Raw genomic sequence first — 57,671 nt, 5'->3', positions numbered from 1 at the left:
TGATTCAACAAAAATATTCTGATTATGGAAATATTGCCGGTCGAACAGCTGGCAAAACACCGAGTTATAAAAGGTTTCTGCCAGTTCAGCCTGCGGGTGGAATTGCAGGTAAACCAGATAATGCTGTTTCACTTGCTGCCACAAGGCTTTATCCAGACAATGGACCGGTAATTCCTGTTGTAGCACGGCGATAGTTTCGCTGACTCTGGTGTCGTAATAAGAGATGCGTTCGGCATTGTCGGTTAAAAAACCGCTCCAGTCGGCGGCAGCGAATCTTTGTTGCGCATTGGCGGTAATTTGCTGAAACAACCGGAAATGGCGGCGAAAACCACGCATGATGATGTCGGCGATATGCTGAGCTTGTGGCATAGAATATTTAGAGTTAATGCTCAATTTATTGGTTATACCTTGTTCGGTTCAGGCTGTAAATCGAACTTTAGTGCACTGTTCAGAGGTCTGTTTTGCCGGGCAATCAGAGACGCTTGAGCTACGCGGCCGGAGCAGAGTATAGTGTCGGTCCCGCCCGTTTCGTTGTTTGAGCTATCAGTGTCAGAGGAGTGCAAACAAATGCTAGTCACTTTCCACAGCAAAGATCATTACCCTATCACTATGTTTGGCGAGCCGGCATTACAGCTCATTCAGCTGATGGGCGCGCAGCCAAAAGTGCCGGGCGCATTTTATGCCGACGATGTACCGCAGGCATTGTGGCAGTTGCAGGAAGCATTGGAAGATGTGACTGACGCGCCAATGCCGCAGCAACCCGGGGAAGAGCCGGCTGTTGGCCTGAAACAAAGGGCTGTGCCTTTATTGGCTATGCTCAAAGCTGCAGTGAAAGCACAGCATAGTATTCATTGGGATTGATTAAAACGGGGCCAGAAGCCAGCTAAAACTGCTGGCTTCTATGGCATAGCAGTCTTACAGGCTGGTGCGGTACGTCGGCGCCGCAGCCGGACCGCGTTGTTGTTCCAGCGCATGCGCCAGGCCAATTATGCGCGCTTCCTGCCATGGTTTTCCGATGATACTGACGCCGAGCGGCAGATGACCGTCAAAGCCTGCCGGCAAGGTTAAAGATGGATAACCGGAAATGGCCGCTGCACTGGCCGAGCCGAAGTTATATTGATCGCCTTTAACGTGGTCAATGGCCCAGGCGGGACCGGTCGCTGGCACAATCACTAAAGCATCATTGGTCAAATCTTCATCTAATAAAGCCGCAGCCAGCTGTTGCGAGCGCTGACGGGCTTGTTGATAGGCTGCTTTTTGTTTCTCAAGGTCGATGGCTTCCGCCTGTTCTAAATATTGCTGACCAAAAAATGCTAAAGCGCTTTTGCCTTGTTGTTGGTTAAAGGCAATGATGCTTTTAATGTCTGTTGCGGCAGGCGGCGCTTTGAAATCCTGCAACCACTGATTTAAATCGCGTTTGTATTCATAAACCAAGACGTTAAATTCATCCTGGTACACAGAATCTGCCAACTGCCAGGTCTGACGTTCTTTCACCGTTACCCCTAAAGCGGTCAGCTGCTGTTTCAGCTCGTCCAGCATCTTGCCGACCGCCGGATAATCTTTGTCATAGTGCCGCACTAACACCACTTGCTTCACCGACTGCTGCGCGATGGCTGCATTCAGGTCGCCATAACGTTGTTGTGCTTGCGGTGTGGCGATGACCTGTAACAAAGCTGCAGCATCGGCGACGTTGCGTGTCATTGGGCCTGCCGTATCCTGTGAGCTGGCGATAGGGATAATACCGTGGCCAGATACAGCGCCGTGCGTCGGTTTGATGCCGACAATATTGTTAATCGCGGCAGGGCAGGTAATAGAGCCGTCGGTTTCAGTGCCGATGGCCAATAAAGTTAAATCCGCTGCGACAGCAGCACCTGAGCCTGAACTGGAACCACAGGGGCTTTGGCTCAATACATAAGGGTTTTTAGTTTGGCCGCCCAGCGCGGACCAGCCACTGGCTGAGCCCTCACCACGAAAGTTTGCCCATTCTGATAAATTGGTTTTGCCAAGGATCACAACGCCAGCCTCGCGTAGTTGCCGGACTAAGCTGGCGTCCTGACTGGTTTTAAAGTCTTTCAGCACCAGGGCCCCGGCCGTAGTTGGCAATTGGTCTGCCGTGGCGATGTTGGCTTTGAGTACAACAGGGATGCCATGTAGCGGGCCGCGAACTTTTCCTGCTTTCCTTTCGGCATCCAGTATTCTGGCCTGTGTCAGTGCTGTAGGATCCATATCGGTCATGGCATGCAGGGCAGGGCCTTGTTTATCCATCGTGGCGATTTGATTCAGATAATAGCGTGTCAGAGCTTCTGAACTGAGTTTGCCTTGCTGTTGCAATTGCTGAGCTTGTGACAATGATAATCGTGCCAGTTCAGCGCTTTGTGCAGAAAAGGCCAGGGCTGTGGCAACTGTCATAACGAGCGATGATAAACGAATCAAAGACATATCAATCTCCTGTGCTAGGTTCTTACCCTAACACGCCAAAATTGAATTCACAAAAAAATTACATTTCAACAGTGACAGAGTTGCAGCAGATGTTGTGTTATTTTTTCTATGCGCAACTAAACGTTGTTTTCAAAATTATTCTGTTTACAAAACGAATTTCTTTGTCTGATATTTTTACAAGTTGCTAAAACAGGTTCAGCTAATTATTGGTTAACTATATGAGTTAAATAGTTAAATTGCGATGGCACAATTTCTGCTTATTGAACCTCGCTTTAATAACCAATGACAAGGAACTTTAATCGTGAAATCTAAGTTATTCGCAGCTGCACTGCTGTTAGCCGCTTCTTCTGCCCAAGCCACTATTGCAACTGTGTTTGAAGGGATCCCAACAGGTTCTGCAAAATTCAACACCACAGTCATCAACGCCGGCGGTACTGTTAAAACTGACATTTGGACCGATCTGATGGGTGGTCCAGTCGTTGATCGCGGCGATTACACTATCTCGCGCACCGATGGTGGTTCGGTATGGTTTGGTAGCTACGGCACTATGTCTGGTGACGTCATGAGCATCGACCCGTATGGTTCATCTCGTGATGCTCTAGGTTCAAAAGTAAGTGGTATTACTTTCACTTTTGACAATCCAATCAATTCATTTGGTTTTGAAGTAGGTGACTGGGCGACTTGCTGTCACGAACCAACGACTGACTTATACATCTCGTTTGACAATGGCGCACCAATTCTGGTTGCTTCAGCTTCTCAATATGGCGATGGTCTGTTTAAAAATAGATTCGGCGATTTAGTCCATGAGATCTTTGTTGCTGCATTTGATGACAGTGGATCGTTCTCTAAAGTCCAATTCTGGGGTAACGGTTTTGGTGAAGTACTGGTCGCCGGTGGCATGGTGAAATATGCCCTGATCGACGAAGGCAGCCTGCCACCAACTCCTGGCGTTCCGGCACCAGCTTCTGCTGCACTGCTGGGCTTAGGTTTACTGGCTCTGCGTTTACGCAAACGTGCTTAATTTGCACAGCTAAGAAAAAACCCGGCTTGCCGGGTTTTTTTATGTCCATGGAAGGACGGTACGCCGAAAATGCAGGAGCAATTTTCGGCGATGTCGAGCCTACAGTCTTTTAAACTGCCAGATAATCCAGAATACCTTCGGCGGCTTTGCGGCCTTGCGCGATCGCTGTGACGACTAAGTCAGAGCCACGCACCATATCACCACCGGCAAAAATCTTCTGTTGGCTGGTTTGCAGCGGAAACAGACTGTCTTCTGCCGCCACAACCCGGCCTTTGCTATCAAGCGCAACGCCTTGATCAGCCAGCCATTTTGGCGGGCTTGGCTGGAAACCAAATGCCACGATCACCGCATCCGCGTCCAGCACCTGTTCTGAACCTGCGACCGGCTCTGGTGAGCGGCGGCCTTTCGCATCCGGCGCACCCAAAGCAGTCGTCACCACGTTCACACCGACGGCTTCACCTTGGGCATTCACTTCAATCCCCAGCGGTTGCAGGTTAAACATGAACTCGACGCCTTCTTCACGCGCATTCTGTACTTCACGACGCGAACCCGGCATGTTGGCTTCGTCACGACGATAAGCACAAATCACTTTGCTGGCGCCCTGACGAATAGCTGTACGCACACAGTCCATCGCGGTATCACCACCACCCAGTACCACGACTTTTTTGCCTTTTAAATCGACAAACGGATGTTCAGTAGTCCAGTTGTGCAGATTGTTCACATTGCCGATTAAATACGGCAGTGCTTCATACACACCCGGCGCGTTTTCATTGGCAAGGCCACCTTGCATCGGTGTGTAAGTGCCAAGCGCCAGGAACACCGCATCATACTGTTCCAGCAGACTGTCAAAGCTGACTTCGACACCCACAGTAGTATTGAGGCGAAACTCAATGCCCATTTCCGTGAAGATCTCGCGGCGCAGTTTCAGTACGTCTTTTTCCAGCTTAAATGGCGGAATACCAAAGGTCAGCAGGCCGCCGATTTCCGGATATTTATCAAACACCACTGGAGTCACGCCGTTACGGACCAGTACGTCGGCACAAGCCAGGCCTGCCGGGCCTGCGCCAATCACCGCCACCTTTTTGTCGGTTTTCACCACGGCGGATAAATCTGGCCGCCAGCCCATCTGGAAGGCTTTGTCGGTGATGTACTTCTCGATAGAGCCGATAGTGACAGCGCCAAACCCCTCGTTGAGCGTGCAGGCGCCTTCACAAAGCCGGTCCTGCGGACAAACGCGGCCACAAACTTCCGGTAGCGAGTTGGTTTTGTGAGCCAGTTCCGCCGCTTCAACAATGCGACCGTCATTGGCGAGCTTCAGCCACTGCGGGATATAGTTATGCACCGGGCATTTCCATTCACAATATGGATTGCCGCAGTCCAAACAGCGATCTGCCTGACCAGCCGCCTGGGTGTCGGTCATCGGCTGATAAATTTCAACAAACTCAATAGTGCGGGCATCCAGCGATTTTTTCGGTGGGTCGACCCGCTTTACATCGATAAACTGATAAACGTTCTGAGCCATAGGTTCCTCCTTACATCGCCTGAACCCGCAGCTCGGCGGACGAGCGGGCACGGTGGCCCAGCAGGGTATTAACGTCGCTGGTTTTTGGTTTTACCAGCTTAAATTTACTTAAACAGCTCTGGAACGACGACAAGATCTGATGCGCGCGTTCGGAGCCTGTGGCTTCAAAATGTTGATGGATCAGGCTACGCAAATGTTCCTGCAGAATAGGTGTACTAATCTCCAGACTTTCGACCAGCTCGCTGTTCACACGCAAGTCGAGGTCGTTTTGCTCGTCATACAGATAAGCGAAACCACCGGTCATACCCGCGCCAAAGTTCACGCCAGTCTGCCCCAGCACTACAACCACACCGCCGGTCATATATTCACAGCAGTTGTCACCAGTGCCTTCAATCACCGCAATAGCGCCGGAGTTACGCACGGCAAAACGTTCGCCAGCGCGGCCCGCCGCATATAAACGGCCGCCGGTTGCGCCATACAGGCAAGTGTTGCCGACGATAGCGGCGTTGTCTTTGGCGAAGCTGCAGCCTTTAGGTGGATACACCGCCAGTTGCCCGCCAGTCATGCCTTTCCCGACATAGTCGTTGGCATCACCTTGCAGTGACAGATGCAAACCACCGGCGTTCCAGACGCCGAAGCTCTGGCCCGCAGTGCCGTTAAACTGCACTTCAATCGGCTCAGTCGCCATGCCCTGATTGCCGTGGGTGCGGGCAATTAAACCGGATAACTTGGCACCAACCGAACGGTCCGTATTGCGGATCGCCAGATTGAGCCGGCCACCGGTTTTATACTTAACCATGTCGGCGCAGCGTTCCACTAACAACTGGTTCAGCGGGCCATTGTCGAACGGGTCGTTGCTTTGCATGCAATGCAGTGATTTATCTGAACGGACACCGCTCGCCAGCAAAATCGGCGTTAAATCAAGCTTGGCCTGACGCGTAGTTTCCCCCGGTTTGACGCTGAGTAAATCAGTGCGGCCAATGAGGTCAGTCAGTTCGGTGACGCCCAGTTCAGCCATCAGTTCGCGCACTTCCTGCGAGATAAACTTAAAGTAGTTCATCACCATTTCCGGTAAACCGTTGAAATGATCGCGGCGTAACGTGGCATCTTGCGTTGCGACGCCGGTAGCGCAGTTATTCAGGTGGCAAATCCGCAGAAATTTACAGCCAAGCGCCACCATAGGTCCGGTACCAAAACCAAAGCTTTCGGCGCCTAAAATGGCAGCTTTGACCACGTCCAGACCAGTTTTCAGACCACCGTCCACCTGTAACCGCACGCGGTCACGCAGGCCGTTTTCAACTAAAGCCTGATGCACTTCGGCAAGGCCCAGCTCCCACGGGCTACCGGCATATTTAACCGAAGTCAGCGGGCTGGCGCCGGTGCCACCGTCATAGCCGGATACTGTAATGAGATCGGCATAAGCTTTAGCCACACCAGTCGCGATAGTACCGACACCTGGTTCTGACACCAGTTTGACCGAAATAAGCGCCTGTGGATTAACTTGTTTTAAGTCGAAAATCAGCTGCGACAAATCTTCAATCGAATAAATATCGTGATGCGGCGGAGGGGAGATCAGCGTCACGCCCGGCACTGAATAACGCAGCCGCGCTATTTCAGCTGTGACTTTTTCACCCGGCAACTGACCACCTTCACCAGGTTTGGCGCCCTGTGCCACTTTAATCTGGATAACTTCTGCATTGACCAGATAATGCGGCGTTACACCGAAGCGGCCAGAAGCCACTTGTTTGATTTTACTGTTCTTTTCAGTACCAAAGCGGCGTGGATCTTCACCACCTTCACCCGAGTTAGAACGACCACCTAACCGGTTCATCGCAATAGCTAACGCTTCATGCGCTTCCGGGCTCAAGGCGCCAATCGACATCGCCGCACTGTCAAAACGCGGATACAGCCGTTCTGGCGGCGCGACTTTATCCAGCGCAACCGGAGTCGCTTTGGTCTTATCGAGGGCAAACAAATCGCGGATGTGCGCAACCGGGCGGGTGTTCACCACATCACGATAGACTTTGTAGTCCTCGTAATCGCCGCTACGTACCGCTTTTTGTAAGGTCTGTACCACATCCGGGTTATAGGCGTGGTATTCGCCGTCATGCACATACTTCAGCAAACCACCGTGTGTCAGCGGCTTACGTTTTAGCCATGCCGTATTGGCGCGAACCAGTACATCGGCTTCAAAATCAGTGAAATCAGCACCACCTAAACGCGAAGGCACGTCCGGGAAGCACAGCTGCATCACGTTTTTATTGATCCCGACTGCTTCAAACAGGTTCGAACAGCGGTAACTGGCCACTGTGGAGATACCCATTTTCGACATGATCTTATACAGACCTTTGTTGATGCCTTTGCGGTAATTCAACACGGCCTGACGGGCGGTCAGGTTGATATTGCCTTTTTCCACCAGCTGTTCGATGGTCTCGTAGGCCAGGAACGGATAAATCCCGGTGGCGCCTAAACCGACCAGCACCGCGAAATGATGCGGGTCACGGGCGCCGGCGGTTTCAATAATGATGTTGGAATCACAGCGCAGCTGGTTGTCGACGAGGGCATGATGCACGGCGCCAACACCCATGGCTGCCGGTACCGGCACAAAACCTTGCTGGATTTTGCGGTCGGTCAGGATCACCAGCACCACATTGTCTTCACGCACGACGGACACTGCTTCAGCGGCAATGCGGCGCAGCGCATTTTCCAGACCTTCTTCCGGTGCATAGTTCAGCGAGATAATGTGATGTTTATAGAAGTTCTGATCTGCGGTTTTCAGCTGTTTCAGATCGGAATACATCATCACCGGCGATTCAAACTGAATACGACGGGCATAGCCTGCTGTTTCACTGAACACATTGTGTTCGCGGCCAATACTGGTCGCCAGCGACATCACATGCGCTTCACGCAATGGATCTATTGGCGGGTTAGTGACCTGGGCAAATTGCTGACGGAAATAATCGTAGAAAGTGCGTGGTTTACGCGACAGCACCGCCATCGGCGTATCGTCGCCCATAGAGCCAACCGCTTCCTGACCGTCTTTGGCCAGCACTGTGATGACCTGGTCAATTTCTTCATAGCTGTAGTTAAACAGCTTATGCAGCACCAGCATTTCGTCATCAGAGAATACACGTTTACCGATGAGGTCAGTTTCAAACTTCTCGTACGGCACCAGGCGCTGCACGTTCTGGTTCAGCCAATGCCGGTACGGGTGACGCGCTTTTAAGTCGGCGTCGATTTCGTCGGAGCGCCAGATGGTACCGGTTTGAGTATCGATCGCCAGCATCTCGCCCGGGCCCACGCGGCCTTTTTCCAGCACTTCATCTGCAGTGTAATCCCAGATCCCGACTTCAGAAGCCAGCGTAATTAACTTGTCTTTGGTGATAACAAAACGGGCAGGGCGCAAGCCGTTACGATCCAGATTACAGGCGACATGCTGACCATTGGTCAGCACGATACCGGCCGGACCGTCCCACGGCTCCATATGCATCGAGTTGAATTCATAAAAGGCTTTTAAGTCGTCGTCCATCACCTTATTGCCTTGCCATGCCGGCGGCACCAGCAAGCGCATGGCGCGGAACAAGTCCATGCCACCGGCTAAAAACAACTCCAGCATATTATCCAGCGAGCTGGAATCTGAGCCTTTGGTGCTGACATAAGGTGCTGCCTGCGACATATCCGGGATGAGTGGCGAGGCAAACTTGTATTGCCGGGCCCGCGCCCACTGCCGGTTGCCGGTGATGGTATTGATTTCACCGTTATGTGCCAGGAAACGGAATGGCTGAGCTAAGGCCCAGCGTGGCATGGTGTTGGTTGAGAAGCGCTGGTGGAACACGCAAATCGCCGTTTCCATGCGGATATCCGCTAAGTCCAGATAAAATCCCGGCAAATCAGCCGGCATCATCAGGCCTTTAAATACGGTGACCAGACTGGAAAAACTCGGAATATAAAAATCGCTGTCATCCGGCAATTGCTCGGCGACCAGCTTTTCGGCGCGACGACGCAGCATATATAAGCGGCGTTCCAGGTCGTGGTCACCCCAGCCTGGCTGGGCACTGACAAACACCTGCATAATTTTCGGCATTGAACTGACCGCAATAGGTCCCAGCACTGCGGCATCGGTAGGCACTTCGCGCCAGCCGACCAGTGTTAAGGTCTCGCGGGTAATTTCAGCTTCAATAATGGATTTGGCCAGCTCTGCTTTAATCGGGTCCTGACTTAAAAAAATCATCCCGACGCCATATTTTTTGCCCAGCACCCAGTTATTCTCCGCGGCAATAGCGCGGAAAAAACTATCAGGTTTCTGCATCAGCAGACCGCAACCGTCACCGGTTTTGCCGTCTGCTGAAATGCCACCGCGATGCTGCATCCGGGCCAGACCGCTGATTGCAGTTCTGACGATCCGGTGACTTGCCACCCCTTCAAGATGGGTGATCAGACCAAAGCCACAGTTTTCTCTGGCCTGGCTGTGGTGATACAACGCCATGACACACTCCCTCCAACCTGTCCTGCATAAATAAAAATGTAAAAATAGTGAATTTATATTCTTTTAATTTTGGTTTTTACGTGTGAAAGAAAATAACGGTCGTACTTTCAAGGGTCAATGGCTGTTAGAGTTTTTATTCTAGTGGGGTCTGGACGTCTGAACGTAAAGACCTGCTATCAGATATACCGATTTTTGCTGGAAATTGCAAGATGACTTTTGGCGGAACGCCGGTACTTCATCGCATCTGTATTGGCGGTTGAAATGTAATAAAATTACAGAAATAGACATTTTTAACCGGTTAATGCCTGAGGATAGATAAAAAAAAAGCTGCCACTGGCAGCTTTTTGTTGGTTTTTAGTCGCTGATATATGCGGTAAATATGCGCGCTATTCAGCAGGGTGATAGTCGGCCGGTTCAGGCGCGATAACCACCTTGCAAACCTTTGACGGTCACGGCAACTGCATCGTGTGCATGCAGCGATTCATAATGATTCACCCGCAGCCAGAAGTCTTCAAACTCAGTCAAACCATTTAAGGCATGTTTCAGCCGGCGCGCGGCGTCTTCACAGAACATCAGGTTTTGACCGTTTAAGCGGGCAAATTCCTGTTCGTCAGCGCGTTTGACTGCTGCCTGCACAGGTGTTTTCAGTGCATCTTCAATCGCATCAATCAGTGCCACAATCGGAAACTCGGTTACATTGTGTTGCAGTTTCACTTTAACTTCAGCAACTGAGCGCTGGCTGTGTGGTGTTGCGACAATGCCTTGCGTCGTGCCAAGCCAATCGACGACTAATTCGCTGCTGATTTGCTGCTGACCGGCAAAACGGGTGACAAAAGCTTCCTGGATCAGCTGACGCGCCAATGCGGCAGAACAAGGACATGTCGAGGAATAAGGCACATTAACCTTCAGTTCCACCTGCAACTGCTTTTCTACCACCTGACCGGTGATTGTCACCGGATAGGCTTTCCAGCCTTGTTTTTCGGTGATGAGGGCTTTGCGGCGTAAATGCAGATCAAAATCAAACTTCACAAAAGCCTGATCGCTTAAATCTTCATGGGTAGTAATAAAAGTGTCGAGCAGGTTACACAAGGTGGCATGGCTCAGGCTGGACTCACGGGACAATTCGTCCAGCGCCAGGTACAGCCGCGACATGTGAATACCTTTAGCTTTCGGGTCGGCCAGGTTGACGAATGCTTCGACTTTGGCGCTGACCTGACGCGGGGCTTCACCGTGTAACGCCAGCATCAATGGCACTTCAATATGGCTCATGCCAACCCAGTCTAAAGTGCCCTCAGTGGTGGCACATGATTGGTTGGCTACATCTGGCATCGCTATCGGCATGAAATCTCCGGGACTGTCTGTTGCGACTACTTCAGCACGCTTTGTCTGTAAAAAGGCCGGCATTCTATCAAGCTTCACACATTTGTCTTATGAAAAATTTGCAAAGGTGCCATCCATTTTTTCGTTCGATCTGCGTACCGGATTCGGATTTACTCTGTCATAAGCTGCTATGTGGGGGCGGCTCTGGCAGAAACAAGAATAAATACCTGATAAAATTAGTCGGGTATTTTACCCCTTTCCTTTACGCACTGACAAGCAAGCCGGATCAGCGGCTTCTGCTGTGGCCAGAGTTGCAATAGTGCGATTGCACCGATATTTGCTGGGCAATAATCGGCCAGGTCCATGATCTGCAATTGGCAAAGAAGTCAGGACAAGATAATCTAACCGGGACAAAACAGGGCTGCACTATTAATAGTTCAGCCAGATTTTATCCTGCTTTTTTATCGGTCAGACGCGGTACGCTGTGACTGAACCTGTTGCGATTTAGTCCTGCAGTTGCAGGGAGAGGTACAAACTGCATGAGTCAATACCGGATCCATCCCTGGGTCAGTCAGCTGGCGCTGGTGCTGAAGCAGTGGGGCTGGTTGCAGTTATTCAGTCTGACGACTCTGCTGATCATTGTCGCATCAGGCCTGATCGCATTAGCGTTTAGTCTGACGCTGCATAACCGGGTTGACTGGGAATTTATCAGCGGTGCGGTGTTATTTGCTGTAGTGGCAGCGCCGCCTCTGGTGTCAGCCTGCCTTTATCTGATTAAACACCTCGACGCCACTTTATTTTATCTGCAGGACTCTGCCCGGCAGGAAAAACGCCTGAACGAAAACCTGCAGGAGAATATCCGTCAGCTGAACTTCGAAATTGAAGAGCGGAAAAAAGCCTTTCAGGCCAAACGCCAGGCGGTGGATGAACTGCGCAAAGAAATTACCGAGCGCAAAAAGACCCAGCTATTAGTCGAAGAACAAAGCTTACTGATGAAGTCGATCGTCGACAGCTCGCCGGATTTGTTTTATTACCGTGACGAAACCGGCCGATTCGCCAGCTGCAATAAAATGTTCGAACGGATGATAGGCAAAAGCTCGAGCGAGCTGATTGGCCATTATCCGTCGGAGATTTACGCGCCGGATATGGCGCCGGCGGCAATACTGACCGACCACGAAGTGTCGGTGAATCAGGCCGAGCTGACACTGGATGTGGAATACAACACACCGGATGGCCAGTTAATGTGGTTTGAAATGCGTAAGGTGCCGTTTTTCGATCGCCAGGGCAGATACATCGGGTTACTTGGCTTTGGTCGTGATATCACGTCGAGGAAAATGGCAGAGCAGGCACTGGAACGCGCTTATCAGGATAAAGGTAAGTTTATCGCGACATTAAGCCATGAACTTCGTACGCCGCTAAATGGTATTGTAGGGCTGACCCGGCGCTTGCTGGAAACCCGTTTAACGAACGAGCAGCGCAGCTGGGCCAATACCATTTTCAGCAGTGCCGAAACACTCGGCAATATCTTTAATGACATCATCGACTTAGACAAAATCGACCGGCAGGATTTGGACATCCTGTATCAAAGCACCGATATAGCTCAGTTTATTCTTGATATCGCCAACTTTGCCGAACTGATTTGTCAGCAAAAAGGCCTGGCGTTTAAGTTACAACAAGTCGGCGAACTGCATGGTTACCTGAAGATGGACCCGACACGGGTGCGGCAGGTGTTGTGGAATTTACTCAGTAATGCGGTGAAGTTCACGGCGCGTGGCGAAATCAGTTTGTATGCTGAATTGTGCGGGCAAGAGCTGATTTTTGTCGTCAGCGATACCGGCATTGGTATTTCACTGCATGAACAACAGCGCATCTTTGATATGTATTACAAATCCAGCGACGGCCGGCGTCTGAGTATTGTTGGCTCCGGCATTGGTTTGTCGGTGTCCAAAGCGCTGGTGGAGGCCATGGGTGGCCATGTGACTGTGCAAAGCCAGATGAATCAGGGCAGCCATTTCACAGTCCGGTTACCAACTGAAGTACAGCGGGCTCCTGAATTGAACCAACTGTTGGTTTGCCCGGAACTGACTGTTTTGCTGGTGGAAGACGTCCCACTGAATGCTGAAATCGCCACTAATTTACTGGAACAACGTGGCCATACTGTGGTGCATGCTGAAACCGGCGAAGATGCGCTGGCATTGCTGGAAACAGAAGATGATATCGATTTGGTGCTGCTCGATATGCAATTGCCGGACATGAATGGTGACCAAATCGCGCGCTTTATGCAGCAAGAACCGCATCTGGCGCAAATTCCGATTGTCGTGTTAAGCGCCAATGTGCGTAAAGCCGAGCAACAGCTTGAAGGCATCAGCATCGCCGGTGCTTTAGCCAAACCAATCAATACCAATAAACTGGACCAGGTGCTGGCCAGATTATTCTCGCCGAGCGCCTCGCGGCAGCAGCAAATTCAGGAACAGGACGATAAAGAGCCGCAGGATACTGTGCTTGATACCAATACGTTGCAGGATTATCTGCAATCGCTGGGCAAAGGCCCGATGCAGCGCAGTATGCAACTGTTTCAGCAATTAGTGCCTGGTTACGTCAATAAAATGGTTGAAGCCGCCACTATGCAGCAATTGCAGGAATTTCAGGATGCAGCGCACAAGCTTAAAGGCGCCGCAGCATCGGTTGGTTTATTGTGGGTACAGCAACAGGCGAAGCAGTTAGAGCAGCTTGAAGAACCGAACTGGACTGCCGTACAACGTCAGTTAATTGAATTCCACCTGACCATTGATGCGCACCTGCAGTTGCTTGACGAGTATCTCTGTGCTTATGAGGGCTAGGTGATAAACCGCATGATGGAACGCAATGTTCAGCTGTCGGAAATAAAAACGGCGACCAAAGTCGCCGTTGTTGTTTTTGCAGACTGAATTATTTCTCAATCTTGCCGACGAAGCGGTAGCCTTCGCCGTGGATAGTGCTGATCAGTTCCGGGCTATCGATGTCCGATTCGAAATGCTTACGAATGCGGCGGATAGTCACGTCAACGGTCCGGTCGTTTGGACGCAGATCACGGCCTGTCATGTGGCGGATTAACTGTTCACGGGTGAAGATTTTACCCGGTGTATCCAGCATCAGACGCAGCGCGCGGTATTCGCCTTTTGGCAGACGGCGTGACACACCTTTTGGTGATGTCAGGTTGCGGCTGTTTTCGTCCAGCGTCCAGCCATTAAACTTCACGACGCTCTTATGTTCTTCGACCACAGGCTGAGCCACAGTGCGGCTTAACAGATTGCGGGCGCGAATAGTCAGTTCACGTGGGTTAAATGGTTTGGTCAGGTAGTCATCGGCGCCAATTTCCAGACCCAGAATGCGATCAACTTCGCTGTCGCGGCCGGTCAGGAAAATTAAACCGATATTTTCTTTCTGGCGTAATTCACGCGCCAGAATTAAGCCATTTTTCCCTGGCAGATTAATGTCCATAACGATCAGATTGACAGCATTGTCGGTCAGTTGCTGATGCATCTCTTCACCATTAATGGCTTCGAGGACATCATAGCCTTCGCCTTCGAACAACTGGACCAGGTTTAAACGGGTTACTTCCTCGTCTTCAACGATCAAAATCACCGGCGTCTGCATGGAGATAAACCTTATGTTAACTATGTTGGATTTTCGCGCGAGTCGAAACTGGTCAAATGACAAGCGGTTGTCATTTTTTTTGCAATTATAGCTTTGGGTCCAATTGTTAACAAGTGATTTTGTTAACAATTAGAATTTGCTTAATTATGTGGGGTTGCACCAAAAATATTCTTTTTAAAACAGGTGCTTATGAATTTCAAACCGTGGAGGCTGCGCTACTTTTGACGATAACCGGAAAATCAAACAGGATATCGACACCTTCACCCAACGAACTTTCCAGACTTATTTTGCCGTTTAGTGCCTGGGTCACCAGGTTATAAACCAGGTGCATGCCAAGGCCGCTGCCGCCTTCACCACGTTTTGTTGTGACGAAGGGGTCGAAGATGCGTTTTTTGATATGTTCAGGCACGCCAGAGCCGTTGTCTTTGTAGCGGATCTGACAGCGGTTTTGTTCAAATTTAACCGTGATGCTGATCGTGCCGTGATCGGTGTGTTCAAAGGCGTGGATCAGGCTATTCATAATCAGGTTAATCAGGATCTGATTGATCGGGCCAGGTTTGCTGTCGATCTCAAGCTGTGGATCACACTCGACCAGCACCTGATGCTGAGTCTTTTTCAGATTAGGACGCAGCGACAACAAGACTTCATTCATCAGCTGCAACATATTAAATTGTCTGCGGTTTTCGTTTGATTGGTCCACCGCAACCTGCTTGAAGCTGCGGATCAGACTGGCGGCGCGTTCCAGATTCCGATAGATGATGCCGAGATTTTCTTTGCTTTCACTTAAGAATTTCGACAGCTGGTTCGACGTCAGTTTTTTATCATCAAAGGCTTTTTGGATGTCAGTCAGTTTGTCCTGCATCAGCGTCGAAGCCGTTACACCGAGTCCAATCGGCGTATTTACTTCATGCGCAACGCCGGCCACCATCTGGCCAAGACTGGCCATTTTTTCGGTTTCAACAATCTGATTCTGGTACTGATGCAGTGTCTCGAGCGTGTTTAACAGATCTTGATTCGAACTTTTTAGCGCGACAGTCCGTTCATTGATTTTTGCTTCAAGACCTTGGTTTAACTGGCGAATTTCCTGTTCTGCCTGTTGCAGTTTATTGATTTGCTGTTCAATGCGTTCGAGCATGTTGTTGACGGCGCGACCGAGCATTTGCAGCTCTTCAATGTCGGTGACAGGCATTCTGACCGAATAGTTTTTTTCTTTGGTTACTTTTTGCACAGTTGTTAGCAATGTTTCAATCGGCGCGGTAAACCGGCGCTGTAGCATGCGGCTGATAAAATAAGCGCAAAGCAAAGCAATGACGGCGATCAGCAAATCAAACAAAACCCGGCTTTGTATATATTTACCAAGCTCTTCCATGCTGGCGCGAATGTAGATATAACCAAGTTTTTTCCCTTCAAACTCAACAACTTTGCTGATTTCGACTATGTCGCCTTCAAACTGTGGCTGCTGAAGTTTTTCAACTTTGCTGAATTGCGTAGGGTGGGGGCCGACGTCACGTCTGTTATAACTGGAAAAAAAACTAAGCTCGCCGGTTTCAGCTGTTAATTTGTAGATATGAATGTTGTGCAAAATTTCAACAGCAGCAAAAGATTTCAACCGGTTTTCTTCGATCTCCGGATCATCATATAAAATGCCGGCAACGGAGTTAAATGCGATGATGTTGGCGTAGGCGTGCAGCTGATCTATCAGCTTTTTCTTTTGAAAACTGATGTCCTGCAGCGTGGAAATAGTCAGCGATGCCAGCAGAGTGACACTGCAGATCAGCATCACAACCCAGCTCAGTGCTGCTTTGATAGATGTCGTACGTAATAAGGAATTCATGTATCCGTTCACAGCCCCTTACAACATTCCCACCAGGCATTGCTCCGACATCTGATTGATTTGGCGGAGACTTTCGCGTTTGAGATAGCGCTGACTGATGTTATGCACTTTCAGGTAATTAAGCAAACGACCTGACAAAATTCTTTGGCTGAGTTATAGTCAGCGCCGACATGCAATTGCTGACAGGAGCCCTTGATGGATCTGTGGGAAAGCTATAAAACCAGCGTGTTTTTGTGTCACCAGCCTTTGGGCGACCAAATCAATTTCGCCATCATCAGCGCGCAAAATCCTTTTGGTGATTTAAAGCATCATCAGTTGAATCTGACTTTAGACTGTCAATTTGAAACCCGTTTAAATGCTGCACATTTACCTCATCGCCGACTGATTGGCGCTTCACCGGATTTATCATTTCAGGAACATAGCTGGGCAGTGTTATGTGACAAAGCCACAGCAGTTGAACTGGCGCGGAAATTTTGCCAGAACGCCATTTATTGGGTCGAAGCCGGTGAGCTGTATCTGGTGCCGGCCTTGTTTAAAAATCACGAAGAATATCTTGGCACTTACCAAAGCCGGCAGATCTATCTGGCGGACTGATGTTCAGCTGTAAAAAAGGCGCCTGAGGCGCCTTTTTCTGTTGACCAGTTTTTATGCTAATCAGCCGGCAAACTTACTGTAATACACAACAAAGCCCTGTTGGCGCGCCAGTTCTTTGACATTGCCAAAGGCTGCCTGCAGCCACTGGGCATAAGGCAGATGGGCGTTAGCGACCAGCGTCAGCGTGCCGCCCGTGGTTAAATGTTGCTTACATTGGCTGATAAATAACTCTGCTACCGACAAATCGGTTTTTAAACCGGTATGAAATGGCGGGTTACTGACAATGTGCTGGAACTTCGGCAAGTTTGCAGTCAGGCCGTCCTGACACAAAGTGGTGCCCTGCAATTGATTCAGCTGCAGCGTAGCTTGGGCCGATGCGACAGCGAGCGCGCAGATATCAGTGGCATACAGTTCCAGCGCTGGCTGTTGCAGCTTCAGCAAGGCGCCGATGATGCCAGCGCCACAGGCAAAATCCAGTACCTTGCCAGCCTGCACATGACCAAGATTTTTTAATAACAGTGCAGTGCCAGCATCCAGTTTTCCGTGATTAAACACGCCGGGAAGCGAGCAAAACTGCAGCTGTTGGCTGTTGGAGCCAACCTGCGCTGTCAGCGTGAACCGGCCAAAATCCTGTTTTGGCAACGGCTTATCAAACAGCCCGTTTAATACAAACCACAGACAATGTTTAGCATTATCAAGCTTATGCGCATGTAACCCGAGCTTTTCGGCATGGGCGACCAGGCTTTTAATCCCGCCTTTGTTATCACCAACCAGATACACCAGCGTGTCGGCGTTGATCACAGGCGCCAGTTCAGCCAGCGTAAACGCCAGCTGCTCTTTGCTTTTTGGATAAAACAACACCACAGTGTCGAATTGTTCCTTGCAGTCCAGCCGGGCGGAAAAAAAGCAGTTGCGGGCACGGTCAAAAGCTTTAGCGACAGCCGCGTTGGTGCAATACACACTGAAATCGACGGCGGCGGCCTGAAGTTCCTGCGCCAGATCATCAGCCATTGGCTCGACCAGCAGCACTTTGCCCTGTAAATCATTGCGGTTGCGCAGCACCAGCTGGCTTTGTGGGAACAACATCAGGATTGCCGCTCAAACATCAGATCCCACACGCCATGGCCAAGTTTCACGCCACGGTTTTCGAATTTAGTTAATGGCCGGTGATCAGGTCTTGGTACGTACTGCTGATCTTCCGCCTGATTGCGGTAACCATCGGCAGCCATCATCACTTCCAGCATATGTTCCGCGTAGTTTTCCCAATCGGTCGCCAGATGGAACACACCGCCGATCTTCAGTTTTTGCCGCAACATCTGAACAAAATCCGGCTGCACAATACGGCGTTTATGGTGGCGTTTTTTATGCCACGGGTCCGGGAAGAATAATTGAATAGTGTCTAATGACGCATCCGGAATGCAGTCACGCAGCACTTCTACCGCATCATGTTCGAACAAACGCAGGTTTTGCACCGCTTCAGTTTCGGCTTCACCCAAACAGGCGCCGACGCCAGGTTTGTGCACTTCGATGCCGATGAAATCCATCTGTGGCGCCGCTTTGGCCATCGACACCAGCGATTTACCCATGCCAAAACCGATCTCCAGCACTAAAGGTGCTTTACGACCAAAAACCTGTTCTAAATCATAGAGCTCTGCCTGATATTCCAGCCCCATCGTTGGCCAGAACAGTTCAAGGCTGCGTTGCTGACCTTTGGTCAAGCGGCCTTCACGCAGGACAAAACTGCGGATCCGACGCAGATATTTCGGCTCTTCAGCCGATGTTGCTGCATCCGGCAGATCCGGTTGCGCTAAAACTGACTGGTCGGGATTGGCTTGCTGACTCATCGGGAACTCCGCTTAAAAAAGGCCGCATATTATGCCGCCTGTGGCCACAATGCTCAACCTGCATCTGTTGGCAGTTGGCGCCGATGCGTTTAGACTGCGGGCCTGAGTAGTCGGTTGCCGGGAAATAAGTTTGAGCAGTACGCGAATTAAAGACACAACGCCAGGTGCGGGCAGTGCCGAACTTGCTGTGATTAGCGCCAAAGTCATTGAGTGGCAGCGCAGTCATGGTCGTCATCAGTTACCCTGGCAACAGGACGTCACGCCATACAAAGTGCTGGTGTCTGAATTAATGCTGCAGCAGACTCAGGTTGCGACTGTGATCCCGTATTTTAATCGCTGGATGCAGGTCTTCCCAAATGCCGAAGCGCTGGCAGCTGCTGCTGAAGATGAAGTGATGCGGTTGTGGCAGGGCCTTGGTTATTATGCCCGGGCACGTAATTTACAAAAAGCCGCCCGTTATATCGCTGAGCTCGGCGAATTTCCGGCAACGCTCGATGCTTTATTGCAGGTGCCGGGCGTGGGCCGTTATACCGCAGGTGCCATCATGTCGTTTGCCTATCTGCAATATGGGCCTATCGTCGACGGTAACGTCAGGCGCCTGTATTGCCGCTTGTTTGCGCTTGACGGTATCCCGAATACTCCTGCGCTGGAAAAACAACTCTGGGCGAAAGCCGAGTTGCTGACGCCGAATCATCAACAAACACACGCGGATTGCCGCGCTTTTGCTCAGGGTTTGTTGGATTTAGGCACTACAGTCTGTAAACCACGCCAGCCTTTGTGTGAGTTGTGTCCGCTGGCCACGCATTGCCAGGCGTTAGCGCAAAATCGGATTGCGTCATTGCCCAATGCCAAACCGAAAAAAACCATACCGGTCAAAGACGGCCATTTTTTGCTGATCCGCCAACAACAAAAAGTCTTGCTGGTAAAAAGACCAGGCGCCGGCATCTGGCCAGCTCTTTGGTGTTTGCCGCAACCTGAGTTGGCACCGGCAGATGCTGATCTTGCCGGCGAATTCAGTCATCAGTTCACCCATTACAAATTGCAGGCAAAAGTCTGGGCAGCTGAATTGACGCTGCAAAACGCCGAACAAGCCTGGGTTGATCTGAGTTGTCTGGATGATTTTGGCTTACCGGCGCCGGTGCGGCTCTACCTGCAATCAATGCTAAAAGCAGGCTAGTGCTGTGACGGCATTTACGAAAAACGCCTGCAGCCAAACTAAAATGCATTACAATAGCGCCACTTGTGCTATTCGGAGATATTAAATGGCCCGCGATGTATATTGTGTATTCCTGAAAAAAACCGCCCCTGGTCTGGATTTCCAGCTATATCCGGGTGAGCTTGGTAAAAAAATCTTCGACAACATCAGCAAAGAAGCGTTTTCGCAGTGGCAAAGCAAACAGACCATGCTGATCAATGAGAAAAAGCTCAACATGATGAACCTCGAACATCGCAAACTGCTGGAAGAGCAGATGCAGAAGTTTTTGTTTGAAGGCGAAGCTGTTGATATTGAAGGCTATGTGCCACAAGCTAAATCTTAAGCCGGAACTGACCTATGGCCCGTCGCCTGCCGCCGCTAAACGCATTAAAAGCCTTTGAAACGGCCGCCCGCCATTTAAGCTTTACCAAAGCGGCAGAGGAAATGTTCGTCACTCAGGCGGCGATCAGCCATCAAATCAAAGCGCTGGAAGATCACCTTGGCCTCAAGTTGTTTATGCGGAAAAACCGCTCTTTATTGCTCACTGAAGAAGGCCAGGGTTATTTCCTCGATATCAAAGAAATTTTCCTGCAATTACACGAAGCCACTGAAAAACTGCTGGCACGCGGCGCCAAAGGCTCGTTGACGGTCAGTCTGCCGCCTAGTTTTGCCATCCAGTGGCTGGTGCCTCGGTTAAGCCTGTTCAGTGAACTGAATCCAGATATTGATGTGCGCATTCGTGCTGTCGACTACGAAGAAGGTTCGCTGACCGACGATGTCGACGTGGCGATTTATTATGGCCGCGGCAGCTGGCGCAATCTGCACGCAGACAAGCTGCATACCGAATATCTGGTGCCGGTGTGTTCTCCGATGTTGTTAAATCGTGCCAAACCTTTAAACGAACCGGCGGATTTACGTTTTCATACGCTATTGCATGATGGCACCCGTGAAGCCTGGAAAGCCTGGTTTACCAGCCAGGGTTTTAAGCATTTTAATGTCAATCAGGGGCCGATTTTCAGTCATACCGCGATGGTGTTACAGGCCGCTATTCATGGCCAGGGCGTGGCGCTGGCACACAATATTCTGGCGCGACCGGACATTACATCTGGCCGCTTGATTGTGCCATTTAACCATGTGTTGCAAAGTAAAGATGCTTATTATCTGGTGTGCCGCGACAATCAGATTGAACTTGGCAAAATTGCCGCGTTTCGCGACTGGATGAATAAACTGGTGGCGCAGGAGCAGGAAGCCTTTAACGAGCAGCAGTTTAATATTGCGCTGGTCTCTGAGCAGGATTAAACCATGGCTATATCGGTTTTTCCGGCGGCGACCCAGCCAACGCTGGCGCGGTTATTGTTGCTGCATGGCGCCGGGGCATCAGTACAGTCGGCTTTTTTTCAGCAGTTGATCCCACTGTTAACCGCAGCCGGCATTGAAGTGCATGCTGCAAATTTTGCTTATATGGCAAAAACTATGGCTGGCCAGCGGCAGGTGGCGCCAAAAGCGGAAAAGCTGCTGCCAGAGCTGGAAGCGATGATTCAGAGCTTAAGCCAGGCCGAAAACGGCGCTGCACTGGCTGCAGAACAAGTGCCTTTGTGGCTTGCTGGTAAAAGTTTAGGCGGTCGGGTCGTCAGCTTGTATCTGGCGGGCGCGGAAGTAGCACCGCAGGTCGCAGGCGGGCTGGTATTTGGTTATCCGCTGTGTCCACCAGCCAAGGCGAAAGATCCGGTGAAAGCTGCGCAAGTGACTTTGTTACGCAGCAGTTTTCTGCAGCAGTTACAACGACCGCTGCTGATTTGTCAGGGCAGCCGGGATGCTTTTGGCTCAGCTGCAGATCTGCAAAAGGCCGGTGTCGGCCAAGCTGGGCCAGATCCGTCACCAGATTTTATGCCGGCAACGGTGCTGGAACTGGCGCTGGCAGATCACGATTTTGCGCTGCCGAAAAGTCGGGCCCGGCAAGCTGCGACAGCGCCGGATGCGGCATTTGTGCAAGCAGCAACAGCGGCGGCGGAATTTATCCGCAGTCACCATGCTGTTTTGACGCCTATAACAACCAAGGAGTAACCACATGCAATGGATCTGGAAACTGAGTTTGAGTCTGTGCGGTTTGTATGGTGCTGCGGTTGTTGGCATGAGCGCTGCGATTTCGCATCATTTTCAGTTTGTGATGGTCACAGAAGAATTTAGCCGGCTGGTCTCCAGTACCGGCGTACTGGCGTTTCAGGCGATAGCGCTACTGGTGCTGTCGCTGTATTGCCTGCCGCGCAATAGCGGCTGGCGTGACGAATTCAACCGGCCGCAGCATATGTTGCTTGGTTTGGTGATGTTGGGTTTTCATCTGGGCCTGTGGTGTTTTGTCTACACTGTTTGGGCCGGATTATTTGAGTTACCGCTGTATTGGCGCCAGTTGGCACCTATTGGCGGTCAGATGCTGATTTTTTGCTGGGTAGGCTTAATGTTGCTCCCCTGGCTTCGGAAGAACTAATGAAACAATTGTTGATGTATTGCCGCTCAGGTTTTGAAAAAGAATGTGCGGCAGAAATTCAGGACAAAGCCGGCCAACATGGTGTGTTTGGCTTTTGTAAGCTCAAAGCCAATGATGCTTTTGTCATTTTTGAAGCCTATGACGGCGACGCGCTGGACCGGTTTTTAATTGATTTCCCATTTTCAAAACTGATTTTTATCCGCCAGTGGGCCTTAGTGATTGGCGACTGGCTGGAGTTGCCGTCAACCGATCGGATAGCGCCAGTGCTGGAAACGCTGCTCGGCGCCGAAGTCAGCGGCATTGGTGAGCTGCGGATTGAATATCCGGACACCAACGACGGCAAAGAACTGTCGACGCTGGCGCGTAAATTAACAGTGCCGCTGCGCCAAAGCCTGCGCCAGGCCGGCGTTATGCTGAAAAAAGAAAATTTACGCGCACCGGTATTGCACCTGTTTATGCAAAGCGGGCAAAAAGCCTTGCTGGCAATGTCTTACCCGGAGAACAACAACTCGCTGGAAAACGGCATCCGCCGGCTGAAGTTCCCGTCAGAAGCACCAAGTCGTAGCACGCTGAAACTGGAAGAAGCTTTCCTCGAATTTATCCCGCGTGATGAGTGGGACACGCGGCTGGCATCCGGTATGCGCGCGGTCGATTTAGGCGCTTGCCCCGGCGGCTGGACTTATCAGCTGGTCAAACGCTCAATGATGGTCGTGGCGATCGACAACGGCGCTATGGCCGAAAGCCTGATGAATACCGGCCAGGTCAAACATTTTATGGTTGACGGCTTTAAGTACAAACCAGAAAAATTCAACGTGTACTGGCTGGTCTGCGACATGATTGAAAAACCGCAGCGGGTAGGCCAGCTGATCTGCGACTGGCTGATCAACGGCTGGTGTCAGGAAAGTATTTTTAACCTGAAACTGCCGATGAAAAAACGTTATGAAACAGTGCAGGAAGTACTGGCAGAAATGCAGCAACGTTTTGACGAAGCCGGCTTAAAAGTGAAATTCCAGGTCCGCCACCTGTTTCACGACCGCGAAGAAGTGACCGTACATTTGTGTAAGGCCTGAGCCGTAGTTCCGGCTGCAGGCTTTGCACTCAAAACGCCGCACCTATGCTGATTTTCTGTTTGGAATCAAACAAATCCAGTGAGGTGCGTGGCATTTTCGGTAGTAACAGCGTCAGTTCGGTTCTGTCGTAATGCCAGGACCAGCTGATGCGGATCTTGTCGGTCAGCGCATAACGCAGGCCGGTTTCTATATTCAGTTCGCGCTCAAAATCAAAAATGCTGAAAGGCTGGCTTAGCAGCTCCAGCAAGTTGCCTTCGCTATACACTTCCAGCAAAGTCCCCGGCCATTTGTGGCTGAAATCCCAGGCTAAAGACGCTGTGTTATAACCAAGCGGCGAATGAAAGTCTGGCAGCAGCCGGAAGGTTTCGTCTTCACGAAAATAAGCCAGTTTGTGACCCACCAGCAAAATCAAATCCAGCCGGGTCGGACCTTGTTGCCACACCGCATAACCGGGGCCGGTACTGGCATCAATATTTTTGTAATCACTGGCCAGATAGTTGTAGCTGTAGTCGGCATTGACGCGCCAGAACAGCTGCGGGCTGTAGAAATAATCGAGCCCCGGATTTAACTGATATTTGTGGGTTTTACGCGCCGCTTCTTTGGTTTCGTAGTCGTAATTGGCATCAAACTTACTGCGCCAGTCACCACGGCGATATTCAAAGCGTTCAGTCAGACTGTAGTTTTGTGCCTGCTCTTTACCGGCACGGGTCGCCGCACTTAAATCCAGCTGCAAAGACCATGGTTTGGCCGGCGCTGCGGCTGCTGGTGGCGTGGTTGCAACTGAGGTTACTGTTGATGATTGTTCGTTCTTTTGGCGTAGCGGACTAAACGCCTGCACTTCACTGCGTTTAATCGTCACATCACCGGCATAAGCGGTATGGATCACCAGCTCCCTCGCCGAACTGCTTTTGAGCTCACCACTAAGTCAATCACCATTTTTCAGCCGCACCTGATAGAGATCGCTGCTGGCTGCGAATGCCAGTATAGGTAGCAAACTCAGTACCGTTAACGCAGTTTTTATTCCAATAAACCTCATCAGTCGCTTCACCAAATTCGTTTGCGATATACCGCATCATGGCTTGAAGTGACATTGAAACTCAATGAGTTTTGCTGTTAGAACCACATTGGTGCTGAGGTAGGGGGGCGAGGAGCGAAGCGAATTGCACCAATATGGACTGGTACATCAAGAACGATTGAATCTGCACGGCAAACAGACTTGGCGCCACGAATAGCCGCAGGTAACAGCAAGCGAAACACTTTGGGCGTCACACTCCGTACATGATTAAGTCAGAAAACAGTGCCAAACGGCACAGACGACAACAACGCAGACACGCCGTAAATACGTCCATGTAGGCTCGTCAGCCGCTATCCCTGCGGCTGACGGTCTGCTTTTGTTATCGTCCGACCGTTTTGATAGCGCATTTGATTCACCGCTTTGTGCCAATAGCGGACATTTTTTAAACGTCATGTACGGTGGCGCTTCGCTGACCGCRMCWKGTATGTTGAACCTTAATGAATTGATAATAAAACCAGTTTACCGGGGAGGCTGTCCGTACCTTGAGGCTGTTTATTCTGACCTCGTTCGTAGAGTAGCCCCCCGCCTCATTGCTCAACTCGAAGAGTATCCGGAAGCCTTGTATTACAAGGACTTCGCATCACAAGGTCGAGCCGGGCATCAAGTGCGAGGTCGGGGAGCCGGTGACTATTCTGGCCTATTTGATGTTCAAAGGGGAAGCATATGAGTGGTTTTGTTGGGATTGACGTTGCTGCGAAGACTGTTGATTTGGTAGTCAGAGATGATGACAAAACCAGTAAGTCCGAACAGTTCAGCCAAACACCTGATGGCCATGCTGCTGTGGTGCGCAAGCTACAAAAGCTAGCCCCTGAACTCATCGTGATGGAAGCAACCGGGATTTATTATCTCGACCTTGCGGTGGCGTTAGCGAAGGCAAATTTGCCCGTGGCAGTGATTAATCCCAAGAGTTTTCATCACTTTGCAGCGCTTAAGCTTAATGGCAACAAAACAGATGCGGTCGATGCTGCACTACTGGCAGAGTTCGCGCAGTGCATGAGACCGCGCTTATGGACGCTGCCTCAAGATGAACTGCTTGGACTTCGCGATATTGGCCGGCAGCTCAACCGGTTAACAGGCAGTCGCACTCAGGCAAAGAATCGTTTGCATGCGTTGATGTCCAAAGGGATGACGTTGCCAATGCTGATTGAAGACGAGCAGGAAGGCATTGAGCAACTGGAACGACGCATCAAACGTCTGACTCAGGCAGCTTTGACACTGATTGTCAGTAATGAAATCTTAGCTGCACACTTTGACCGACTGACGGCCGCCAAAGGCATTGGCGAGACCAGTGCCATCGCGATATTGGCGGAGTTGTGCGTATTGCCATCGACGATGAAAGCCCCGCAGGTCAGTCGTTATGCGGGACTGGACGTACGCAAAACCGAATCTGGTAGCAGCGTCAACAAACCCGGGCGCCTGAGCAAAGCGGGTAATGCCTATCTGCGTGCAGCTCTGTACATGCCAGCAATGAGCGCAGTTCGTCATGATGTCAGAGCCAGAGCGTTTTATGAGGCGTTAACCGGGCGTGGCAAAAAGAAAATCCAGGCACAATGCGCCGTAATGCGGAAATATCTGGTTGGCATCTGGGCCTGCATGCAGACCCAGACTACCTTCGACTCAAGTTTGTTGTTCAGCGAAAAGCACCTGAACCATTGACCGGAAACAGAGTATCTACACTCAAATCGGGGAAGTAGGTACCGGCAAGCAACGCGCCGCCGTACAATTAAGACCCTGGGTTATGCCCGCAACTGGCACAAAGCCCACTGAATCGCCCGCTATTGTGAGGTCTGGAAAGCCGGATCCGCAGCCGGCCAGCGCTGCATTTCATGCAGCCTTGATACCGTGCGTTCAAAAGCAAAACTGAGCTGACTGGCCTGATACCATTGCTCGGGGGGCGTGCTTGCCGTACAGAGTAACAACACCCCGCGCTCGTAACATTCGTCGACCAGCGCGATCAGCCGGCGGGCTTCATTGTCGAGTTTGCTGACAAAAACATTGCTGTGCTCGCGCTGATAACTCTCTTCGACACCATGTAAAATGGCGGTGTCGCTTTCGGGCAGAAACTGCGGAATATCCGCCAGCGCGATGGCCCGATACTGTTTGCTTTGATCCTGCTTGCCCTGATCTGGCTGACACAGCGTCATGTAATCGAGCTGGCTGCGTGGACCGCTGCAAAGCGCCATAAAATCAAAGGCAATCACCTGGTCATTGCGCCACAACGCCGGGATCGGCCTGCCATGCAGCTGGATCAGCGGGCAGGGCTCAACAGCGCCAAATAGCTGCTCTGCTTGTTGTTGCAGCCAGACGCTCGTTTTATTTATGCCGAGATAGCGCCAGTCGGTTTGTTGCTGGCGGCGGTAGTCAATGCCGGCATCAAGACTGCAAATGTGGCAATGTTGCTGTAATAAATCGATAAAGGGCAGGAAGCGGGCGCGCTGCAGGCCATTTTGATACAAGTCTTCCGGCGCGCAGTTCGACGTGGCGACTAAAACCACACCTTCGGCAAACAGCTGGCGCCATAATGTGGCGAGTAACATCGCATCGCCAATGTCGCTGACAAAAAACTCATCAAAACACAGCAGCTGATACTGCTCTGCCCAGCTGCGAGCGACATGCACCAGCGGGTCAGCCTCACCTTGCCTGGCGCGCAATTCCTGATGCACCGCCGCCATAAAATGGTGAAAATGCAGTCGCAACTTACGTGGCGTTGCGGTGCTGTCGAAAAACCAGTCCATCAGCATGGTTTTGCCACGACCAACCGGGCCATAAATATAAAGCCCTTGTCGGACTGGAACTGTAGCGACCTGCACCGACAATTGTTGCAGCTGTAACCAGACCTGCTGTTGCTGCTGGTCCAGTTGCATAACGGGCTTCGGTAGTACCGCGTGAATAGTCATGAAAAAGTCCGGCACGGTCAAAATGACGCGAGCATAACAGTGACCGCGTCCGGATCAAGCGTTTATTGTGGTTTTTCCGCCAATTTTGTTGCCGTGTTGATCCGCTCATCACTGCTCGGGTGACTGCTCAGATAACGCAGCAATGACTCCAGTTGGCTCGTGGTGCTGCTTTTTTTGCTTAACGCACTGATCGCATCTGCAAAAGCGGCGGGGGATTTGTCACGCGCTATTAATTGCTGCGCCGAAAACAAATCGGCCTGACGCTCCATATCGCGTGAAAATGCGGCATCTAACAATGCTGTGCCGCTACCGATCAGCGTATCAGCGACCCCTTCCAAATCGCCGGTCACTAAGGTCAGCAGCATTGTTGATGCCATTGAGCGGGCCAGCAATTGCATGCCATGCCGGTGAATACTGTGACCTGCTTCGTGCAACAACACGGCCACCAGCGCATCCGGTTTGTCCTGCAGCAGGTCGATCAACTGGTCGGTAAAAACGATAGTGCCATCGGGCAGGGCAAAAGCATTAGCGCCAATACGCCCGCCGTCGCGGAATTCAATACGGTATTGGCCTTGCGCCGGCAATAACGATTCAAGGCCGGACAATTCCTGCAGCCACTGAGAACGATATTGGTGCTGACGTTCGGCAGGCAGTTTTGAAGGTTCCAGATGCAGCTGATCCAGTATGTTTAAAGTCTGGTGACTGGTGATTTGGTACACTTTGTCCGGAAACAACGGCACCAGCCGTTCGGCGGTGGCTGGCATGCCAACAGCTAACCACCACCAGCCCAACAATGGCAGCAGTAACAAAGATGCCAGAATTAAACCTTTGTTTTGCTCCAGTTTTTCGCTGAATCCGGCAGCAGAGCGCCGGGCCGGCCGATAGCTGGCATCGGCAGCGCAAAATAGCGCGCCATCCGCCAATTGCCATTCTGCCGGCAAGCCAGGGATCAGCGCCTGCAGATGTAAGGTATTGACAGAGCCAGTCGTGATCAACAGGGCTTCAGACGTTTGCCACAGTTCAAAATGACTGTCGTCCAGCCGCAACTCTGCGTCGACCTTTCGGTTTTGCCCCGGATAAAAATAGCTGCCTTGAATAATCTGCATCATCAAATCAACGCAAAATCAACGTCGTACAAGTCAGCAAGTTCTTCAGCGACAACAGAGGATGGTGTACTCAATTGATCGTATAACTGATCCAGCGCCGGATATAAGGTGATTTTGGTACCAGCGGCCAGCAATTGCGCCTTACGGACTTTGGTCCAAGGAAATGCCAGACCGGCAGTGACCAGTAATAACAACAGGTTGGTGACGGCGACATACAGCGCTGTTGACACAGGTACGGTAGATTCCAGTTCAACCAGGCCTTCAAGTCGGGTCCGGCTGAACAGGTGGTTGCGGATCCAAATCTGATACAACGTCCCTGATAACGTGCCAATCAGCGCATAACTGAAAAACATCGTTGCTGTGACCAGCATGCTGTTTTCCGGGGCCGCCGCCGCTGGGTCGGCATAAATACTGGTGCCAATGATGAAGCCCATCAGCAGGACAATCCCCATGCTGAGCAGACCAGACAAGAAAGTGGCGGCATAATAAGGACTGACATCCGGAGCAGTCTGAAACGATTTTTTACCATAAGTGCTGTGCTGAACGATGTATTTGTCTAGCGCCCGCATCGCCAGAGGTAATGCCAGAAACAGCGTAAATAAACTGAGCAATGGGTAGATCACAAAATTGAGCAATGAACCCAGATAAGTACCATTAAAACCAAAGCGCACGTTGCGGTAGCTGGTCATACGGAAGTTAAATTTGAGGCTTTGATTCAGTAACCATGGGGTCAGAAACAGAAATACAATGGCGAATATCAGGGCAAAGATCGGAAAGAAATGGCTGAGCAGCGAAATGACGGCGAAAAATGCAACGGCAATCAACCGACCTTTCAGAATTTGCAGCGGGGTTGCCAGATAACGGAAACCCTGACCATCAACACGGCTATGACCGTAGAAATACTGCAGGGTTCTGACTTTGGCCCATGCGGAATAAATGCCTAAAGTCAGCACTGATAACAGCAGGTTGACGATCCAAATGCCAAAATATTCGCGGCCATTGCCAGTGAAGAGTACTTGCGTGGTGCGAGGTTCAAGCGAAGTCGTTTGTAGTTCCATCTGAGGGCTCCATTTTTGTAAGCCCTCATTAGAAACATTTAGTCACAACATTGTCAAATTATGTAACTTATGTACCTTTATTCGCTGAAATCATTATTCACTTGGCCCTTTGCCAATATAACGCTCCAGCCATTGACCAAATTCGTGGTACCAATAAATCGAGTTTTGTGGTTTTAAGATCCAGTGATTTTCGTCCGGGAAATACACCAGTCGGGCATCAACGCCTTTGCCTTTCAGCACACCATACAGCGCTAAACCTTGCGTGACCGGCACGCGGTAATCCTGTTCACCATGGGTGATCAGCATTGGTGTATTGAAGTTTTCCGCGAACATAGCCGGGCTGGCTTTGAGCACATTGTCTTTGTCTTTCCACGGTGAGCCAGCATAAGCGTAGGTTCGCAGTAGTGTGCTGTCTGAGGCAAACTGCGCCATCAGGTCGTAGACACCGGCGTGATTGATCAGCGCTTTGTACTTAGTGCTGTGACCGGCGATCCAACTGACCAGATAACCACCGTAACTGCCACCGGCCGCGGCAACACGGCTTTCGTCGATATAACCGCGTGAGGCCATGTAATCAATGGCGGCTTCACTGTCAAAAAACGGCTTGGTCGCATGGTCACCGTGGATCGACGCGGTAAAGGCTTCACCAAAACCGGTAGAACCGTGGAAATTTGGCATAATGACGACATAACCCATGGCGGCAAATACCTGTGGATGCCAGCGCGTGCCAAAGGCATCATTAAATGCACCATGCGGGCCGCCGTGTAACAGACTGAGTAACGGCCAGCGTATGTTGGTATCAAAATTCGGTGGGAAAATGACAAACATCTGGATTGGTTTGCCATCCGAGCCCGGATAGTTCATCTCTTCGACTTTACCCCATTGGGTATTTTGTTGCAGCGCGCTGTTGATCTGGCTGATTTGTTTTAATGTGCGGCTTTTATTGTCGAGCAGGAAAATCTCCGGCAACTGGCTGATGCCATGTTGCACCAGCGCAAACTGGGCCGGTCCTGCCACCTGCACTTGTTCATTACTGGCCTGACGCAGCACTTGTTTCACCGGTCCGCCGGCGGCTGGCACTGAGAATAACGACACCCGCGCTTTGTCTTCAGCGAGGAAATACAGCATCTGGCTGTCTTTGCTGAAAAACCATTGCTGTGGCGACAAATCAATATTGCCGGCCAGCACTGTGGCGGTTTTGGCAGCGAGGTCAAAGCGGGTCATTTTAACGTTATCGTTACCAAAATCGGTGCGTTTTTGTGCGCCGTACAGCAAGCTGCGACCATCCGGGCTGAACACAGGTTTACTGTCGTCCGCCGGGTTGGCTTCGGTCAGATTCACCGCTTTACCGCTGCCATCAGTCGGCACTAAATACACATCAAAATTCAGGCTGTTATACGGCGGTTTGCTACTGACAGCACTGAGCGCCAGCTGTTGGCCGTCCGGTGATAAATCAAATTCCACCCCACCATCCAGACTGGTCCATTGCGTCCAGCCCGGGGTCAGCGCCTGTACTTCACCACTGTTCAGGTCATAGGCAAAAAACTGTGTGACTTTGTCGTCGGTCAGAAAATGATCCCAATAGCGATACATGCGGTTTTCACTGACTTTGGCCGAATGCAGCGGTTTTTTCTCAGCTTTTAACAAGGCAAAATCGCCGGCAAAGCCGGCCGGCACTTCAGCGCTGAACAGGATTTTTTTACCATCCGGGAAAAAGCGTGGATTGCTGACGCCAACCGGTAAATCGGTCAGCTGGCGCGCTTCGCCGGCGCCCAGGGTCAACAATTGCAGCTGGTTTTTTTCACCATCGCGTTTGGAGACAAACACCAGTTGACGGCCATCCGGGCTCCAGGCTGGCTGATTGTCCGCCGCCGGATGAAAGGTCAGTTGGGTTTGTTTGCCGGAACCCAGCTCCAGCAGATGCAGATCAGCGTTGCTTTTATTTTTCGCCAGATCATAGCGGTTCAGACTGAATACGGCGCGTTGGCCATCCGGTGATACCTGCATACCGGTTGGTTTTTGCACCTGGTAAAGGTCGGTGGCGGTCAGTGGCGCAGCCGGGGCCGCTTGTAAGGCATAACTGGACAGAGTAAACAACAGACTGAATGGCAAGCATAATTTCATCGGAATTGTCCTGACAAAAGGCACATCAATGAGGCTAGCATAGGGCAAGCAACGCTATGCAGGCAACAAAAGCGGACAGTCTGCGCTATCAGCCTGACCAACGACGTTTGTTATTGCACCGGTGGGGGCACGGCAGCGGGCGTGACCGGCGCTGGTTGCAGATAGGACCAGGACAGATAACGACGGTAAATGGCGGAGCCTTTGTCAGATCCAAGCTGCCGCCACAACGCATCGGCACTGGCCTGATGTTGCTGATAAAACTGGTGACTGAACAGCAGATAACCGACATTGACATGTAATGCCGGCTGCATCACTACCAGACCGCGATCAATGATGTTCGGTGACACCACAGACTGTCCGGCGATCTGACATAAAGTGGTGACGGCATGCACCCGGCCGGCCTGCAGCAGTTCGAGGTCCATCGTGCCGGATAAGGTGTAATGCATCAGTACTTGTTTCGGACCCGGTACAAGCAAAGGGGCATAACCCAGCGGCCGGGCGACCACCAGACTGTCGATACCACTGACCCTTTTACCATCCCAATGCCAGGAACTGCCGCTTTTCTGCACCAGACAAGTGTGATGCTCGCTGAAAGCGCGCTGTGGATCCGGCCGTAAATCCAACATCGGAAAGCGGCCAATGGATTCGCGCTCGGGTCTGTAGCTGGCGACTACAGCATCGGTCTCGCCACTTTCCAGTTTGGCCAGGCAGCGCTTCCAGGGCCGGCGTTCCAGCTGCAGGCTGATACCTGGCAGGCTGGCTACCAGCTGTTGTAAGTGTTCGATAGTAGCGCCGGGATTGTCTTTGGGGATCGTTGCACCGTGGCCGCGGTAGTAGGGTTCCAATGGTTTATCTTCATAACAGAAACGCAGCAGCACTTGATTTTTCGCCGGCACAACGACTTGCGCGGCCTGAAGATTGGCTGTGAACAGTGTGGTCAGTAATAAGCTCAGCAACGCAGAAATTCGCAGCACAGCACTTTATCCAAGACAACCGGACTTGCAGTATCGCACAGATTTCGCACAGAAGAAAAAACCGGGCAAAGAGGCATAACTTTGCCACGGTTGGCCCAAACAGCGCGTCTGATTCAGGTTGCGCCGGGGCAGGCAGGACAAGGAAGAAAAGGGGTAATCACAGCGGTTGTTGTAAAAATGCTTTCAGTTCAGGCGCGACTGCCTGGATATTGAATAAACCGTCTAAATGACCATTCTTACCAGGAATAAGCGACAGCTGGTTCGTTGTGTTGCGGCTGCCATCCGCGCTCAGCGCTTGCTGGCTTTGCTGCGCCATCTGCGGCGTCAGCAATAAATCACCGGCGGCGGGCAGCCACAACACCGGTGCTTTGATGTTTTGGATGGCTTGTTGCCAGTTATCGCCCATGCCGGCGCGCCATAATTGCGAGGCGCGCACCAGATACAGCAAATGATTAGCGTCCTGCAGCGCCGCGCGTTGTGTGGCGACCGCGAGCAACTGGTCCAATGCGCTGAAACTGGCGCGGATATCCTGATGAGCGGCTTTATCTGCGCGTAAATCCGGATATTTCTGGTTAAAGCCGGCTGGATTTAACGCATCTAACGTGATCCAGGCCAGCGCCATGGCAAGCCCTGCAGTTGGTTGCTGCGGTTTGTCGTAATAATCGCCTTGTTGCCAGTGCGGATCGGTTTTGATTGGATAAGCCCAGCGTTCTAACTTGATGGCGCTGTAGGCGTCCATATAAGCAGTGCCGATCACCGGTACCAGCCGCTGCACCCGCTCAGGATAACGCTGCGCCCATTCTATCGCCTGAAAAGACCCCATCGAGGCACCGACCACTGCATGCAGTTTGTGAATGCCAAGGCTGTCCAATACCGCTTTTTGTACTTCAACAAAATCGGTGATGGTGACCACCGGAAAGTTCAGGCCATAACGTTTACCAGTCGCTGGATTAATGCTGGCGGGGCCTGTCGTGATCACGTGGGGATCTTTGACATTAACATTGGCCAGCGTATCAACGCTAAGAACATAAAATTGATTGGTATCAATGGCTTTGCCAGGGCCGATAATGGCATCCCAATAACCGGGGGCGGCGTCTGTCGCCTGATAACGGCCGGCCGCATGCGAAGTGCCGGAAAAAAAATGCGTAATTAAAATCACGTTCGATTTGTCGGCGTTGAGCTTGCCGTAGGCTTCCCAACCGACCTGCACCTGTTTTAATTCAACGCCATTTTGGGTAGTAAAATTTGCCAGTTCAAAGCGTTGTTTTTGCACCAGCGGAAGCTCTGCGGCCTGACTGTACAGAGCGCAGAGCAGGCTGAGTGCCAAGCTCAGTACCAAACTCAGTAAAAGAGCGCCGGATTTTATTAGATTTCGCATGCGAAACTATCCTGTTTAAAACCACTGAAATAATAAAATCGCGAGGCCAGTGCCAAGTGCCGGCACGACTACTGTGACCGCCGCCACCGGCCAATAGGCCTGTTGATGGGTTTCGCCACAAATCGCCCGAATCGTCGTCACCACATAACCGTTATGCGGCAAGGAATCCAAAGCGCCGGAGGAAATGGCGACAACACGGTGCAACTCTTCAGCGTCGACGCCACGGTCCAGATAAACTGGTGCCAGTTCTGGCAGCGCAATGGCCTGGCCACCAGAGGCTGAGCCGGTGAGGCCAGCAATCGCACTGACGGCCACCGCTGCGCCTAACAGTTCTGGCCCTGGCAGATGTGTCATGGTCTGGACAATCTCAGTAAAAGCCGGTGTTAGTTTGGCGACGGCACCAAAACCAACGACTGCGGCAGTGTTGCCAATCGCCAGTAAAGATCCCATCACACCTTCGTTCAATGCTTTATCGAGGCTTTGAATAAAACGCCGGTTCAACAAATACAATGCCAGCACACCGCCACTTAAGGCCACAATCAGTGCGGCTTGTTGCAGGCTGTGATGCAGCCAGTTCGACAAGCCCAGCACCACCAGCAGCGGGATCAGCCCCATCATTGGATGCGGCAGGGCGCGGTCGGTCAGTTGCGGGTCGCTGTCGCGGCCGATAAAGACTTCACCTTGCGCCACGGCACTTTTAATCATTTTGCTTAACCAGGCATACCCAAAAGCCGCCATAAAAATCGCCACGACAATACTGACTTCCCAGCCGGCATAAGGCGAGGTGTGCAGGTATTGAATCGGGATCCAGTTCTGAATTTCCGGCGAGCCGGCTGAGGTCATCGTAAAGGTGACAGAGCCTAAACCCAGTGCAGCCGGAATAAAACGGCGTGGTAAGTTGGCATCTTTAAACAAACTGACGGCCATCGGATAGGCGGAAAACGCCACGACAAACACCGACACACCGCCGTAGGTCAGCACGGCACAGGCCAGCACGACGGCTGCGACTGCATGCGCCCGGCCCAGTTTTTTCACGATCCACAGGGCGACGGCATCAGCGGCGCCGCTGTGCTCCATCAGTTTGCCGAACAGCGAACCTAACAAAAACATCAGAAACCAGGCCGCGACAAAACCGGAAAAACCGTTCATGTAGGCGTGGATAAAATCGGCGTTGCCAGTCGTTTGCCAAAACGGAATGCCATTGGTGACAGCGACAAACAACGCGCACAAAGGCGCCAGAATAAACAGGTTCAGCCCCCGCATCGTCAGCCAGATTAGCAGGCAGAGGCCAAGCAACAAGCCGGTTAAACTCAGCATAAAAATGGTCCTTGCTTCGGTTTTTTCTGAGTCTGAGCCATCAGGGCAGGTATCTCTATAGTACTAAGGTACAGATTAACATTTCATCAGTTCAGCCTAAAGTAACGCTATCAGTCTGAGCGTGCCGTCACTGATTTACCCGTGCCCCGATTTTTATGACAGCGGCAACCAAGCGGGTTAGTATCAGAGCCGACCGTTCGGGGGACATATAACAAGTAACTGAAATACATCAGAAAGATAAGTGATAGCCGAGATCAGCAGGAGATGCCCGATGGCCCAGAATAATTATAAATTGCACCGTACCACTCACACTTCGTTTAAACCTGCGTTGCTGGCACTGACTATCAGCGCCGTGCTGGCGGGCCCCGTTTATGCGGCTGAGCAAAGCGCTGAACCTGCGGCGAAAAAAGAAGAGGCGGCACTGGAAGTGATCCAGGTCACTGCACGTCGCACCGCCGAAAATCTGCAATCGGTGCCAGTGGCGGTGACGTCGATTGGCGCGGAAGACTTAAAGCAAAAAGGTATCGAAAACCTGACGGCTATCCAGCAACAATCACCAAATACCACGTTGCAGGTGTCGCGTGGCACCAATAGTACGTTAACGGCATACATTCGCGGTATTGGTCAGCAAGACCCGCTGTGGGGCTTTGAACCGGGCGTCGGCATTTATATCGATGACGTGTACATGGCGCGGCCACAAGGCGCGGCGATGGATATCTATGATGTCGAACGCATCGAAGTATTACGTGGCCCGCAAGGCACTTTATACGGTCGTAACACTATTGGTGGCGCGGTCAAATATGTCACTAAGCCACTGAGCGGTGAAGACGAATTTGCCATTCGCGGCACTGTCGGCAGCTACCATCAACGTGATTTAAAACTGTCGGGGCAAAAAGCCATTACTGATAAGTTTTCTGTTGGCGCTGCCGGGGCATTTTATGACCGCGACGGTTTTGGTAAATACCTCAATACCGGCGCAGAAAACTACAACAAAGACATCATCACCGGCCGTTTCAGCGCACAGTATCAAGCCCTGGACAATTTGCGTTTCAACTTCGCCTACGACAAAACCAAAGATGATTCGAATTCAAAAGGCGGCCACCGTTTAACGCCTAGTTTGCTGACTAAAGAAACTCCGCCGTCAAATGTGTATGACTCCAACACCAGCATGCCAGCCACCAACATGGTGCGTACTGAAGGTCACTCGCTGACGATGGCGTGGGATATCAATGCCGACTGGACGATGAAAGCCATCACGGCCAAACGTGAAGGCGTCACCGACACCAATATCGACTTTGATGCCACCAAACTGCCGTCGCTGGACGTACCGGCTTTTTATGAAGATGAACAAACCTCACACGAGCTGCAGTTCCTGTATAACAGCGGCCCGCTGAAGTTTGCGTCAGGCCTGTATTCATTTGAAGGCGATGCCTGTGGTGCTTTTGGCACTGTGCTGGTGTCTGGCCTTGGTGTGACCATTGAAAACGGTGGTTGTGTGCAAACTGACTCTTTCGCCGGTTATGCACAGGGGACTTATCAGGTCAATGATCAGTGGTCGTTCACTTTGGGCGGTCGTTACACCGAAGATGACAAAGACGCCAACGTCTATCGTTATGTTTATCTCGGTTACAAACTGCCACGTATTAGTGCGACCAAAATCGGCACTCAATCTGATTTTAAAGGCAGCGAAAACTTCAGCCATTTCTCGCCACGCGTGGGCTTTGAATATCAGGCCGATGACAACATGATGGTGTACGGCTCTTATACCGACGGCTTTAAATCCGGTGGTTTTGATATGCGCGGCAACCAGTCAGTCAACCCGAATGCCGGCGACCCGTACCAGCCAGAAACGGTTGATACCTATGAACTGGGTGTGAAAAGCGAATGGCTGGACCGTCGCCTGCGCTTAAATGCCGCAGTATTTACCTCGGCTTATGATGATATGCAGGTGACAGTACAACGCGCCGTCAATAACACGGTAGCGTCCCAAGTACTGAACGCGGCCAGTGCCGATATTAACGGCATCGAACTGGAAGCGACTGCAGTTGCCTCCGATGCACTGCAATTTAATCTGATTGTCGGTTATACCGACGCCAAGTTTAACGAAGTGCTGTTTTATGATGCCGTGACTAAAACTACGTCAGACGTATCTGGTTTGTGGTCTTTTGCCAACACGCCGGAACTGACTGCCACCTTAGGCGGCAAATACACAGTGGCAATGTACGGCGGCGAACTGGTGCTGAATGCCAACCTGTCACACCGCAGCGAAACACAGATCTTTGAACTGCCATCGATGCTGGACTACGGCGGTTACACGCTGTTTAACGCCGGTGCCACCTGGTATTCCGCCGATGGTCACTGGGATGTGTCACTGCAGGGCCGTAACTTAGGCGATAAGATCACCCGCATCGCCGGTTACAACTTCCCGCTGCTGGCGGCCGAGCAAACCATCACCGCGTACTACGGTGACCCAAGAACTGTGAGTTTGTCGCTGGGCTACCGGTTCTGATCACACAGCAACTGAAGCATTCGCGGTGTTTTAATTGAAGCAAAGCCTTGTTGAAAAACAGGGCTTTTTTATTGCCAGTGACGTGTTTCAGCCCGGCAGCAAAAACGCTATGTGCTGGTGGTGAAGCCATGGGCACGCGTCGTTGAGACCATGAGGTCACTGAACCTTTGTTTGAAAACGGCTTTGCACAGCTGGTAAGAATTCCCGACAGGGCCGGATATGCTTTTTATATGTTAACAGAATGGCTTTATTGTTATGCTGTTTTCAGACTTGGATTGAGTGTGCGTCGGCTGGACAAACAGTTCCATCAGGCGCAGTAAGGCATTACTCTGATTGGTAAAGAACTGTCTGTATGCAGCCCTATAAACAAAACTGAAGGTAGTCGTAGCGAAGTTTTTTACAATGCAGGTTAAACGCAAAAAATTGTGGGAAATATAATCCTTGAAATTTAGGGTATGAATGGTGGTAGGGTGAAAATAAAAATATGGATATTGTTGGCTGGTTTACTGAGCCCGGTAATGTCATACGCCCAAGCGGTTTGTGGTGCAGAGATTCAAAATTATCTGAAAAAATTTGAATCTAAAGGTGCTGAAAGGAGTATCTACAGAGCGAAGTTGACTAATCAAATTATAATTCATCGTATTCCAGATTATACGGATGAGCGTTGGACTCCCTTTACTGCTATTCAAATTGTAGATCTGGATGCGGACGGGAATATAGAGATTATCGGACGTTATGACGATCCGAAGTGGCATAGCTATAGGAATAGGCAGGTCATATTAAACTCGATGTCACAAGCAGAGTTGGATGAAATCATTGATTCTGGTGATGTATGGCCCAGCCGGTTTTTTTCGAGTGAGAAGTTTAAAGATGTTCTTTATCTTTATTCAGAAAATAATGCTAGCGAAATAATGCCATATCATGTACTTCATAAAGTGCTTCCAGGATATAAAGTTAACTATAAGGAAGTGTTTTTAATTGATGCGGTGGCCTACTTGTTAGTTGCTCCAAGTCTGGAATACAGAACGGCTGGTAAGTATTTCGTTTTCAAACTCAAGGGAGCTAGCTATTCAGAATACTGTCAGTATAAATGATATTTGTGCTGGTCTTTTTTTTATGGCTTCGTATGTAGGTTTTATGCTGTATAGTTAACTTTTTTAAAGTGAGGTGTGGCTTCTTGAGATATTTCGCATATGCAGCAGTAGCAGCTATATCATATTTGTTATTCAGTGTTGATTTTTTTAATCAGTACTTTCGTGGTGACCAGTTCATATTTTTCATCGTTTTATTTTTTGTTTCGATCGTCTTGTCGGTTTTTGTTGAAATCTCAGCATTGCGTAAAGTAACCGCGCCGTCGCTGAAATTGAATTTTTCGGCTGACAGGGTTAGGGTTTTCGTTATTCAGGTCGTTCTTTTGATTGTTATGTTTACATTAGTTACATGGCTGGTGAATTTTGTAGATTTGATAGACCATATTGTGTATGGCTTGGTTATATATTTTTTTGTCGGTGCTTTATTTGAATCTTGCAGATATTTAAGGGGGCGGTAGTATGCGCGCTTGCATCATTGCACGCCCTACCGCATCATGGTCGTTCTGCTGTCTGGACCTGTGACTTATGATTGCCATTATTGCTGATGATCACCCGTTATTCCGTGTTGCCTTGTCGCAGGCGCTACAGACGATTCTGGGCCTGGATGCCAGCCTGTATCAGGCGCATAGCATGGCGCAGTTGTGGCCTTTGCTGCGCGCACATCCGGATACTCAACTTATTTTGCTCGATTTAAAACTACCGGACGCCGAAGGTTTTGCCGGTCTGACTGCATTGCGTACTGAATATCCGGATATTTCGGTGCTGATGGTGTCGGCGATTGAAGATCCAGCCGTGATTAAACAGGCGCTGAAACTGGGCGCTGCGGCTTATTTACCAAAATCTGCGCCATTGGAAGTGCTGACCGAAGCGGTCGATGCGGTGATGGCCGGCGAGACCTGGTTACCGGCCGATTTACAACAAAGTGTGGCGCAGGCGCAGGATCTGATTGACGCAGAATTCGCTGGCCGGCTCGAGCAGCTGACGCCGCAACAATTTCGTGTGCTGAAAATGATTGCCGATGGTCTGTTAAACAAACAAATCGCCTATGAAATGAATGTGCAGGAAACCACCGTCAAGCAGCATGTGTCAGCGATTTTGCGCAAACTCAATGTCAATAACCGCACCCTGGCCGGGATCTTATTTGAAAAACTGAAACTTCCGGATACCCTGTAGCCTCTAACTGCCAGTCTTCAGCATCCCGGGAGAGCGCCGCATGCGCCGTTTCACTTTATTTATCCTTTCTTGTTCCACCTTGTTCAACACTTTTCACAGCCACGCCACGCAGTTGCAGCCGCAAACCGGGCACTGGCGCAGTCAGCATCAGGTGCTGGTCAATGGCGAAGATATTCTCAAGCAAATGCAGGCGTTACAGTCACAGGTGCTGGCGGCAGTACCGGAAGAACAACGGGCTTTAGTCGCCGGTATGATGCCAAAAAAAGACTTAAGTACTGCGCAGGAATGCCTGACCGCCGCTGAAGTCGCCTTATTAAAAACCCCGGAGCAATGGCTGAGCCGGGCAAAAAAAGACTTACCCCGCTGCCAGCTGCAACTGACCGGCAGCACTGCCAATACAGTGTCGGTCAAAGGCCAGTGTCAGGATCAAGGCGGTTACACCGGATCGCTGCAAGGCACAGTCACGTTAAAAACGTCGCAATGGATGCAGATGAATATGCAGGGCACCGGTCGTTATAAGATGCCGCTGCCGGGTCAGGCGCAAAATGGTGATGTGCAATTTAAACTGAGCAGTGAATCGCGCTGGCAAAGTGCTCATTGCCCGGCCGGGATGCGTTAATCCGGTTCTGCCGATGGATTTGCTGTTAGCAGAATGTTGCTGTCCGTCGACCTTTGTTGCATGCTGGGCACGGTATTTTTGCTCAACAGGATGACATGATGACAAGCACCACCTCCACCAATGGCCAGCCGAGCTGGCAACAGACACCACAAACCGGTTTACAGGTTAATTCAGTCGCCGTCAGTCCGGATGGGCAACTGACGGTCGGCGGTACCTCCAGTGAATTTGGTACTGGTCAGTTTAACTTTTATGGCTATGACGCTACCGGCAGCCAGCTCTGGTCGGTGCCGGTTACAGCCGCCAATGTGACGCAAGGCATTTTCTGGGTTGCGGTCAGCGACGATAAACGCTTTGCTGCTTGTGGTGGTGAAACCAGCAAAACCTGTGGCTTCCTTTGTATCCTCGATGCCAACACTGGCAGCATTTTGTTTCAGGACAACAATTTACCGGCGCGGGTCAATCAACTGATATTTAGCAGCGACGGCACTTTATTGCTGGCGGATTTCCAGCACGAATTACGTTTGTACCACTATGCCACCGGCAGTACTGTGGCGCCGGTCTGGTCTCTCAGCGACAGCATGGCTTTGCCGGCTGATTTTTCCAGCTACAGCGCGGTGCTGGCGCCAAATGGCAGCCGGGTCTGGGTCGGGGCGATTAATTACAACGTCAAGCCGGTGTATACCGGTCTGGTGCAGCAGATTGTGCTGGATAACGGCAAATTTGGCGCGGCGACCAGCTATCAGCAAGCACAGGGCGTGATGCGGGTGGTTACGACCACCGACGGGGCTTATGCCGCCGCCGCGTTACACGATGGCAGTTGTGCCTTTTTTCAGGCGGTGCAGCCCAGCACGGCCTTTGTCTACAAACCAGATTTGACCGGACTGAATATCGCTTATGCCATTGCGATCACCCAGACGCCGACCCTGCAGTTGGTGATAGTCGTTGGCGCTAATCAGGGGCAAGCCGGCGTGTTATATCGGGTCGATGCAGAGCAAACCGCGTCGGAGATCGCCAACTATCCGGTGTGGGGGCCTGTGCTGCGCTGGAGTAAACCAGTGCAATATGCGGTCAATCCCGGCGTGACGTTAGATCTGGCGGCAACGCGGGTCAGTGCCACCGACGGTAAGCCGGATGAAAGCAGTGGCGGCAGCAATCAAAACGAATCGCCGGGCAACTTTTATCTGTTCGATGCTTGTTCTGGTCAGCAGCTGTGGCAATATGGCACCAAGCTGATGAACTGGCCCATGACGCTGACGCCCGACGGTAACACCGCGGTCGGTGGTAGTGATGATGGCAGTATTTATTACTGGAAGTTGTCGTAAGTGAAATCCGAAAGTCTGCACCGCGCAACGTTGTTTGATCGCCGGCTCTGGCAGGAGAGGCTGCAGCAATCCTGGTTGCTGCGCAACGTGGCATTGTTATGCCTTTGGCTGCTGGTGTTTGAGATCGGCTGGCTGGTGGAATATACCCATCATGCCAGTGTTTGGTATCCGGTTGCGGGTCTGACTTTCGCGTCTTTGTTATTACTTGGTTTTTCCATCTTGCCGGCCTTATTGACTGGCTGCGTACTGATCACTTTTTACACCGCCCGTCATTACCAAATCTCACTTGATGAACTGCAGTTGCTTAAAGCCGGGCTGTTGTTTGGTCTGGCGCATATTCTGCCGTATGCCGTCGGCGCTATTGTGCTGCGCACGCTGGCAAAACAAGGTGCGCGCGATATCAGCCGCATCATCGTGCAGTTTTTAGTGATCGCAGCGGTCAGTTCGTTTTGCGCCACCTGGCTGGTGATCCCAACGCTGGTGGTGACGGACATGATGGCCGAAGCGGAAGTCGCGGCGACCTGGCTGCCGTTCTGGATTGGCGATATGGCCGGCGTGATGGTGCTGGCGCCGTTTTTTGTCGGTTTGTTAAGCCGCGTGATGCCAAGTGCTTTGTTCCGGCTGACGGATTTGGCCGGGCTCAAACAACAGCAGTTCAGCTCAAAGTATCTGATGAAACTGTTGCTGAATGCGCTGTTACTGACTTTTTGTATGCTGTTGGCCAAGGTCACCGACTCGCCCAACAGCGCTTTTGCCATTTTCTTCCTGGTGATCCCGCATATGTGGATCGCCTGTTCTGAATCAGCGTTGCTGAATGTCAGCAGTGTAGCTTTGTCGAGTTTCCTGATCGCGTTCTGGGTGCATCTGTTTGGCTTGATGGACTATGTAATGGTCTATCAATTTGCCATTAATGTCATTGCGGCTAATACCTTATTTGGTTTGGCGATCCCAACTTTGTTGGCGGATAACCTGCAGCTGCGCAAAGTCGCATTCACCGACAGCCTGACGCAGGTGGCGTCGCGTGATCGGCTGGAACAGCGCGCGGCACTGGAAATTATCCGCAGTCAGCAGGATCACAAGCCGCTGTCGTTGCTGGTGTTTGATATCGATTATTTTAAGCGAATTAACGATGAGTTTGGTCACCATGTTGGTGATCAGGCGCTGCAGCAACTGGCACGGCTGGCACAACAGTCGCTGCGGCCAGCTGATTTGCTTGGCCGCTTTGGCGGCGATGAGTTTGTCGTGTTATTGCCACACACTGAAATCGCCGCGGCACTGCATATCGCTGAGCGGATCATTGAGCAGTTACAACAGGTGTATATCGCTGATGTGCATCAGCTGACCGCCAGTTTTGGCGTGGCGCAGCTGCGCACCGACGAAGACTACGAACAACTGTTCCGGCGGGCTGACCGCGCCTTGTATCAGGCCAAACTGGCCGGCCGCAACCGCGCTTGTCTGGCGGCGGATTAAAGCAGTATTTATCAACGCAGCAGGCGTTGTAGCAGCCGTTTCAGATTGGCCGGTTTTAACGGTTTCAGCATAAAGTGGAAGCCGTTATTCAGTGCGTGATCACGCGTTTGTTGCTGCTGGTCGGCCGAATGGATCAACACCGGCACCTGCAGTGCATAATGCTGCTGCAGCTGCATCGCCACTTCGACACCGGTCGCGCCCTGGTCCAGATGATAATCAAACAACAATAAATCGACCTGATGGCCGGCACTGAGCCAATGCAGCGCCTGTGCCGGCTGCTGTGCGACTAACACCTGACAATCCCAGCTTCTGAGTAGTGCCGCCACCGCGCCGGATAACTGCGGGTCGTTATCGAGCAATAAAATCGTTTTGCCGCTGAAACTGACTTGTTGCTCCCGCGGCGCCAGCACCGGAGCCGCCGTCGCGGCAGCCGTGCACAAAGGCAAAGTGACGGCAAAACAGCTGCCTTTACCCGGCGCTGATCGCAGCGTCAGCGGGTGCTGCAGCAAATCACTGATGCGCTGGCTGATGGCGAGGCCAATACCTAAACCCTGATTGTCCGCCTGTTTGCCTTGCTGAAACTCCAAAAAGATCCGTTGCTGTTCATCCGGGCGGATGCCAATGCCGGTATCCCAAACCTCGATGCGTAGTGCTGGTGCTCCCTGCAGCCGGGTGCGCCGGCAGCCCAGCAGAATTTTGCCCTGTGGGGTGTAGCGTAAAGCGTTGGCGACCAGATTCTGCACGACGCGACGCAATAAGCGGCTGTCAGTGTCTACCCAAAGCCGGCTTGGCCGGTAGCGGAACTGGATCGGTTTACCTGCAGATAATAAACCAGCTTCCCGGGCGATTTGATCGAGCAGACTGCCAACACTGGCCGGTGCCTTTTGCGCTTTGATCACGCCGGCATCGAGTTTGGTCAGTTCCAGAATACTGGCCAGCAGTTCTTCGGCGGAATTGAGCGACGCCGCCAGATCCCGGGCTAATTGCTGCACCTGCGCGTCGGTGCTTTTTTCGCGGATTAGGCCACAAAACAAGGCGGCAGCATTAAACGGCTGTAATAAATCGTGGCTGGCGGCGGCAAAAAAACGGTTTTTGCTGGCAGTATGTTCCTCCAGCTGTTGTTTGGCAGTGGCCAGCTGCTGATTCAGCAGTTCCAGTTCTGAGGTGCGGCTCATCACGCGTTGTTCCAGTGTGCTGTTACTGGCTTCCAGTTGTTGCTGCACGGCGATAAAAGAGCTGACATCGCTGTAAGTCGTGACAAAACCACCGCCCGGTAACGGATGACCCTGCATCTCAAATACCCGGCCATCGCGCTGGCGGCGCTGAAAACGATAACTGCTGCCCTGACGCAGGAAATTCAGCCGTTTTTCGATCTCGGCGCTGATTTGCGTCGCATCCGGCATGGCGGCATCGTGAAACCAACCGCGTTCAGCGTTGTAGCGGATCAAATCTGCCACTGGCCGACCGACTTCAATCAAACCAGCGGGATAAGCAAACATCTGCAAATAACGCTGGTTCCAGGCAATCAGCCGCAGGTCAGCGTCCACCACACTGATGCCCATGCTGATATTGTCGATAGTGGCGCGCAGCAGCGCCTGATTAAACAAATACACCTGACTGGCTTCGTCGACGAAGCGGGCCACCGATTCCAGCGGTAACTGGCTGTTTTTGCCGGCGGCATTCAGCAGCAATCGCATCGACGCACCACCGACGACGGCGGCCAGTGTGCGTTCGGCGCTTTGTTGCAGACTTTGCGGTGCCCGTGCTTCCAGTTGTGGTGTGGTGCTTTTAAAGTGGCGTTGTAATAGCAGCCGTGCTTCGCGTTCGCCGGCAAATCGACGCACCAGTAAATAACAATCCTGGACCGTCAGCGGCGGCGACGGCTGCGTGGCTTGCGGTTTGCTCTGGCGGAAAAAACGTGCGCTTTCCAGATATTCAGTCAGCCGGGTCTGACTGAGCTGGCTGACCAGCAACAACATCAGCGTATTGACACTGAGACTGACCACGACACCGAGACTGATCAGGTCAAACTGACCGCCTAATAACGCATTCGGTGCCAGGGCCGACAGGCCAAAAGGGCCCTGACTGAGCCAGTCCCAGCGTAACAGACCGGCGCGGCTGAGTTCGGGCAATAACAGAATATAGGCCCAAAGCGCGGCACCGCTGAGTAAACCAGCCAATGCACCCTGACGGTTCACCCGCCGGCTGCTGAGCCCTAAAATCAGCGCCGGCGCCAGTTGGGCAATCAAAGCAAATGCCATCAGCCCGAGCTGAGCCAGGCCGGTTTCTGTGCCGATCAACAGGTAATACAGATAGCCCAGCGTTAACACACTGAGCATCGACAACCGGCGCAGCGTCACCATCCGGATCCAGGGTTTGCCATCGGCCGGTTTTTGTTGCTGCCGGTAAATCAGCGGTGTCAGCAAGTCGTTGGTGATCATGATGCCCAGCACCACAGTGGCAACGATCACCATACTGGTGGCCGCAGAAAAACCGCCAAGATAGGCCAGCAGCGCCATGTCGGTGCGATTGGCAAATAATGGCAGCTGCAGCACGACTAAATCGATACTGGCATGATGGCCCAACAATAAGGTGCCGGCGAGTGCCACCGGCAGCGTAAACAGACTCATCAGCAGCAGGTAACCCGGGAAGATCCAACGCGCATGCTTCAGATGCCGCAGGTGCTGAATTTCGACAAAACTGACATGGAACTGGCGTGGTAGGCATAACGTGGCGGCAAAACCGAGCAAGACATGGATCCAGTACACCGAAACCGGTGCGCCCTGACTTTGCAGCGTGGCCACCTCGTTGGACAGCGCCGCTTTGGCAAAAATATCGGCAAAGCCATCAAACAAACCAAACACAACAAAACAACCGACTGCCAACAGTGCCAGTAGTTTGACCAGAGACTCAAAGGCGATGGCGGTCATCAGACCCGGATTGGGTTGGTGGGCCTTGGCACTGCGACCAACAAATAACATGGCAAAAACGGCTAACCACAGGCTGACATAGAGGCCGGTGTCCTGATACCAAAGTGTTGCTTTGCCAGTGCCAATCAGTTTATCGGTGCCAACCAAGGCGTTGATACTGGTTGATACCGCCTGTAACTGCAGCGCGATATAAGGGATCACCGCCATTAATACAATCAGCGTGGTGATCACGGCAAGCAAGCGCGAGTGGCCATAACGCGTGGCAATAAAGTCGGCGACTGAGGTAATGCGCAGCCGGCGGCAGACCATGGCAATGCGGCTGATCAGGCCAAAGCCAAACCAGAACAGTAACAACGATCCGATATATGTAGGGGGGATCCACCAGCCATTGACGGCGGCCTGCGCGGTGACGCCATAAAAAGCCCAGCTGGTGCAGTAAATGGCGAGCGCAAAACTGAACACCCAAGGCGCCAATGGATGTTTACCGGTAAAACGCCGGCCCAGGCGACCGACGCTGTATAACACCAATAAATAGAGCAGCGACAGCGCGGCAATGCTGCCAATGCCAATACTGCCCTGACTCAGAATCATCTCAGATGTTACCGGTTCCACCGCGAAGCCTTTGATTGTGCCTGAAGTTCCTGCTGGCGCAAAGCATCCGCCGGCCGTTTACCCTGTAACGATTGGGCTTAACGCGCCGTCCAGCCGCCGTCAAGTACCAGTGTTTGGGCGGTGATATGCCGGGCGGCCGGTGCGGTCAAAAACATTGCTGTGGCGGCAATTTCATCAACACCGATAAAGGCTTTTTGCGGCATCGGCGCCAGCATGATTTTTTCAATCACTTCCGTTTCGCTGAGCTGATGCTCTTTGCACTGCGCGGCAATTTGCGCGTCAACCAATGGCGTGCGCACATAAGCCGGGCAAATGGTGTTAATGGTGAAATCAAAATCGGCATTCTCTAACGCAACGACTTTGCTAAAACCCAACAAGCCATGTTTTGCTGCGACATAAGCGGATTTAAACGGCGACGCGATCAGCGCATGGATAGAACCGACATTAATAATGCGGCCAAAGCCACGACTGCGCATGCCGGGCAGCAGGGCTTTGCTCAGCATCGCCGGGCCAGTCAGCATGACTTGTAAAAGCTGCTGCCATTTGTGTTCCGGAAATTCTTCAAGCCGGGCGACATGCTGAATTCCGGCGTTATTGACCAGAATATCCACAGCACCGGCTGCTGCTGCCGCTTGTTCGATACTTTGTTGTTGCGTTAAATCTAATAACATGGCGGAGGCGATACCGCCGGCTGCGACCAGCTCCGCGGCTTTTTCCTGTGCCAGCGTCAGATTAATATCCGCCAGGATCACTTCATGTCCGTCTGCGGCATAAGCTGAAGCCACCGCAAACCCGATACCACCGCTGCCACCTGTGATGAAAACCCGCATAACTGCCTCTTTTTGCAAAAATTCTGTTCTGAACTTCATCAGATATTCAATCTTCAGGCTAGAAGGTTGTGCACGGCAGGTAAACGGTACTTTAGTGCTATAGCGTGCACAGATGAAAAGCAGCTGGTGAAAATAACAACACCAATGCAGTTAACTGCAGCCGGCGATGGCGGCACAACGGGACTAGATTGCGAAGAACTTCACACAAGGTCATTCATAGCGCTGAGCAGTCAGAAAACCGCACAAGTCTTTGCCAGAGCCTATATCTATGCTATGTTTCGGTGCATAACAATAAAATTATCTCGTGCTTCATTCGCAGTTTAGACCGTAAAAAACAGCTGATAACAATGTGTTGTGCCGTTGTTTCGCGTTAAGTCGGAAAAAGTCCTGCTCAGTTGCACTTCATTCTGTAGACCTGTCACGTAAGGAATTCTGCATGCAGACTTCAACCGCTATGATCACCAACGACGCCGTCGTCCTCGGCTTGTTGGCGCTGATCCTCGGATTTGTATTTCATACCAGCCATAGTGCCAATCCGTTTTGGCAAAAATTTTACCGGTATGTACCTTCGGTACTGCTGTGTTATTTCATTCCGTCGTTATTTAACAGCTTTGGCATTATTGATGGCGAACATTCGCAACTGTATCAGATGGCTTCGCGTTATTTGTTGCCAGTCTGTCTGGTGTTGCTGACGCTGAGCGTCGATTTTCGCGCCATTCTGGGTTTAGGCCCTAAAGCATTAGTATTGTTCTTAACCGGTACTGTCGGCGTCGTGCTGGGTGGGCCCATTGCGCTGGCGACTGTTGGCCATTTTTTCCCGGAGCAGCTGGGTGGCGAGGGTGCAGATGCGGCCTGGCGCGGCATGTCGACTATTGCCGGCAGCTGGATCGGCGGCAGTGCCAACCAGGCTGCGATGAAAGAAGTGTTTCAGCCAAGCGGCGAGATCTTCTCGGTGATGATCACGGTCGATGTGCTGGTTGCCAATATCTGGACTGCGGTGTTGTTATGGATGGCAGCAAATGCAGCGCGCCTGGATAAAGCCAATGGTGCTGATACCCGCGCGCTGGAGCATTTAAAAGGCAAAATTGAGAAATATCAGGCAGAAAACTCCCGCAATCCGTCCACCAATGATTTGATGATGATTATTGCTGTTGGCTTTGGTGTGGCAGGTCTGTCGCACTGGCTGGCCAACATCATTGCACCATGGATTGAACAGCACGCACCAGAACTGGCGATGTATAGCCTGACCAGTACCTTCTTCTGGATTGTGGTACTGGCGACGACTTTTGGTCTGCTGTTATCCGGTACCAAGCTGCGTCACCTCGAAGCCACAGGCGCGTCTAAAGTTGGTTCGGTGATGGTGTATATCCTGGTCGCCACTATTGGTATGCATATGGATGTGACTGCCATCGTCGATTATCCGGTGATGTTCCTCGTTGGTTTAGTCTGGATCTCGATCCATGCCGCTTTGTTACTTGGCATGATGAAATTACTGAAAGCGCCGGTGTTTTACATGGCAGTTGGCAGTCAGGCCAATATCGGCGGCGCCGCTTCGGCCCCTGTGGTTGCTGCAGCTTTCCATCCGTCATTAGCGCCGGTGGGCGTGTTATTGGCCGTATTAGGTTATGCGCTGGGCACTTATGGTGGTTATCTGTCTGCACTGATGATGCAGGCTGTAGCGCCTTAACGACTAAGTCGTTGTAATAAAAAAGGAGCCGGTTGGCTCCTTTTTTGTTGTGAGTGTTTGTCAGCGCGGGCAGATGGCGGTGGATTCACGCACCAGTAATTCCGGAATAAATACCGGTTGTTGCTCAACGGCACTGCGGGTATTGCCGGGTCTGGTGTGGCGGAATAACAATTCGGCCGCTTGCGAGGCGATAGTACTATTTGGCTGGTTGGCGGTGGTCAGCGGTGGCCAGGTCTGGCGCGAGAACGGGCTGTTTTCAAAACCAACGATCGATAACTGCTCTGGAATAGCCACGTTGGCCAGCCGGGCGCTAAACAACGCACCGGCAGCGATTTCGTCGTTACAGGCAAAGATCGCCGTTGGTTTATGTGCCAGGCCTAACAAGTGCTTGGCGCCTTTGATGCCGGATTCAAACGAGTAGCTACCCGGTAAAACAAATTTCGGATTGGCCTGAATACCGCGTTTCGTCAGTGCTGCCTGAAAGCCCGCCAGACGTTCGCCACTGGAGCTGTGTTCTTCATCACCGCATAAAAACGCGATATCAGTGTGGCCCAGTTCCAGCAAATGGTTAGTGATTTTAAAGGCGGCAGTGAAGTCGTCGACTAACACACAATTAGTCAGCTTCGGCGACGGTGTAGAGCCGGAAATGATCCGGACAAAATCCACTTCAATCCGTTCCAGCGCTTCGGCTATTTCCGGCATTTCGGAAAATGGCGGCGTCAGCACCAGACCGGCCAGGCGCGCATGCTGCACCACATCAATCACTTCCTGCACAATATTGGCGGACTTGGCATTGGTTGGGTGGATCAACAGTTCATAACCATGCTTGCGGCACGCATCGAGCAAACCTTTTTGCATGTCGATGATGTAATAGGCGTTCGGGTTATCGTAGATATAACCAATGCTGTAAGAGCGGGTACTGGCCAGGTTGCGGGCGGCCGCGTTCGGCTGATAATTCAGCTCAGCAATTGCTGCGGTGACTTTATCCAGTGTGGTCTTTTTGACCGAGGGCTCATTATTCATCACCCGCGACACCGTTTTGATGGACACTCCGGCCCGTTCGGCGACGTCGTTAATCGTTACTTTCATAGCGCTTCCAGGCAAATTAAAGGCTGTCAGCCGGGTGTTTACAATAGCGGTAACAGCCCGAAAAACCGGCGCTTTACGCCAGCAATGACAGCGGTAGTCATTTTGTAAGAATTATTGAACTAAGGGATACAACGTTTTGGCCAAAACAGCAATTGTTTATTTAACAAAAAATGAGCAGCAGGCGGGAGATAAAATTTATCAATTAAAAAAGTGCAATAAATACATATTGTTATAGATGTATTTGGCGGCTAGACAAGGATGAACTCGCTGTCTTGTCCTAATATCAACCACGATCAGCCGATTGTCCTGAACGGCAAAATCAGTCTAAAAAATCAGCGAATGGGGTTTGCAAAGTAAATTTAATTTGTGTATGTTGAGATTTAATGACAGCGTTGTCATTGCAGGACAGAAAAAATTCATCGCACACGAAGAAAAAAACAGGAATGGGAGAAGCTTATGTCGCACAATAAAATGAATAAATGTGCCGTAGCAGTCAAACTGGGTCTGATGGTTGGTACTGTGGCGTTTACAGCGCCGGTATTCGCTCAGCAGGCACAGGCTGATGGCGCGCAACAAAAAGAACAACAAATCGAAGTGATCCAGGTTCGCGGTATCCGTGCCAGTACTGCCGCTTCAATTAACACCAAACGTTTTGGTACTTCACAGGTAGACGGTATCACGGCGCAAGACATCGGTAAGTTACCGGACGTCACCATCGCAGATTCACTGCAGCGGATCACCGGTGTGCAGATTGAACGTGTGGCAGGTGAAGGTGGTCCGGTGGCGATCCGTGGCTTACCACAAATTGATACCACACTAAATGGCGAAGTATTTTTAAGTGCGACGACGATTGACTCTTCGCGTGCCGACTACGGTGATCTGCCATCACAACTGTTCTCTGGTGTTGATGTATTTAAATCTGGCGAAGCCAAACAAAGCGCCAAAGGCATTTCAGGTTCGATTGATTTAAGAACCCGTCGTCCATTTGATATGGAAGAAGGTTTCACTTTTGCCGGTGGTGCTGAAGCCACCCGTGGTTCTATCAGCAAAGAAACTGATCCGTCAGTCAACGGCCTGTTTTCATTCCGTGAAGACAAATGGGGCGTGCTGGTTTCAGCCGTGACCTCAGAAGCCAATCTGGCGACCGACTACAACGGTTATTTCGATACCTCTGAAAATGGCGGTATCGGTGCAGCTAACAACAACCATACCTGGGGTGCTAACCCGCGCGGCGATAAAGTCCGCCACGTTGTACCACAAGGTTTTGCCGCTTTTAACAAGCAGGAAGAGCGTGATCGTAACGCGTTCCAGGCATCTTTCCAGGCTGAAGTGGCCAGCGGTTTTGAACTGATCGCTGATTATTTCTATACCGATCAGGAACGTTTTAACGCCCGCAGTGGTTTCTCACAAAACAACCGCTGGTACACGTTCAATGACTATGCATTCCCAACTGCCAATGGTCGTACCGGTGACAAATTCACGGACAAAGATGGCAATGCGTGGGAAGCTGTCAATGCGTTCCAGCTGCGTCCATGGCGGATGCAGTCATTCACTCAGGTGAATATCAACGAAGAAAAATCACGCAACCTGAACCTGCAACTGAAAATCGATCAGGGCGGCCCGCTGAAAGGCGACATCCGCGTGACGCGCGCTGACGCATCACACACCATGCGCCACGGTTACGGTGAAGGCGATATGCTGAGCATCGACAAAGGCACCCTGGTGACAGGCCCTGGTCAGTTCTCACAAGGCGCTAACTGTAAAAACGGTGAAGCCATTGTTGGCGTGAACGGTGGCTGTTTCGCCCGTTTCTCACCAGGTGGTATCGAAGACAACAAGTTCCTGCTGACTTATGACGCGTCAGGCAAACACCCGGTATTCGGTGGTTTTGATCAAATCGTTAATGGTGGCGCTGGCGCACGTAGTGTTGCGGCCTACATGGCAGATCTGAATTCTTACCACATCGGTGCGTTCTCTTCAGAAGGCAACACTGATACCAATGGTGAAATCAATACTATCAGCACCAAATGGAACTATGAGTTCCAGGAAGGCTTCGTGAAGAGCGTCGATTTCGGTATCCGCGCACTGGAACGTGCGGTTGACCGTGCTGACTTCACTTACACATCAGATTTCGGTAATGGCTGTGATATCGCGCAGTGGAAAGCGGTGGATCAGTACATCAACTCAGCAGGCTGTGAAGGCAATGCTGCAGCGGGTGAAAAACTGAAAGTTGATACTGTGTTTGATGGTCAGGTGATCAAAGCGGGCACCTGGATGCCATACACACTGTTAGGCCCAACTCGTCTGGATAAATACACCACAGTGTCTTATCAGACTAACTTTGGTGGTGTACAGGGTATTCCGGGTGTTTGGGTGATTGATCCAAATAACTTCCGTGACCCACGTGCATTCCACGAAAAAACCTTCGGTAATGTGAAGCGCGTTGAAAACGCTGGCGCCAGCTATGATGTTGGTCTGGATGAATTCAACTACTTCGCACAAGCCAATTTCGAACAAGGTATTGTCAGCGGTAACTTCGGTATCAAAGTGATTGAAACCGAACTGTACGTCAAACAAAACCTGACTGGTCAGAACTTACCACACAGCGGCCTGGCACCAGATGCCGGTGACGCAGTGACAACCCGCACCTACACGGACTACCTGCCATCATTGAACGTCAATGTTGAAGCGGCAGAAGATGTGATCCTGCGTGGTGCGTTCTCGAAAAACATGCAACCGCTGGACCTGATGGTCTGGGGGGGCGGTAAGTCGGTCGGTATGACCATCGACGGCAGCTGTAACTGTCTGCGCGTACGTAACGGCAACCTGACTGGTAACCCAAGCCTGAATCCATGGCGTTCAGACAACTTCTCGTTGTCAGCAGAATACTACATGGGCAGCGCGTCAATGGCTTACCTGTCGACTTACAAAATCGACATCGAAAGCTTCACGAAGAGCGGCGAAATCATGGTTGATGAGCCGGATCTGGACGGTGTGAAACGGGGTCCGTGGCCATTCACCACACAAGTTCAGGGTGACGGCGGCAACGTGACGGGTCTGGAGATCGGTGGTCGTCTGGCATTGAATGACGTGCTGGATGAAGGCAGCTTCCTGTCGCACTTCGGTTTAGATGCGAACTATACGCTGAGCAAATCGAAACAAGACAAAAAAGATGTACTGGGTAAAGAGTTACCATTCCCAGGCATGTCAGAAGATACTTACAACTTTGTGGTGTGGTATGAACAGGGTGGTTTCTCAACCCGTCTGGCATGGAACTCACGCAGCCCACGTCTGATCACTCAGGGTTCAGATGCGGTTGGCGGCCAGTCACTGTATCAGGACACGTATTCACAGTTAGATCTGAGCGTGTCATATGATTACGACGACATGACCAGCTTCTATGTGAACGGTTCGAACATCACTGAAGAATTCCAGCAAACTTATCTGGAATTCGAAAGCCAAAAAGCTTTCCAGAACGTGTATGAAGCACGCTGGACTGCCGGTGTACGTGTGAAGTTCTAAGCGCAGTTGATTGCTAAAAAATAAAACCGTCGCAGCCTCTGCGGCGGTTTTTTTTCAGCAGAAACTGCAATAAGGTAGCACTGGCAAGTGCAGCAAATTCACAGCAGACAGAGCAACAATAATCATGCAAAAAACTACAATAAGAACCATTGTGATTGTCGGTGGCGGCACAGCCGGCTGGATGTGCGCCGCGGCGCTTTGTCAGCATTTTTCTACGCCCCAATTCCGGGCTCAGCCGGTACAGATCCGGCTGATTGAATCGTCGGAACTGGGTACAGTCGGGGTGGGGGAATCGACTATTCCCAGCATCCGCCGGTTTTACGCCAGGCTTGGCCTGACCGATCCGCAAGTAATCGCGGCGACCAAAGCGACCTGTAAACTTGGCATCGAATTTCGCAACTGGCGCACTGTTGGCAGCAGTTTTATCCACCCGTTTGGTCTGTTTGGCCAGCAGGTGCAGGATGTGCCTTTTATTCATTGTTATCTCAAAGCGCAGCAGCTCGGTGACACCACGCCGCTGGCGGCTTATTCACTCGGCGTGAATCTGGCGCAGCAGAACAAATTTTGTTTACCGGCGCCACAGCCGCAATCGATGCTGAGTATTTTTGACTGGGCGCTGCATTTTGATGCCTCGCGCTTTGCGGTGTTGATGCGCGAATACAGCGAGGCCCGCGGGGTAGAGCGCACTGATGCAATGATCGACCAGGTGCTGACCAATGCCAATGGTATTGAGGCGCTGGTGTTACAAAGCGGGGAAGTGGTCAAGGGCGACTTTTTTGTCGACTGTACCGGCTTTAAAGGCATGCTGATTGAAGAAGCACTGCAAAGCGGTTACGAGAACTGGTCGCAATGGTTGTTCTGCGATCGGGCCATTGCGGTACAAAGTGAAGTCAGCGGTGCGCCGGTGGCACGCACTAAAGCAACCGCCCACAGTGCCGGCTGGCAGTGGCAAATTCCGTTACAGCACCGCCATGGCAATGGGTATGTTTATGCCAGTGCCTGCATCAGCGATGATGAAGCCACTGCAACTATGTTGTCGCATGTCAGCGGTCAGCCACTGCACAACCCACGCCAGTTCCGTTTTACGCCGGGCCGGCGCAAGCAAGCCTGGGTGAAAAACTGTGTCGCGCTTGGGCTGGCGTCCGGATTTCTCGAGCCGCTGGAATCGACCAGTATCGCCCTGATTGAAACCTCAATTGACCGGCTGCTGCAAACCTTCAGTACGCCGGCTTATGATCAGACCGATATCGATCGGTTTAATGAAGTCACCAAGCTCGAATACGAACGGATCCGTGACTTTATTATCCTGCATTACAAAGCGAATCAGCGCGATGATGCGCCGTTGTGGCGACAAAGCCGGGCCATGACATTGCCACCCGAGCTGGCGGACAAAATGCAGGCCTATCAGGATCATGCAGAGGTGCCGCGGCTGCCGTGGGAAATCTTTGGTGCGGACAGCTGGCTGGCGTTGTATGACGGCCTGGGGGTTAAACCCGGCGCCTTTAACGCCAGAGCCGACAGTTTGCCGCCACAACAGTTATTAGCGCAGTTACAGCAGATGCGTGACTACATCAGCCGGACCGTGCAGGCGGTGCCGGAACATCAGGAATTTTTACGGCGTTTCTGTGGCTATCAGAGCATGCCGCAAGCAGTAGCAGGGGCCAGCAAGTGAACACAATGACAGCACAACCGATTGAAAAATTTGTCATCGCCGGTGGTGGTACCGCCGGCTGGATCGCCGCAGCAACGCTGGCGCGGATCTTTGCTGGCAGTAATGTCCGTATTGAGCTGGTGGAATCAGCAGAGATCGGTATTATCGGTGTCGGCGAAGCGACGATTCCGCCACTACTCGCCACGTTGGAGAGCCTTGGTATTGATTTGGTTGAATTTATCAAAGCGACCCAAGCCACTTTTAAATGGGGCATTCGTTTTGAAGACTGGCACACTAAAGGACAAGGTTATTTTCACCCCTTTGGTGTATTAGGCAAACAAATCGATGGCCATGATTTTTATCAGTGCTGGTTAAAATGCCGGGCGATGGGCGATCCGTCGTCGCTGATGTCTCATTCGCCTGAAGCGGTGCTGGCCGAAGCCAATAAGTTTTTCCTGCCACATCAGGCTGTCAATACGCCGCTGGCGATGGCGCAATACGCGTTGCATCTGGATTCGGCATTGGTCGGACAATATTTACGCCGGTATGCAGAAAACCTCGGCGTGGTGCGCCACGAAGGTAAAATCGCAGCGGTGCAGCAGCATCCTTGTGGCGATATCAAGGAATTGCTGCTGGATGATGGCCGGGTATTAACTGGCGAGTTTTTTATCGACTGCACCGGCTTTCGTGGTTTGTTGATTGAACAGACATTAAAAGCCGGTTACGAAGACTGGTCCTATATGCTGCCTTGCAACAGAGCGGTGACGGTACAGACTGAAAATGTCGCAGATCCAAGGCCTTATACCATCGCCCGTGCGCAGGATGCCGGCTGGACCTGGCAAATTCCACTACAACACCGTGCTGGTAACGGGTATGTGTATTGCAGTGATTTTATCAGCGACGAACAGGCGAAACAGACGTTGTTGCAGACAGTTGAAGGGACACCGCTGATCGAGCCACGTGTGATCCCTTTTGTCACCGGCATTCGCAAACAACCGTGGCAACGCAATTGTTTGGCGCTCGGACTGGCACAGGGTTTTCTCGAACCGCTGGAATCGACGGCCATTCACTTAGTGTCAAAAACGCTGGCGCTGTTTGTGCGGATGTTCCCGGACCGGGGTGACAACAGCGCGCTGCGCAATGAATTTAACCGCCGGGTGTACAGCGATTATCAGGAGATCCGCGATTTTCTGGCACTACATTATTGCGAAACCAACCGCAGCGACACCGAGTTCTGGCGTTGGTGTCAGCAGATGCCGGTCTCCGACAGCCTGCGCTATAAACTGGATTATTTCCGCCACAGCGGCAGCATTATTCCGGGCGCCGAAGAGTTGTTCCAGCCGACCAGCTGGTATGCAGTATTCACCGGCATGGGCGTGCTCCCGACTCGGTATAACCCAACCGTTGACGCGCTAAATGCGCAGAAACTACAGCAGAGCCTGCAGGCTGGCCAACAAGGTATTTTGCGTTATGCGCAGACACAGCCGTCACACGGCGATTTCCTTCGCCAATATTGTGCGGCGCCAAAGCTGATGTGAGGGCGTACTGAGCCCCGGCGCCTGAAAACGCAAGGGGTTCAGCAATCTTGCATCTGATGGTTCAGAGCGGCGTCGCGGCGCAGTGGCGGCTGATAAAGTCCTGATGACTGACGGCCGAACCTGCGGCTTGTTGGATCGATTGCTTGAGCTGAGTTAGCCGTTGTTGCATCAGGTCTAGCGGCACCTGACCGGCTCTTGGGTCATAGCCCTGCGCCTGAAACCGATAGCCGTTGTACATCGCCAGCCAGCTGGC

Annotated in this window: 43 protein-coding genes (2 of these 43 cut by a window edge); 21 read left to right on the top strand and 22 right to left on the bottom strand. The window is 51.6% G+C overall.

Annotated elements, in window-relative coordinates:
* A protein-coding gene (aceK, locus tag ATY27_RS18740) for a bifunctional isocitrate dehydrogenase kinase/phosphatase (protein WP_208930720.1) crosses the window boundary here: on the bottom strand, positions 1-369 show its start. Its footprint begins 1,380 nt before the window's first position; only the first 369 of its 1,749 coding nucleotides appear in the window; it begins with the start codon at positions 367-369; the stop codon falls past the left edge of the window.
* A 198-nt stretch (positions 370-567) separates the two neighbouring features.
* Here aceK and ATY27_RS18735 point away from each other — a divergent pair, with 198 nt between their 5' ends.
* The gene (locus ATY27_RS18735; protein ID WP_208930721.1) at positions 568-861 is read left to right on the top strand and encodes a DUF1840 domain-containing protein; all 294 of its coding nucleotides are present in this window, start codon (positions 568-570) and stop codon (positions 859-861) included.
* A gap of 54 nt (positions 862-915) precedes the next feature.
* Here ATY27_RS18735 and ATY27_RS18730 read toward each other — a convergent pair whose 3' ends face one another.
* Positions 916-2,439 (bottom strand): amidase, encoded by a 1,524-nt coding sequence (locus ATY27_RS18730; protein ID WP_208930722.1) that lies wholly within the window; start codon positions 2,437-2,439, stop codon positions 916-918.
* 301 nt (positions 2,440-2,740) lie between these two features.
* On the opposite strand from ATY27_RS18730, the gene ATY27_RS18725 reads away from it, so the two are divergent.
* Positions 2,741-3,460, top strand: a complete 720-nt coding sequence (locus ATY27_RS18725) for a PEP-CTERM sorting domain-containing protein (protein ID WP_208930723.1) — start codon at positions 2,741-2,743, stop codon at positions 3,458-3,460.
* 109 nt (positions 3,461-3,569) lie between these two features.
* Here ATY27_RS18725 and ATY27_RS18720 read toward each other — a convergent pair whose 3' ends face one another.
* The 3 genes from ATY27_RS18720 to folE2 all read right to left on the bottom strand — a co-directional run bounded on the left by ATY27_RS18720 (position 3,570) and on the right by folE2 (position 10,809).
* The gene (locus ATY27_RS18720; protein WP_208930724.1) at positions 3,570-4,982 is read right to left on the bottom strand and encodes an FAD-dependent oxidoreductase; all 1,413 of its coding nucleotides are present in this window, start codon (positions 4,980-4,982) and stop codon (positions 3,570-3,572) included.
* Between the two features lie 10 nt (positions 4,983-4,992).
* The gene (gene gltB, locus ATY27_RS18715) at positions 4,993-9,468 is read right to left on the bottom strand and encodes a glutamate synthase large subunit (protein WP_208930725.1); all 4,476 of its coding nucleotides are present in this window, start codon (positions 9,466-9,468) and stop codon (positions 4,993-4,995) included.
* A 414-nt stretch (positions 9,469-9,882) separates the two neighbouring features.
* Positions 9,883-10,809, bottom strand: a complete 927-nt coding sequence (folE2, locus tag ATY27_RS18710; protein ID WP_208930726.1) for a GTP cyclohydrolase FolE2 — start codon at positions 10,807-10,809, stop codon at positions 9,883-9,885.
* Between the two features lie 518 nt (positions 10,810-11,327).
* Here folE2 and ATY27_RS18705 point away from each other — a divergent pair.
* Positions 11,328-13,628 carry an ATP-binding protein gene (locus ATY27_RS18705; protein WP_208930727.1) on the top strand — a complete coding sequence of 767 codons (2,301 nt, stop codon included), beginning with the start codon at positions 11,328-11,330 and terminating at the stop codon, positions 13,626-13,628.
* 88 nt (positions 13,629-13,716) lie between these two features.
* Here ATY27_RS18705 and arcA read toward each other — a convergent pair whose 3' ends face one another.
* Positions 13,717-14,424 carry a two-component system response regulator ArcA gene (gene arcA / locus ATY27_RS18700; protein ID WP_208930728.1) on the bottom strand — a complete coding sequence of 236 codons (708 nt, stop codon included), beginning with the start codon at positions 14,422-14,424 and terminating at the stop codon, positions 13,717-13,719.
* A gap of 196 nt (positions 14,425-14,620) precedes the next feature.
* Complete coding sequence (locus ATY27_RS18695) at positions 14,621-16,258, bottom strand: ATP-binding protein (protein WP_208930729.1); 1,638 nt, start codon at positions 16,256-16,258, stop codon at positions 14,621-14,623.
* 195 nt (positions 16,259-16,453) lie between these two features.
* On the opposite strand from ATY27_RS18695, the gene ATY27_RS18690 reads away from it, so the two are divergent.
* Complete coding sequence (locus ATY27_RS18690; RefSeq protein ID WP_208930730.1) at positions 16,454-16,852, top strand: DUF3293 domain-containing protein; 399 nt, start codon at positions 16,454-16,456, stop codon at positions 16,850-16,852.
* 60 nt (positions 16,853-16,912) lie between these two features.
* On the opposite strand, the gene ATY27_RS18685 is transcribed toward ATY27_RS18690, so the two are convergent.
* Together ATY27_RS18685 and trmB are read right to left on the bottom strand one after the other, a co-directional pair.
* Complete coding sequence (locus tag ATY27_RS18685; RefSeq protein ID WP_208930731.1) at positions 16,913-17,938, bottom strand: methyltransferase; 1,026 nt, start codon at positions 17,936-17,938, stop codon at positions 16,913-16,915.
* Positions 17,938-18,696: a tRNA (guanosine(46)-N7)-methyltransferase TrmB gene (trmB, locus tag ATY27_RS18680; protein WP_208930732.1), complete on the bottom strand. Its 759-nt coding sequence runs from the start codon at positions 18,694-18,696 to the stop codon at positions 17,938-17,940. The genes ATY27_RS18685 and trmB overlap by 1 nt, the downstream gene beginning before the upstream one ends.
* A 130-nt stretch (positions 18,697-18,826) precedes the next feature.
* Between trmB and mutY the strand changes: the two genes are divergently transcribed.
* The 6 genes from mutY to rlmM all read left to right on the top strand — a co-directional run bounded on the left by mutY (position 18,827) and on the right by rlmM (position 23,446).
* On the top strand, positions 18,827-19,873 hold the full coding sequence (gene mutY, locus ATY27_RS18675; RefSeq protein ID WP_244151276.1) for an A/G-specific adenine glycosylase: 1,047 nt from the start codon (positions 18,827-18,829) through the stop codon (positions 19,871-19,873).
* A gap of 85 nt (positions 19,874-19,958) precedes the next feature.
* On the top strand, positions 19,959-20,234 hold the full coding sequence (locus tag ATY27_RS18670; RefSeq protein WP_208930733.1) for an oxidative damage protection protein: 276 nt from the start codon (positions 19,959-19,961) through the stop codon (positions 20,232-20,234).
* Positions 20,235-20,248: 14 nt separating this feature from the next.
* Complete coding sequence (locus ATY27_RS18665) at positions 20,249-21,190, top strand: transcriptional regulator GcvA (protein ID WP_208930734.1); 942 nt, start codon at positions 20,249-20,251, stop codon at positions 21,188-21,190.
* A gap of 3 nt (positions 21,191-21,193) precedes the next feature.
* Complete coding sequence (locus tag ATY27_RS18660; RefSeq protein WP_208930735.1) at positions 21,194-21,955, top strand: alpha/beta family hydrolase; 762 nt, start codon at positions 21,194-21,196, stop codon at positions 21,953-21,955.
* Between the two features lie 4 nt (positions 21,956-21,959).
* Positions 21,960-22,376 carry a hypothetical protein gene (locus ATY27_RS18655; protein WP_208930736.1) on the top strand — a complete coding sequence of 139 codons (417 nt, stop codon included), beginning with the start codon at positions 21,960-21,962 and terminating at the stop codon, positions 22,374-22,376.
* Complete coding sequence (gene rlmM / locus ATY27_RS18650; protein ID WP_208930737.1) at positions 22,376-23,446, top strand: 23S rRNA (cytidine(2498)-2'-O)-methyltransferase RlmM; 1,071 nt, start codon at positions 22,376-22,378, stop codon at positions 23,444-23,446. The genes ATY27_RS18655 and rlmM overlap by 1 nt, the downstream gene beginning before the upstream one ends.
* A gap of 28 nt (positions 23,447-23,474) precedes the next feature.
* Here rlmM and ATY27_RS18645 read toward each other — a convergent pair whose 3' ends face one another.
* Entirely contained in the window at positions 23,475-24,332 is an 858-nt protein-coding gene (locus tag ATY27_RS18645) for a DUF481 domain-containing protein (RefSeq protein ID WP_208930738.1), read from the bottom strand.
* A gap of 43 nt (positions 24,333-24,375) precedes the next feature.
* A complete protein-coding gene (locus tag ATY27_RS18640) occupies positions 24,376-24,537 on the bottom strand; it encodes a hypothetical protein (protein WP_208930739.1) in 162 nt (53 codons plus the stop codon).
* A gap of 647 nt (positions 24,538-25,184) precedes the next feature.
* Between ATY27_RS18640 and ATY27_RS18635 the strand changes: the two genes are divergently transcribed.
* Positions 25,185-26,177, top strand: coding sequence for an IS110 family transposase (locus tag ATY27_RS18635; RefSeq protein ID WP_208932112.1), 993 nt, complete (start codon positions 25,185-25,187; stop codon positions 26,175-26,177).
* 119 nt (positions 26,178-26,296) lie between these two features.
* On the opposite strand, the gene zapE is transcribed toward ATY27_RS18635, so the two are convergent.
* From zapE to ATY27_RS18600, 7 genes are all read right to left on the bottom strand, one after another.
* Positions 26,297-27,418, bottom strand: coding sequence for a cell division protein ZapE (gene zapE / locus ATY27_RS18630; protein ID WP_208932111.1), 1,122 nt, complete (start codon positions 27,416-27,418; stop codon positions 26,297-26,299).
* Between the two features lie 62 nt (positions 27,419-27,480).
* Entirely contained in the window at positions 27,481-28,527 is a 1,047-nt protein-coding gene (locus ATY27_RS18625; protein WP_208932110.1) for a M48 family metallopeptidase, read from the bottom strand.
* The gene (locus tag ATY27_RS18620) at positions 28,527-29,582 is read right to left on the bottom strand and encodes a YjgN family protein (protein WP_208932109.1); all 1,056 of its coding nucleotides are present in this window, start codon (positions 29,580-29,582) and stop codon (positions 28,527-28,529) included. The genes ATY27_RS18625 and ATY27_RS18620 overlap by 1 nt, the downstream gene beginning before the upstream one ends.
* Positions 29,583-29,675: 93 nt before the next feature.
* Positions 29,676-31,706 carry a S9 family peptidase gene (locus ATY27_RS18615; protein ID WP_208932108.1) on the bottom strand — a complete coding sequence of 677 codons (2,031 nt, stop codon included), beginning with the start codon at positions 31,704-31,706 and terminating at the stop codon, positions 29,676-29,678.
* A gap of 110 nt (positions 31,707-31,816) precedes the next feature.
* A complete protein-coding gene (locus tag ATY27_RS18610; RefSeq protein WP_208932107.1) occupies positions 31,817-32,680 on the bottom strand; it encodes an amino acid ABC transporter in 864 nt (287 codons plus the stop codon).
* 157 nt (positions 32,681-32,837) lie between these two features.
* Positions 32,838-34,058: a homoserine O-acetyltransferase gene (locus ATY27_RS18605; protein ID WP_208932106.1), complete on the bottom strand. Its 1,221-nt coding sequence runs from the start codon at positions 34,056-34,058 to the stop codon at positions 32,838-32,840.
* Positions 34,059-34,073: 15 nt separating this feature from the next.
* On the bottom strand, positions 34,074-35,375 hold the full coding sequence (locus ATY27_RS18600; RefSeq protein ID WP_208932105.1) for a GntP family permease: 1,302 nt from the start codon (positions 35,373-35,375) through the stop codon (positions 34,074-34,076).
* Between the two features lie 271 nt (positions 35,376-35,646).
* Between ATY27_RS18600 and ATY27_RS18595 the strand changes: the two genes are divergently transcribed.
* The 6 genes from ATY27_RS18595 to ATY27_RS18570 all read left to right on the top strand — a co-directional run bounded on the left by ATY27_RS18595 (position 35,647) and on the right by ATY27_RS18570 (position 43,559).
* Positions 35,647-37,884, top strand: a complete 2,238-nt coding sequence (locus ATY27_RS18595) for a TonB-dependent receptor (RefSeq protein ID WP_208932104.1) — start codon at positions 35,647-35,649, stop codon at positions 37,882-37,884.
* A gap of 518 nt (positions 37,885-38,402) precedes the next feature.
* Positions 38,403-38,978, top strand: coding sequence for a hypothetical protein (locus ATY27_RS18590; protein WP_208932103.1), 576 nt, complete (start codon positions 38,403-38,405; stop codon positions 38,976-38,978).
* A gap of 522 nt (positions 38,979-39,500) precedes the next feature.
* On the top strand, positions 39,501-40,148 hold the full coding sequence (locus tag ATY27_RS18585; RefSeq protein ID WP_208932102.1) for a response regulator transcription factor: 648 nt from the start codon (positions 39,501-39,503) through the stop codon (positions 40,146-40,148).
* A 40-nt stretch (positions 40,149-40,188) separates the two neighbouring features.
* Positions 40,189-40,767, top strand: a complete 579-nt coding sequence (locus ATY27_RS18580) for a DUF3617 family protein (protein ID WP_208932101.1) — start codon at positions 40,189-40,191, stop codon at positions 40,765-40,767.
* Between the two features lie 95 nt (positions 40,768-40,862).
* On the top strand, positions 40,863-42,089 hold the full coding sequence (locus tag ATY27_RS18575) for a WD40 repeat domain-containing protein (protein WP_244151367.1): 1,227 nt from the start codon (positions 40,863-40,865) through the stop codon (positions 42,087-42,089).
* Positions 42,090-43,559 carry a diguanylate cyclase gene (locus ATY27_RS18570; protein ID WP_244151366.1) on the top strand — a complete coding sequence of 490 codons (1,470 nt, stop codon included), beginning with the start codon at positions 42,090-42,092 and terminating at the stop codon, positions 43,557-43,559. It begins immediately after the preceding gene.
* Positions 43,560-43,570: 11 nt separating this feature from the next.
* Here ATY27_RS18570 and ATY27_RS18565 read toward each other — a convergent pair whose 3' ends face one another.
* The gene (locus tag ATY27_RS18565) at positions 43,571-47,101 is read right to left on the bottom strand and encodes a PAS domain-containing hybrid sensor histidine kinase/response regulator (RefSeq protein WP_244151365.1); all 3,531 of its coding nucleotides are present in this window, start codon (positions 47,099-47,101) and stop codon (positions 43,571-43,573) included.
* A 77-nt stretch (positions 47,102-47,178) separates the two neighbouring features.
* Positions 47,179-47,931: a 3-hydroxybutyrate dehydrogenase gene (locus ATY27_RS18560; protein ID WP_208932099.1), complete on the bottom strand. Its 753-nt coding sequence runs from the start codon at positions 47,929-47,931 to the stop codon at positions 47,179-47,181.
* A 436-nt stretch (positions 47,932-48,367) separates the two neighbouring features.
* Here ATY27_RS18560 and ATY27_RS18555 point away from each other — a divergent pair, with 436 nt between their 5' ends.
* A complete protein-coding gene (locus ATY27_RS18555) occupies positions 48,368-49,618 on the top strand; it encodes a DUF819 family protein (protein ID WP_208932098.1) in 1,251 nt (416 codons plus the stop codon).
* 60 nt (positions 49,619-49,678) lie between these two features.
* Here the strand turns inward: ATY27_RS18555 and ATY27_RS18550 are convergent, their stop codons facing one another.
* Complete coding sequence (locus tag ATY27_RS18550; RefSeq protein WP_208932097.1) at positions 49,679-50,707, bottom strand: LacI family DNA-binding transcriptional regulator; 1,029 nt, start codon at positions 50,705-50,707, stop codon at positions 49,679-49,681.
* A 456-nt stretch (positions 50,708-51,163) separates the two neighbouring features.
* On the opposite strand from ATY27_RS18550, the gene ATY27_RS18545 reads away from it, so the two are divergent.
* From ATY27_RS18545 to ATY27_RS18535, 3 genes are all read left to right on the top strand, one after another.
* A complete protein-coding gene (locus tag ATY27_RS18545) occupies positions 51,164-54,229 on the top strand; it encodes a TonB-dependent receptor (RefSeq protein ID WP_208932096.1) in 3,066 nt (1,021 codons plus the stop codon).
* A 124-nt stretch (positions 54,230-54,353) separates the two neighbouring features.
* Positions 54,354-55,901: a tryptophan halogenase family protein gene (locus tag ATY27_RS18540; RefSeq protein WP_208932095.1), complete on the top strand. Its 1,548-nt coding sequence runs from the start codon at positions 54,354-54,356 to the stop codon at positions 55,899-55,901.
* A 5-nt stretch (positions 55,902-55,906) separates the two neighbouring features.
* Positions 55,907-57,418: a tryptophan halogenase family protein gene (locus ATY27_RS18535; RefSeq protein ID WP_244151439.1), complete on the top strand. Its 1,512-nt coding sequence runs from the start codon at positions 55,907-55,909 to the stop codon at positions 57,416-57,418.
* 61 nt (positions 57,419-57,479) lie between these two features.
* On the opposite strand, the gene ATY27_RS18530 is transcribed toward ATY27_RS18535, so the two are convergent.
* Positions 57,480-57,671, bottom strand: the 3' end of a protein-coding gene (locus ATY27_RS18530) for a tryptophan halogenase family protein (protein WP_208932093.1). 1,317 nt of this gene lie beyond the right edge of the window; only the last 192 of its 1,509 coding nucleotides appear in the window; its start codon lies off the right edge, out of view — the gene reads right to left on this strand; it ends in the stop codon at positions 57,480-57,482.

The organism is Rheinheimera sp. F8, assembly GCF_001518915.1.
Note: the sequence above shows the minus strand (reverse complement) of the source record. Positions and strands in the feature narration are given on the sequence as shown.

Bases quoted from the DNA above. Each gene is read 5' to 3' on its own strand.
- ATY27_RS18735 (WP_208930721.1), top strand. From the start codon at position 568: ATGCTAGTCACTTTCCACAGCAAAGATCATTACCCTATCACTATGTTT.
- ATY27_RS18730 (WP_208930722.1), bottom strand. From the start codon at position 2,439: ATGTCTTTGATTCGTTTATCATCGCTCGTTATGACAGTTGCCACAGCC.
- ATY27_RS18720 (WP_208930724.1), bottom strand. From the start codon at position 4,982: ATGGCTCAGAACGTTTATCAGTTTATCGATGTAAAGCGGGTCGACCCA.
- gltB (WP_208930725.1), bottom strand. From the start codon at position 9,468: ATGGCGTTGTATCACCACAGCCAGGCCAGAGAAAACTGTGGCTTTGGT.
- folE2 (WP_208930726.1), bottom strand. From the start codon at position 10,809: ATGCCGATAGCGATGCCAGATGTAGCCAACCAATCATGTGCCACCACT.
- ATY27_RS18705 (WP_208930727.1), top strand. From the start codon at position 11,328: ATGAGTCAATACCGGATCCATCCCTGGGTCAGTCAGCTGGCGCTGGTG.
- arcA (WP_208930728.1), bottom strand. From the start codon at position 14,424: ATGCAGACGCCGGTGATTTTGATCGTTGAAGACGAGGAAGTAACCCGT.
- ATY27_RS18695 (WP_208930729.1), bottom strand. From the start codon at position 16,258: ATGAATTCCTTATTACGTACGACATCTATCAAAGCAGCACTGAGCTGG.
- ATY27_RS18690 (WP_208930730.1), top strand. From the start codon at position 16,454: ATGGATCTGTGGGAAAGCTATAAAACCAGCGTGTTTTTGTGTCACCAG.
- ATY27_RS18685 (WP_208930731.1), bottom strand. From the start codon at position 17,938: ATGTTGTTCCCACAAAGCCAGCTGGTGCTGCGCAACCGCAATGATTTA.
- trmB (WP_208930732.1), bottom strand. From the start codon at position 18,696: ATGAGTCAGCAAGCCAATCCCGACCAGTCAGTTTTAGCGCAACCGGAT.
- ATY27_RS18670 (WP_208930733.1), top strand. From the start codon at position 19,959: ATGGCCCGCGATGTATATTGTGTATTCCTGAAAAAAACCGCCCCTGGT.
- ATY27_RS18665 (WP_208930734.1), top strand. From the start codon at position 20,249: ATGGCCCGTCGCCTGCCGCCGCTAAACGCATTAAAAGCCTTTGAAACG.
- ATY27_RS18660 (WP_208930735.1), top strand. From the start codon at position 21,194: ATGGCTATATCGGTTTTTCCGGCGGCGACCCAGCCAACGCTGGCGCGG.
- ATY27_RS18655 (WP_208930736.1), top strand. From the start codon at position 21,960: ATGCAATGGATCTGGAAACTGAGTTTGAGTCTGTGCGGTTTGTATGGT.
- rlmM (WP_208930737.1), top strand. From the start codon at position 22,376: ATGAAACAATTGTTGATGTATTGCCGCTCAGGTTTTGAAAAAGAATGT.
- ATY27_RS18640 (WP_208930739.1), bottom strand. From the start codon at position 24,537: ATGTCACTTCAAGCCATGATGCGGTATATCGCAAACGAATTTGGTGAA.
- ATY27_RS18635 (WP_208932112.1), top strand. From the start codon at position 25,185: ATGAGTGGTTTTGTTGGGATTGACGTTGCTGCGAAGACTGTTGATTTG.
- zapE (WP_208932111.1), bottom strand. From the start codon at position 27,418: ATGACTATTCACGCGGTACTACCGAAGCCCGTTATGCAACTGGACCAG.
- ATY27_RS18625 (WP_208932110.1), bottom strand. From the start codon at position 28,527: ATGATGCAGATTATTCAAGGCAGCTATTTTTATCCGGGGCAAAACCGA.
- ATY27_RS18620 (WP_208932109.1), bottom strand. From the start codon at position 29,582: ATGGAACTACAAACGACTTCGCTTGAACCTCGCACCACGCAAGTACTC.
- ATY27_RS18615 (WP_208932108.1), bottom strand. From the start codon at position 31,706: ATGAAATTATGCTTGCCATTCAGTCTGTTGTTTACTCTGTCCAGTTAT.
- ATY27_RS18605 (WP_208932106.1), bottom strand. From the start codon at position 34,058: ATGCGAAATCTAATAAAATCCGGCGCTCTTTTACTGAGTTTGGTACTG.
- ATY27_RS18600 (WP_208932105.1), bottom strand. From the start codon at position 35,375: ATGCTGAGTTTAACCGGCTTGTTGCTTGGCCTCTGCCTGCTAATCTGG.
- ATY27_RS18595 (WP_208932104.1), top strand. From the start codon at position 35,647: ATGGCCCAGAATAATTATAAATTGCACCGTACCACTCACACTTCGTTT.
- ATY27_RS18590 (WP_208932103.1), top strand. From the start codon at position 38,403: ATGTCATACGCCCAAGCGGTTTGTGGTGCAGAGATTCAAAATTATCTG.
- ATY27_RS18585 (WP_208932102.1), top strand. From the start codon at position 39,501: ATGATTGCCATTATTGCTGATGATCACCCGTTATTCCGTGTTGCCTTG.
- ATY27_RS18580 (WP_208932101.1), top strand. From the start codon at position 40,189: ATGCGCCGTTTCACTTTATTTATCCTTTCTTGTTCCACCTTGTTCAAC.
- ATY27_RS18575 (WP_244151367.1), top strand. From the start codon at position 40,863: ATGATGACAAGCACCACCTCCACCAATGGCCAGCCGAGCTGGCAACAG.
- ATY27_RS18560 (WP_208932099.1), bottom strand. From the start codon at position 47,931: ATGCGGGTTTTCATCACAGGTGGCAGCGGTGGTATCGGGTTTGCGGTG.
- ATY27_RS18555 (WP_208932098.1), top strand. From the start codon at position 48,368: ATGCAGACTTCAACCGCTATGATCACCAACGACGCCGTCGTCCTCGGC.
- ATY27_RS18550 (WP_208932097.1), bottom strand. From the start codon at position 50,707: ATGAAAGTAACGATTAACGACGTCGCCGAACGGGCCGGAGTGTCCATC.
- ATY27_RS18545 (WP_208932096.1), top strand. From the start codon at position 51,164: ATGTCGCACAATAAAATGAATAAATGTGCCGTAGCAGTCAAACTGGGT.
- ATY27_RS18540 (WP_208932095.1), top strand. From the start codon at position 54,354: ATGCAAAAAACTACAATAAGAACCATTGTGATTGTCGGTGGCGGCACA.
- ATY27_RS18535 (WP_244151439.1), top strand. From the start codon at position 55,907: ATGACAGCACAACCGATTGAAAAATTTGTCATCGCCGGTGGTGGTACC.